The sequence below is a fragment of the Xenorhabdus sp. KJ12.1 genome (assembly GCF_963876495.1).
GTDB classification, from domain to species: Bacteria; Pseudomonadota; Gammaproteobacteria; order Enterobacterales; family Enterobacteriaceae; genus Xenorhabdus; species Xenorhabdus stockiae.
The window spans coordinates 1-57671 of the sequence record NZ_CAWNQH010000068.1 but is presented as its reverse complement, the minus strand read 5'-3'; the positions used below and the strand labels follow the sequence as shown (position 1 = coordinate 57671).

53 protein-coding genes, 6 tRNA genes and 1 pseudogene (1 of these 60 running past the window's edge) are annotated in these 57671 nt (G+C 42.7%); 12 read left to right on the top strand and 48 right to left on the bottom strand.

Annotated features, from left to right (window positions below; genetic code table 11):
- On the top strand, nt 1–238 hold the 3' portion of the coding sequence (locus AACS92_RS10535) for a TrkH family potassium uptake protein (RefSeq protein WP_099111168.1). The gene continues 1223 nt to the left of window position 1, outside the view; 238 of the gene's 1461 nt are visible here — the last part of the coding sequence; the start codon falls outside the window, past its left edge; its stop codon occupies nt 236–238.
- Nucleotides 239–350: 112 nt separating this feature from the next.
- Here AACS92_RS10535 and ybeD read toward each other — a convergent pair whose 3' ends face one another.
- From ybeD to miaB, 20 genes are all read right to left on the bottom strand, one after another.
- Nucleotides 351–614, bottom strand: a complete 264-nt coding sequence (gene ybeD, locus AACS92_RS10530) for a DUF493 family protein YbeD (protein WP_086953830.1) — start codon at nt 612–614, stop codon at nt 351–353.
- Nucleotides 615–722: 108 nt separating this feature from the next.
- Nucleotides 723–1931 (bottom strand): D-alanyl-D-alanine carboxypeptidase DacA, encoded by a 1209-nt coding sequence (dacA, locus tag AACS92_RS10525; RefSeq protein WP_099111167.1) that lies wholly within the window; start codon nt 1929–1931, stop codon nt 723–725.
- Nucleotides 1932–2147: 216 nt separating this feature from the next.
- Nucleotides 2148–3152: an endolytic peptidoglycan transglycosylase RlpA gene (gene rlpA, locus AACS92_RS10520; protein ID WP_099111166.1), complete on the bottom strand. Its 1005-nt coding sequence runs from the start codon at nt 3150–3152 to the stop codon at nt 2148–2150.
- Nucleotides 3153–3164: 12 nt separating this feature from the next.
- A complete protein-coding gene (gene mrdB, locus AACS92_RS10515) occupies nt 3165–4277 on the bottom strand; it encodes a peptidoglycan glycosyltransferase MrdB (RefSeq protein WP_099111181.1) in 1113 nt (370 codons plus the stop codon).
- Nucleotides 4278–4281: 4 nt separating this feature from the next.
- Nucleotides 4282–6213, bottom strand: a complete 1932-nt coding sequence (mrdA, locus tag AACS92_RS10510; RefSeq protein WP_099111165.1) for a peptidoglycan DD-transpeptidase MrdA — start codon at nt 6211–6213, stop codon at nt 4282–4284.
- A 36-nt stretch (nt 6214–6249) separates the two neighbouring features.
- The gene (gene rlmH, locus AACS92_RS10505; protein ID WP_099111164.1) at nt 6250–6720 is read right to left on the bottom strand and encodes a 23S rRNA (pseudouridine(1915)-N(3))-methyltransferase RlmH; all 471 of its coding nucleotides are present in this window, start codon (nt 6718–6720) and stop codon (nt 6250–6252) included.
- A gap of 2 nt (nt 6721–6722) precedes the next feature.
- Nucleotides 6723–7049 carry a ribosome silencing factor gene (gene rsfS / locus AACS92_RS10500; protein WP_099111163.1) on the bottom strand — a complete coding sequence of 109 codons (327 nt, stop codon included), beginning with the start codon at nt 7047–7049 and terminating at the stop codon, nt 6723–6725.
- 98 nt (nt 7050–7147) lie between these two features.
- Nucleotides 7148–7834, bottom strand: a complete 687-nt coding sequence (nadD, locus tag AACS92_RS10495) for a nicotinate-nucleotide adenylyltransferase (RefSeq protein WP_099111162.1) — start codon at nt 7832–7834, stop codon at nt 7148–7150.
- On the bottom strand, nt 7818–8885 hold the full coding sequence (gene holA / locus AACS92_RS10490; RefSeq protein WP_099111161.1) for a DNA polymerase III subunit delta: 1068 nt from the start codon (nt 8883–8885) through the stop codon (nt 7818–7820). Before holA ends, nadD begins: the two co-directional genes overlap by 17 nt.
- Nucleotides 8882–9409, bottom strand: coding sequence for an LPS assembly lipoprotein LptE (lptE, locus tag AACS92_RS10485; protein ID WP_099111160.1), 528 nt, complete (start codon nt 9407–9409; stop codon nt 8882–8884). The genes holA and lptE overlap by 4 nt, the downstream gene beginning before the upstream one ends.
- Before the next feature lie 16 nt (nt 9410–9425).
- Complete coding sequence (gene leuS, locus AACS92_RS10480; protein ID WP_099111159.1) at nt 9426–12020, bottom strand: leucine--tRNA ligase; 2595 nt, start codon at nt 12018–12020, stop codon at nt 9426–9428.
- Between the two features lie 314 nt (nt 12021–12334).
- Nucleotides 12335–13060, bottom strand: a complete 726-nt coding sequence (locus AACS92_RS10475) for an amino acid ABC transporter ATP-binding protein (protein WP_099111158.1) — start codon at nt 13058–13060, stop codon at nt 12335–12337.
- Nucleotides 13060–13734, bottom strand: coding sequence for a glutamate/aspartate ABC transporter permease GltK (gltK, locus tag AACS92_RS10470; RefSeq protein WP_099111157.1), 675 nt, complete (start codon nt 13732–13734; stop codon nt 13060–13062). The genes AACS92_RS10475 and gltK overlap by 1 nt, the downstream gene beginning before the upstream one ends.
- Before the next feature lie 3 nt (nt 13735–13737).
- Nucleotides 13738–14478, bottom strand: a complete 741-nt coding sequence (locus AACS92_RS10465) for an amino acid ABC transporter permease (RefSeq protein ID WP_099111156.1) — start codon at nt 14476–14478, stop codon at nt 13738–13740.
- An 88-nt stretch (nt 14479–14566) separates the two neighbouring features.
- Nucleotides 14567–15454, bottom strand: coding sequence for a glutamate/aspartate ABC transporter substrate-binding protein (locus AACS92_RS10460; RefSeq protein WP_099111155.1), 888 nt, complete (start codon nt 15452–15454; stop codon nt 14567–14569).
- A 474-nt stretch (nt 15455–15928) separates the two neighbouring features.
- A complete protein-coding gene (gene lnt, locus AACS92_RS10455) occupies nt 15929–17458 on the bottom strand; it encodes an apolipoprotein N-acyltransferase (protein WP_099111154.1) in 1530 nt (509 codons plus the stop codon).
- Between the two features lie 10 nt (nt 17459–17468).
- Nucleotides 17469–18347, bottom strand: coding sequence for a CNNM family magnesium/cobalt transport protein CorC (gene corC / locus AACS92_RS10450; RefSeq protein WP_099111153.1), 879 nt, complete (start codon nt 18345–18347; stop codon nt 17469–17471).
- Nucleotides 18348–18558: 211 nt separating this feature from the next.
- Nucleotides 18559–19026 carry an rRNA maturation RNase YbeY gene (gene ybeY / locus AACS92_RS10445; protein ID WP_099111152.1) on the bottom strand — a complete coding sequence of 156 codons (468 nt, stop codon included), beginning with the start codon at nt 19024–19026 and terminating at the stop codon, nt 18559–18561.
- Complete coding sequence (locus AACS92_RS10440) at nt 19023–20000, bottom strand: PhoH family protein (RefSeq protein WP_369800400.1); 978 nt, start codon at nt 19998–20000, stop codon at nt 19023–19025. The genes ybeY and AACS92_RS10440 overlap by 4 nt, the downstream gene beginning before the upstream one ends.
- 144 nt (nt 20001–20144) lie before the next feature.
- Entirely contained in the window at nt 20145–21575 is a 1431-nt protein-coding gene (gene miaB / locus AACS92_RS10435) for a tRNA (N6-isopentenyl adenosine(37)-C2)-methylthiotransferase MiaB (protein WP_099111150.1), read from the bottom strand.
- Between the two features lie 216 nt (nt 21576–21791).
- On the opposite strand from miaB, the gene ubiF reads away from it, so the two are divergent.
- On the top strand, nt 21792–22979 hold the full coding sequence (gene ubiF, locus AACS92_RS10430; RefSeq protein ID WP_099111180.1) for a 3-demethoxyubiquinol 3-hydroxylase: 1188 nt from the start codon (nt 21792–21794) through the stop codon (nt 22977–22979).
- A 232-nt stretch (nt 22980–23211) separates the two neighbouring features.
- Here ubiF and AACS92_RS10425 read toward each other — a convergent pair.
- The 9 genes from AACS92_RS10425 to nagB form a co-directional block, all read right to left on the bottom strand.
- Nucleotides 23212–23286, bottom strand: a tRNA-Gln gene (locus AACS92_RS10425).
- 13 nt (nt 23287–23299) lie between these two features.
- Nucleotides 23300–23376 (bottom strand) — tRNA-Met (locus tag AACS92_RS10420).
- A 41-nt stretch (nt 23377–23417) separates the two neighbouring features.
- Nucleotides 23418–23492 (bottom strand) — tRNA-Gln (locus AACS92_RS10415).
- A 74-nt stretch (nt 23493–23566) separates the two neighbouring features.
- A tRNA-Gln gene (locus tag AACS92_RS10410) sits at nt 23567–23641 on the bottom strand.
- Between the two features lie 70 nt (nt 23642–23711).
- Nucleotides 23712–23796, bottom strand: a tRNA-Leu gene (locus AACS92_RS10405).
- Between the two features lie 5 nt (nt 23797–23801).
- Nucleotides 23802–23878: transfer RNA gene (locus tag AACS92_RS10400), tRNA-Met, on the bottom strand.
- 153 nt (nt 23879–24031) lie between these two features.
- Complete coding sequence (gene nagC / locus AACS92_RS10395) at nt 24032–25255, bottom strand: DNA-binding transcriptional regulator NagC (RefSeq protein WP_099111149.1); 1224 nt, start codon at nt 25253–25255, stop codon at nt 24032–24034.
- Nucleotides 25242–26456 carry an N-acetylglucosamine-6-phosphate deacetylase gene (gene nagA / locus AACS92_RS10390; protein ID WP_099111148.1) on the bottom strand — a complete coding sequence of 405 codons (1215 nt, stop codon included), beginning with the start codon at nt 26454–26456 and terminating at the stop codon, nt 25242–25244. The genes nagC and nagA overlap by 14 nt, the downstream gene beginning before the upstream one ends.
- A 43-nt stretch (nt 26457–26499) precedes the next feature.
- A complete protein-coding gene (nagB, locus tag AACS92_RS10385; protein ID WP_099111147.1) occupies nt 26500–27306 on the bottom strand; it encodes a glucosamine-6-phosphate deaminase in 807 nt (268 codons plus the stop codon).
- A 337-nt stretch (nt 27307–27643) separates the two neighbouring features.
- Here nagB and nagE point away from each other — a divergent pair, with 337 nt between their 5' ends.
- From nagE to AACS92_RS10345, 8 genes are all read left to right on the top strand, one after another.
- Nucleotides 27644–29662 (top strand): N-acetylglucosamine-specific PTS transporter subunit IIBC, encoded by a 2019-nt coding sequence (nagE, locus tag AACS92_RS10380; protein WP_099111146.1) that lies wholly within the window; start codon nt 27644–27646, stop codon nt 29660–29662.
- A 587-nt stretch (nt 29663–30249) separates the two neighbouring features.
- Nucleotides 30250–31101: a phytanoyl-CoA dioxygenase family protein gene (locus AACS92_RS10375; RefSeq protein WP_099111145.1), complete on the top strand. Its 852-nt coding sequence runs from the start codon at nt 30250–30252 to the stop codon at nt 31099–31101.
- A 24-nt stretch (nt 31102–31125) separates the two neighbouring features.
- A complete protein-coding gene (locus AACS92_RS10370) occupies nt 31126–31887 on the top strand; it encodes a glycosyltransferase (protein ID WP_099111144.1) in 762 nt (253 codons plus the stop codon).
- A gap of 134 nt (nt 31888–32021) precedes the next feature.
- A complete protein-coding gene (locus AACS92_RS10365) occupies nt 32022–32669 on the top strand; it encodes an HAD-IA family hydrolase (RefSeq protein ID WP_099111143.1) in 648 nt (215 codons plus the stop codon).
- A 228-nt stretch (nt 32670–32897) separates the two neighbouring features.
- On the top strand, nt 32898–34022 hold the full coding sequence (locus tag AACS92_RS10360) for an MFS transporter (RefSeq protein WP_099111142.1): 1125 nt from the start codon (nt 32898–32900) through the stop codon (nt 34020–34022).
- Nucleotides 34023–34077: 55 nt separating this feature from the next.
- Nucleotides 34078–35307 carry a DegT/DnrJ/EryC1/StrS family aminotransferase gene (locus AACS92_RS10355; protein ID WP_099111141.1) on the top strand — a complete coding sequence of 410 codons (1230 nt, stop codon included), beginning with the start codon at nt 34078–34080 and terminating at the stop codon, nt 35305–35307.
- Nucleotides 35308–35490: 183 nt separating this feature from the next.
- Nucleotides 35491–37158, top strand: a complete 1668-nt coding sequence (gene glnS, locus AACS92_RS10350) for a glutamine--tRNA ligase (protein ID WP_099111140.1) — start codon at nt 35491–35493, stop codon at nt 37156–37158.
- A gap of 233 nt (nt 37159–37391) precedes the next feature.
- A complete protein-coding gene (locus AACS92_RS10345; protein ID WP_099111139.1) occupies nt 37392–38228 on the top strand; it encodes an AraC family transcriptional regulator in 837 nt (278 codons plus the stop codon).
- A 133-nt stretch (nt 38229–38361) separates the two neighbouring features.
- Here the strand turns inward: AACS92_RS10345 and AACS92_RS10340 are convergent, their stop codons facing one another.
- Together AACS92_RS10340 and AACS92_RS10335 are read right to left on the bottom strand one after the other, a co-directional pair.
- Entirely contained in the window at nt 38362–38973 is a 612-nt protein-coding gene (locus AACS92_RS10340) for a LysE family translocator (protein ID WP_099111138.1), read from the bottom strand.
- 68 nt (nt 38974–39041) lie between these two features.
- Nucleotides 39042–39449 (bottom strand): DUF2000 domain-containing protein, encoded by a 408-nt coding sequence (locus AACS92_RS10335; RefSeq protein ID WP_099111137.1) that lies wholly within the window; start codon nt 39447–39449, stop codon nt 39042–39044.
- Between the two features lie 394 nt (nt 39450–39843).
- Between AACS92_RS10335 and AACS92_RS10330 the strand changes: the two genes are divergently transcribed.
- Nucleotides 39844–42537: a beta-N-acetylhexosaminidase gene (locus AACS92_RS10330; RefSeq protein WP_099111136.1), complete on the top strand. Its 2694-nt coding sequence runs from the start codon at nt 39844–39846 to the stop codon at nt 42535–42537.
- 117 nt (nt 42538–42654) lie between these two features.
- On the opposite strand, the gene fur is transcribed toward AACS92_RS10330, so the two are convergent.
- From fur to AACS92_RS10290, 8 genes are all read right to left on the bottom strand, one after another.
- The gene (gene fur / locus AACS92_RS10325) at nt 42655–43107 is read right to left on the bottom strand and encodes a ferric iron uptake transcriptional regulator (RefSeq protein ID WP_099111135.1); all 453 of its coding nucleotides are present in this window, start codon (nt 43105–43107) and stop codon (nt 42655–42657) included.
- A gap of 329 nt (nt 43108–43436) precedes the next feature.
- Entirely contained in the window at nt 43437–43970 is a 534-nt protein-coding gene (fldA, locus tag AACS92_RS10320; RefSeq protein WP_099111134.1) for a flavodoxin FldA, read from the bottom strand.
- 174 nt (nt 43971–44144) lie between these two features.
- Nucleotides 44145–44435 carry a LexA regulated protein gene (gene ybfE, locus AACS92_RS10315; RefSeq protein ID WP_099111133.1) on the bottom strand — a complete coding sequence of 97 codons (291 nt, stop codon included), beginning with the start codon at nt 44433–44435 and terminating at the stop codon, nt 44145–44147.
- A 207-nt stretch (nt 44436–44642) separates the two neighbouring features.
- Nucleotides 44643–45233, bottom strand: a complete 591-nt coding sequence (locus AACS92_RS10310) for a TetR/AcrR family transcriptional regulator (protein ID WP_099111132.1) — start codon at nt 45231–45233, stop codon at nt 44643–44645.
- A 45-nt stretch (nt 45234–45278) separates the two neighbouring features.
- Nucleotides 45279–48392 (bottom strand): efflux RND transporter permease subunit, encoded by a 3114-nt coding sequence (locus AACS92_RS10305; RefSeq protein ID WP_099111131.1) that lies wholly within the window; start codon nt 48390–48392, stop codon nt 45279–45281.
- Between the two features lies 1 nt (nt 48393).
- Nucleotides 48394–49500 carry an efflux RND transporter periplasmic adaptor subunit gene (locus AACS92_RS10300; protein WP_099111130.1) on the bottom strand — a complete coding sequence of 369 codons (1107 nt, stop codon included), beginning with the start codon at nt 49498–49500 and terminating at the stop codon, nt 48394–48396.
- Nucleotides 49501–49709: 209 nt separating this feature from the next.
- On the bottom strand, nt 49710–50651 hold the full coding sequence (locus AACS92_RS10295; protein WP_099111129.1) for an Rpn family recombination-promoting nuclease/putative transposase: 942 nt from the start codon (nt 50649–50651) through the stop codon (nt 49710–49712).
- 145 nt (nt 50652–50796) lie between these two features.
- Entirely contained in the window at nt 50797–51789 is a 993-nt protein-coding gene (locus AACS92_RS10290) for a GlxA family transcriptional regulator (RefSeq protein WP_099111128.1), read from the bottom strand.
- A gap of 265 nt (nt 51790–52054) precedes the next feature.
- On the opposite strand from AACS92_RS10290, the gene AACS92_RS10285 reads away from it, so the two are divergent.
- Nucleotides 52055–53317, top strand: a complete 1263-nt coding sequence (locus AACS92_RS10285; RefSeq protein ID WP_099111127.1) for a tyrosine-type recombinase/integrase — start codon at nt 52055–52057, stop codon at nt 53315–53317.
- A 135-nt stretch (nt 53318–53452) separates the two neighbouring features.
- Here AACS92_RS10285 and AACS92_RS10280 read toward each other — a convergent pair whose 3' ends face one another.
- The 9 genes and pseudogenes from AACS92_RS10280 to AACS92_RS10240 form a co-directional block, all read right to left on the bottom strand.
- On the bottom strand, nt 53453–53773 hold the full coding sequence (locus tag AACS92_RS10280) for a hypothetical protein (RefSeq protein ID WP_099111125.1): 321 nt from the start codon (nt 53771–53773) through the stop codon (nt 53453–53455).
- A gap of 241 nt (nt 53774–54014) precedes the next feature.
- A pseudogene (locus tag AACS92_RS21875) lies at nt 54015–54363 on the bottom strand (KilA-N domain-containing protein); the annotation flags it as partial.
- Nucleotides 54364–54579: 216 nt separating this feature from the next.
- Nucleotides 54580–55194, bottom strand: a complete 615-nt coding sequence (locus AACS92_RS10270) for a hypothetical protein (protein ID WP_099111122.1) — start codon at nt 55192–55194, stop codon at nt 54580–54582.
- The gene (locus AACS92_RS10265) at nt 55191–55427 is read right to left on the bottom strand and encodes a hypothetical protein (RefSeq protein ID WP_099111121.1); all 237 of its coding nucleotides are present in this window, start codon (nt 55425–55427) and stop codon (nt 55191–55193) included. The genes AACS92_RS10270 and AACS92_RS10265 overlap by 4 nt, the downstream gene beginning before the upstream one ends.
- Nucleotides 55428–55436: 9 nt before the next feature.
- Nucleotides 55437–56210, bottom strand: coding sequence for a Rha family transcriptional regulator (locus AACS92_RS10260; RefSeq protein WP_241537992.1), 774 nt, complete (start codon nt 56208–56210; stop codon nt 55437–55439).
- Between the two features lie 10 nt (nt 56211–56220).
- The gene (locus AACS92_RS10255; RefSeq protein WP_099111120.1) at nt 56221–56712 is read right to left on the bottom strand and encodes a hypothetical protein; all 492 of its coding nucleotides are present in this window, start codon (nt 56710–56712) and stop codon (nt 56221–56223) included.
- Complete coding sequence (locus tag AACS92_RS10250) at nt 56712–56900, bottom strand: PerC family transcriptional regulator (RefSeq protein ID WP_099111119.1); 189 nt, start codon at nt 56898–56900, stop codon at nt 56712–56714. Before AACS92_RS10250 ends, AACS92_RS10255 begins: the two co-directional genes overlap by 1 nt.
- Nucleotides 56887–57207, bottom strand: coding sequence for an ANR family transcriptional regulator (locus AACS92_RS10245; protein ID WP_099111118.1), 321 nt, complete (start codon nt 57205–57207; stop codon nt 56887–56889). The genes AACS92_RS10250 and AACS92_RS10245 overlap by 14 nt, the downstream gene beginning before the upstream one ends.
- A complete protein-coding gene (locus AACS92_RS10240; protein ID WP_099111117.1) occupies nt 57204–57527 on the bottom strand; it encodes a hypothetical protein in 324 nt (107 codons plus the stop codon). Before AACS92_RS10240 ends, AACS92_RS10245 begins: the two co-directional genes overlap by 4 nt.
- Nucleotides 57528–57671 lie beyond the last annotated feature (144 nt).

The following is a 57671-nucleotide window of genomic DNA, read 5'->3' as shown; positions in this document are numbered from 1 at the left end:
TTTTTGTAGCTGTTTCTTTATTTGGGCGCTAAATCTGCTTGGTTATGATTTGGTGACTTCATTTGCCACGGTTGCAGCATGTATCAATAACATGGGAGTAGGTTACGGCGATACAGTACAAGGTTTTGGTAATCTTAGTGCGGTAGCGAAATGGATGATGTGTGCTGCTATGTTATTGGGAAGGCTGGAAATCTATCCTATTTTGATCCTGTGTTCGAAAGCGTTCTGGCGTTTTTGAGCGGGGTTAACAGAGAATCGGATACAGTCAGGTTAGATAGAGCAGATAGAGAAAAGCGCTGGTTTTTTGCCAGCGCTTTGTCGGAATAATCACAGATTAACAAAGTGATACATTACAGCACGACACGCACCAGTTCCAGTGCGCCTAACTCTTCATATAGTGTTTCAACCTGCTCAATGTGAGTTGCATTGATGGTAATAGAAACAGAGTGGTAGTTGCCTTTGCTGCTTGGTTTCACATCTGGGGAGTAATCGCCCGGTGCGTGGCGCTGAACCACTTCAACAACATGGTCCACCAGCTCAGGCTGAGCTAATCCCATCACTTTGTAAGTGAATGAGCAGGGGAACTCAAGCAGTTCATTTAATTTCGTTTTCATGGGCACTCCTGATTTATTCGCCACGGTAAAATCAGGCATTCTACCGTAGCATGACTATTTTCTGACAAGTTATATAAATATGTGGTTTAACTTTAATTTTTCAAGATATCAGCCAAGCCAGTGATGGAACATCAAACGGATATAATCAATCAGACGGCTAAAGAAACCACCTTCTTTCACTTCCTGCATCACGACCAGTGGACGTTGCTCAATCGTTTTACCATCAAGCTGGAAATTGATGGTGCCAACAACCTGATTCTGGGGAAGTGGGGCATGTAACTCATTGCTGTTCAGAACATAGCTGGCTTTCAGATCTTTCAGGCGACCACGAGGAATAGTCAGATAAACATCTTTTTCGACGCCCAGTTGTACTTTATCGTTATCACCAAACCAGACGGGTTCAGAGGCAAATTCTTTACCTGCCTGCAAGGGGGAGACTGTTTCAAAGAAACGAAAGCCCCATGTCAGCAGTTTTTTACTGTCTGTTTCACGGCCTTTGAAAGTCGGGCTGCCCATCACCGTAGCAATCAGACGCATATTACCTTCCGTGGCGGAAGAGACAAGGTTATAGCCAGCACCGCTGGTATGCCCTGTTTTAATACCATCAACATTCAGGCTCTTATCCCACAGTAAGCCGTTACGGTTAGGTTGGCGAATGTTGTTGTAAGTGAATTCTTTTTCTTTATAGATGGAGTATTCATCTGGTACATCGCGGACTAGCGCCTGACCAATCAGAGCCATATCATGAGCAGAGCTGTATTGACCTGCTGCATCCAGACCATGAACCGTCTGAAAATGAGTGTTTTTTAATCCTAAGCTCTGTACATATTTATTCATCAGGCCGACAAACGCGTCCTGACTACCAGCCACATAATCTGCCATTGCGACACAGGCATCATTACCTGATTGCAGGTTAATACCGCGGGAGAGCATAGCGACAGAAACCTGATCGCCGGGTTTTAAAAACATCAGGGAGGAGCCTTTGAAGACTGGGTTTCCTGTTGCCCATGCATCTTTACCCACGGTAACGATATCATTCGGGCTAATTTTCCCGGATTTAATAGCCTGACCAATAACATAACTGGTCATCATTTTTGTCAGGCTGGCAGGATCGCGACGGACATCTGAATTCTTTTCAGCCAATATTTTTCCTGAATTGTAATCAATCAGAATATAGGCTTCGGCATCAAGTTGTGGAACACCGGGGATCATGGTTTTGAAGCTATCATCGGTGTTGGCGAATGCAGAAGCACTGGCTGCCAGAGCAATGCTCAGCGTAGCATTTTTAATAAAACGGGAAGTAACTATGTATTTCATGATTGATTAGATGACATCCGTGAAGAAGCATTGATAAAAGATAAGTCACATCATAACAAATGACGAAAAGAGTGACATTAAACAAAATTGGGACAGAAGTATATTTGCACTTTTTTACTTGATTACGCTGTATTCGGTGAATGCCTTTATCTTACTTGGTTTCTCCCCACTGATAATGGCCGGAATAAAGGCAAATATCAGCGGGGGATTTGCTAATCACGGAGTAGTAATAAAGGAAGATTGTTGCATTTGATCCGTTAATTTCTGTTGTAACTCTACGGCTTGCTGGCGGGCATTGAAAGGCCCTAGTTGCACGCGGTAGACATGACCAAATTGAATCACTCGTCCGGGAGTATTAAAGCGTTTACTTAACGACTGCTGCCACTCTCTGGCTTTAGCTTCGGTGCTGACCGCGCCAACTTGTACCATATAGCCTGATACGTTAGCTGATTCTGGTGTAGCAGAAGATGTGACAACTGATTTTGTTTGTGCCGGAGGCTCCTGCACAGAAGCAGGCTTCTCCGGTTGTGAAACGCTTTGACTATCAGTGTTGACAGTATTTGCGGATAGATTCTGTTCTGGGGGAGTTTGCTCAGATAAACCGGAGTCCATACCTGTGACAGAAGCTGATGAGTTCAGCGCAGGTCTGTCAGGTAGGGCGTAGCTTTGTTTGACAATAGTTGAACCTTCTGTACCCAAACCCGCAAGTGAGCCATCAGGAGCAACCTGAATGCCATCCAGCTTAACTTTGCTTTGCGGCATTAAATTCAGACGATCAGCAACAGCCCGCGATAATTCGATAACTTTTCCCGGCTTATTATAAGGGCCACGATCATTAATCCTGACAATTATCATGCGTCCATTACTTAAATTAGTGACCCGTACATAGCCCGGTATTGGCAGTGTCGGGTGGGCGGCTGTCAGTGCATAGGGAGTATCCCGTTCACCAATCGCGGTCAATTTTCCAGTGGATTCTTCACCAAATACACTGGCATACCCTGTCTGAGTAAATTGGGCCGGATCCTTGACGATGTGATAATTCACACCGTCCTTTGTGTAATCCTGATTAACACTGGGGTGATAAGGCTCATAGACAGGCTCTGCACCTAAAACATCACGGGTCGGAATGGGCAGAACGGAGGTGGCTCCCTTTTCATTTTTTGTTGTACAGCCTGAAATCAGTACAGCCACTATGCCGAGAATAAGCCATTGTTGACGCATGAAATCTCTTCCTCATAGACTTTTGGATAATAACTTGCGATGGGTATGTATCGACATGATAATGCCGAATCCAGCCATTAAGACGATTAATGCCGAGCCTCCATAGCTGACTAGTGGCAGGGGCACGCCGACCACTGGCAAGATACCGCTAACCATACCGATGTTAACGAAAACATAAACAAACAGTATCAATATTAGCCCTCCAACCATGACACGGCCGAAAGTATTTTGTGCTTTGGCTGCAATAATCAACCCACGGATAATGATCAGTAAGTAAAGGGCAAGCAATACGATGACACCAACTAGCCCCAGTTCTTCTGCCAGAACCGCAAAAATAAAATCGGTATGACGCTCAGGCAAAAACTCTAATTGTGACTGTGTGCCCTGCAACCAGCCTTTTCCAAATAACCCGCCCGAGCCAATGGCAATCTTTGATTGAATGATATGGTAGCCTTTTCCCAGAGGATCGCTTTCCGGATCTAACAGCATCATGACTCTGGCCCGTTGATAGTCATGCATCAGAAAGAACCACAATATCGGTAAAAAACAGGCTGCCAATACAACGGCAATCGCGATTAAGCGCCAGTTCATTCCAGCCAGAAACAAGATAAACAGCCCGGATGCGGCGATCAGGATAGATGTACCTAAGTCAGGTTGTGCCGCGACAAGCAGGGTTGGCAAGAAAATCAGGATTAATGCAATTCCCGTATTTTTCAGGGAAGGGGGACAAAGATCCCGGTTCATAAAGCGGGCCACCATTAGAGGAACCGCAATTTTGGCAATTTCTGACGGCTGGAAACGTACAATGCCCAGATCCAGCCAGCGTTGTGCCCCTTTACTGATTTGCCCGAAAACATCAACAAGGATAAGCAGGATCACACAGACAATGTAAAGGTAAGGTGCCCAACTTTCATATATTCGGGGTGGTACCTGAGCAAGGGCTACCATAACCACCAGCCCGATAAGCACCTGTCCGACTTTACGTTCCATCATGCCAGCATCCTGTCCGCTGGCGCTCCACATAATGAAAAGGCTGTAGGCAAGCAGTAGCAGAATGCACAATAGCAGCGGGGTATCTATATGTATTCTGTTCCAGAAAGGAACTTTTTTCTGCGATTCTGTCATAGCATTACTCATTAACTCGTGTCCCGCTGGCTGGATTCCCAGCGGGTAGTGACCTGTTTTTATCAGCAGGCTCAGTAGGTGAGGGATCTTTATCACTCTTGATTAGGATATGATCCAAAATCTGGCGCACGATGGCGCCAATAGGTTTCCGCTCGGCACCGCCATTTTCTAAAATAATTGAGATGGCAACAGTTGGATTATCATAAGGAGCAAAAGCAATCATTAGCCAGTGGTCCCGCAGATGTTCTGCAAGTTTACTTGCATTATAGGTTTCATACCTGAATACCTGAGCTGTACCAGTTTTGCCTGCGGCTTTGTAGGGAGTACCAGCGAAAAACCTGCGTGCCGTACCGTTCGGAGCGTTGGCAACGCCATACATTCCCTCTTTGGCGATTTCCCAATAGCCGGAATGAATATCTCCGATAGGTTCAATGACTGGAGGCTGGTAAGGATGGACGCTATTGTTCAGATGAGTTCTCAGCAGGAAGTGTGGTGTTTTCACCTCGCCGTCATTGATCAATATCATCAGGGCTTTTACCATCTGCATAGGTGTAGCGGTCCAGTAACCCTGACCGATACCGACAGATATTGTATCACCTTGATACCAAGGTTTTTTATAGCGTTTTTGTTTCCACTCCCGGGTTGGCATATTACCCGCGGTCTCTTCTTTCAGATCAATACCGGTAAACTGACCGTAGCCAAATTTTATCATCCACTCGGAGAGCTTATCGATGCCCATATTATAGGCGAGCTGATAGAAAAAGGTATCAGCCGATTCAACAATAGCCTTATGCACATTCAGCAGGCCATGCCCATAACGTTTCCAGTCGCGGTAACTCATATTGGAGTTAGGTAATTGCCATCTTCCTGTGTCGTGGATAGTTGTATTCTTTGTAATGACACCGCTGCTTAGTGCTGCAACAGCAATAAAGGGTTTTACTGTCGAGGCCGGAGGGTATGCACCTTGTGTTGCACGGTTAATCAATGGACGGTTAGGGTTATTGAGCAGCGCTTTATAATCCTTACTGGAAATACCATCAACAAACAGATTGGGGTCATAGCTTGGAGTCGATACCATTGCCAGCACTTCGCCAGTCCGGGGGTCGGTAACAACAACGGCGGCCCGGCTGGTTGTCAGGATTTTTTCAATGTAAGTTTGCAGCTCTAAGTCTATTGACAGATAAATATCTTTACCCGCTTGAGGCGGTTGTTCGTGTAGCTGGCGGATAACTTTACCGCGGTTGTTAACTTCAACTTCTTCATAGCCGGGTTTGCCATGCAGAATGGATTCGTAATAACGTTCAATACCCAATTTGCCGATATCATGAGTCGCCGCATAATCCGGTAATATCCCTTCCTGTTCGAGCCGTTCTACGTCTTTGTCATTAATTTTAGATACATAGCCGATAACGTGGGTGAGGGCAGAGCCATAAGGATAATAACGGCGTTGATATCCTCGGATTTCCAGACCGGGGAAACGGTACTGATTAACAGAGAACCGGGCAACCTGTACCTGAGTCAGCGGTGTCTTCAGGGGAATTGAGGTAAAACGACGGGCACGTCGCCGTTCTTTTTGGAAATTTTCGATATCTTCATCAGTTAGCCCGACGATAGAACGCAGCTCATTGAGTGTCTTATCAAGGTCATCAACTTTTTGTGGCACAATCTCCAATTGGTAAATTGTACGGTTAGCTGCCAGAAGTGTGCCGTTACGGTCATAAATGAGTCCACGGCTTGGCGCAATGGGAACAAGTTTGATACGGTTCCCATTTGAGCGCGTCTGGTAATCTTCGTGCCGGGTGATCTGGAGATTATAGAGGTTGGCAATCAGAACCCCCGTTAAAAGGATAACGCCAACAAACGCCACGAGTGCGCGGCGTATAAAGAGGGCTGATTCAGCCGTATAATCGCGAAAAGGAGTTCGTTTATTCTTCATCCCATTACCAGAATTCACGGTGATAGATTACCTAATTTATTCCCGATGATAAGGGTGATTAGTTGTGATACTCCATGCCCGGTATAGGCTTTCAGCAACCAAAACCCGTACCAGAGGATGTGGAAGAGTCAGTGGGGAAAGTGACCAGCTTTGTTCTGCCGCTGCTTTACAGGCAGGTGCTAACCCTTCCGGACCACCAATCAGTAAACTGACATTTCTTCCGTCCTGTTTCCAGCGTTCAAGCTGTTGTGCCAGTTGGGGTGTTTCCCAACGAGAGCCGGGGATATCCAGCGTGACAATACGGTTGCCTTTACCGACAGCCGACAACATTTGTTCGCCTTCTTTTTCCAGAATACGTTTGATATCGGCGTTTTTGCCCCGTTTTCCTGCCGGAATTTCAATTAATTCGAATGGCATATCTTTGGGAAAACGGTGTAAGTAATCCATGAAGCCGGTCTGTACCCAGTCCGGCATTTTTGTTCCCACAGCGACAAGTTGTAACTTCAAACTCAGCTCCAGAGTTTTTCCAGTTCATACATCCGGCGGCTGTCTTCCTGCATGACATGCACCATTACTTCGCCGAGGTCTACAACAATCCAGTCTGAGATCCCTTGTCCTTCGACACCCAGAGGCATAATGCCGGCTTCGCGGCAGTCATCAACCAGATTGTCAGCGACTGACATCAGATGACGACTTGATGTACCGGTGCAGATCAGCATACAGTCTGTAATGCTGGATTTTCCACGAACATCTATAGAAACAATATCCTGTGCTTTTGAATCTTCAAGTTTATCAATAATAAATTGTTGTAGTTCTGTGCCTTGCAAAAGGATCACCTTAATTTTATCAAAGTAGTTGAGTAACGCAGAATAATAGCATGCCCGTCTCTATAAACGTAAGCTACTGAGCCGGGAAATCACATATGATTTAACTATCAACTATATAACTGCTGGGAATCAATATAATTTTGTATTAATGGAGGTAATAAATCATCACAGTTTAAGCCCTGTTGATGGCGGCGGCGAATATCGGTTGCTGAAATGTCCAACAACGGTGTTTCGGCCAGATAAATGTAACCATGTGATTTATGACTTAATGGTGCGGGAGTATCAATTTTGTGCTGCTCCAGCCATTCCTGCATTTCCGGTGTTGAAAGCTGCTTTGAATAGCCGGGACGGGAGCAGACCAGTAAATGACAGATATCCAGCAATTCAGACCATCGGTGCCAGTTATGAATGGATTGCAGGGAATCCTGCCCGATGATAAATGCCAGCGGACACTGCTCACCGACTTCTTCACGGAATGACTTTAATGTATCAATAGTGTAAGAAGGTGTCTGACGCTGCAATTCCCGCGTATCAACAGTAAACAGGGGATTATCCTGTACTGCCAGACGCACCATTTCCAGCCGTTGCTGAGCGGTGGCTTCTGGCTGAGGGCGGTGAGGCGGAACATGGTTAGGTAACAGAATAACCTGTTTAAGCCCCGCCAGTTTTGCTAATGCTTCTACCGGACGTAAATGACCATAATGGATGGGATCAAAAGTACCACCAAATAAAGCATGAATAATCGGTGAATTTAACGATGGATGAGTTAAGGATGAATTAGTGGTGTGAAGCATTCAAAAAGCTCTCTGGTAATATTTTTCCGTGCGTCTTTCCGAGGTCTTTTCCGTATAACAGCAGCATAGAAAGGGTTTCCAGGTCAGCCCAAATAGATTGGCCATAATCCTGTTTGATGCGCAACTCCATCTGGGTCAACAAGTGTATAGCTGAGTGCAAATCTTGCAGTGATAGCCGTTGTAATGCCGAAGTCAAAAGCATCCGACGGTTTTGCCAGACTTTATGTTGATCAAACAGTGCCTTTAAAGGTGTTGTTTTTTCCTGACGCTTAAGGGTTAACAGTAGCATCAGTTCTCGCTGTATAGTACGAAGCAGAATAATCTCTTCGATATCTTCCTGTCGCAATTGTTTCAGGATATGCCATCCGCGTTTGACTTTGCCCGCCAGTAGCGCATCGACCCAATGGTAAGGGGCAAAATGTGCCGCATCATTGACAGCCTCTTCGACCCGATGAAGCGTCAGGCGATTATCAGGATAGAGCAGTGAGAGCCGCTCCAGCGCCTGTGACAATGCCAGCAGATTTCCTTCGTAGCAATAACACAGTAACTGGTTAGCTTCATCTTCCAGTGACAGGCCCATACTTTTAGCGCGTTGTGCGACCCATTGAGGAAGACGGTTTTGCTCAGGATTGAGGCAGCTGATATAAACACCATTTTTCCCGATCGCTTTGAACCAGATACTGTTTTCCTGTGCCTTGGTCAGTTTATGCCCGCGCAGTATCAATAAAACATCGTCATGCAGTAATTCTGATAGCTTAACCAAACGTTCCGCCATTGCTGCATTGGGACCATTTTCAGGTAACAACAGGGTAATTGACTGACGGCTGGCGAAAAGGCTGAGTGACTGGCATAAACTGAAGATTTCATCCCACTCGGTATGGTTATCCAGTGAAAACGAAAAATGCTCCAGAAAGCCGTGCTGCTCAGCTACTTTCCGGATACTGTCCTGACTTTCCTGTAGCAGCAATGGTTCATTGCCCCATAGCAGGTAGTTATTTCGCAGCCCTTCATTGAGCTGCGAAAGAAGTTGTTCAGGATAGAGTCTGATCATTGCTTTTGTGTTTCAGCAGATTTAGGTTGCTCTGAACTTTGAATTGTCAGCAGTTTGCGTATCAGCTGACGAGCCGCTTGTTCACGCATTTCCTGCTTAACAAGTTCGTTTTCTGCATCTTTTGCCAGTGCTTCCAATGGGTTATCAAAAAACGAACGTTCAACCCTGACCTCTAATGGGTAAATGTTACCATTTGGCATCAGAACCTGTGCATCAACATCCAGCACCAGTTGGCGTTCCGCCGCTTTACCATCCTGAAAGACTGAAACCGTGACATTGTTTTCACTTGAACCCAGTAATTTCAGAATTGGCAATGAGGCACTGGCCTGTTCAGCAATTCTGACATCGTTCAGACGTAGCTGCTGACGTACTGCCCGTGCCAATGGCCCATAAGGATCACCAGAGTTTAGCTGTAATGTCTGGAGTTCTTTGGGAACCTGTGTTGTGCCACGTAGATGAAAGCCGCAGCCAGCGGTGACAAGCACCGCTAACCCCAGCAACAACGTGAAAATACGATGTCGCATACTCTTTCCTATAATATTAACCAACGACCAGATTCAGCAATTTACCCGGAACATAGATAACTTTCCGGATACTGACGCCTTCAAGGTATTTCGTTACGCTGTATTCCTGAGAAGCCATCTCCTGAACATATTCTTTTGTCGCATCTGCCGGTACGGTGATACGGCCACGGACTTTACCGTTGATCTGAATGACAACCAGTTTAGTATCATCAACCATGGCTTTTTCATCAGCCTGCGGCCATGCAGCGGTATCAATGTCACATTTATTACCAAGTGCTTTCCACATCACGAAGCAGGCATGTGGTGTGATAGGTGAAAGCATACGTACAACGGCTGTCAGCGCTTCTTGCATCAGGGCACGATCTTGCTCTGTTTCCAGCGGTGCGCGGGTCAGTTTATTCATCAGCTCCATGATAGCGGCTATTGCGGTATTGAATGCCTGACGGCGGCCGATATCATCCGTGACTTTAGCAATAGTTTTGTGCAGGTCTCGACGCAAATCTTTCTGTTCGGTTGTCAGGCTGGTGATATCCAGTGGCTGAATTTCGCCTTTATCAGTATTTTTGCTTACATGCTCGTGAACCAGACGCCATACACGTTTCAGGAAGCGGTTAGCTCCTTCTACCCCAGATTCCTGCCATTCCAGAGTCAGTTCTGGTGGTGCAGCGAACATCATAAACAAACGAACAGTATCAGCACCGTATTTATCAACCATCAGTTGTGGGTCGATACCGTTATTTTTGGATTTGGACATTTTACTCATGCCGGTATAAACCAGTTCATGACCATCACTATCCATTGCTTTGGTGATGCGGCCTTTCTCGTCACGCTCAACAATAGCATCAGCCGGAGATACCCAGATTTTTTCACCGTTGCTGCCAGTGTAATAGAAGGCTTCTGCCAGAACCATGCCCTGACACAGCAGATGTTTTGCTGGTTCATCTGAATTGACCAGACCCGCATCACGCATCAGTTTGTGGAAGAAACGGAAATACATCAGGTGCATAATGGCGTGTTCAATACCACCAATATATTGATCCACTGGCAGCCAGTAGTTAGCAGCGGCAGGATCAAGCATACCTTGATCATAATCCGGGCAGGTATAACGAGCGTAATACCATGACGATTCCATAAAGGTATCGAAGGTATCGGTTTCACGGAGTGCAGGCTGACCATTAATAGTCGTTTTGGCCCATTCCGGATCTGCTTTGATTGGGCTGGTGATGCCATCCATTACAACATCTTCCGGCAGAATAACCGGCAGTTGATCTTCAGGAACCGGAACTACTGTACCATCTTCCAGTGTTGCCATTGGAATTGGTGCACCCCAGTAACGCTGACGGGAAACTCCCCAGTCACGCAGGCGATAGTTAACTTTGCGTTTACCTACACCCATTTCAACCAGTTTGTCAGCGATAGCATTGAAGCCTTCTTCATGGCTCAGCCCACTGAATTCACCGGAATTGACCAGAGCGTTCTTATCAGTCATCGCGCTTTCCTGAACAGTTGGTACATTACCATCGTTGTCCAGAATGACCGCTTTTATTGGCAGGTCATATTTGGTTGCGAATTCCCAGTCACGCTGATCATGGCCTGGAACCGCCATAACTGCACCTGTGCCGTATTCCATCAGAACGAAGTTGGCAACCCAGATAGGCATTTTTTCGTTAGTTAATGGATGGATTACGAACATACCGGTCGGCATGCCTTTTTTCTCCATTGTTGCCATATCTGCTTCAGCAACTTTGGTATTACGGCATTCGTTGATAAATTCTGCCAGCTCAGAATTGCTTTCCGCAGCCTGTTTTGCCAGAGGGTGACCCGCAGCTACAGCAACATAGGTTGCTCCCATAAAGGTATCCGGGCGGGTGGTATAGACGGTCAGTTTTTCCTGACTGTCAGCAACATTAAAGGTGATTTCAGCACCTTCTGAACGGCCAATCCAGTTACGCTGCATAACTTTCACCTGCTCAGGCCACTCTTCCAGCTTATCCAGATCGTTCAGCAATTCTTCGGCGTAATCGGTGATTTTAATAAACCACTGCGGGATTTCTTTACGTTCTACAGGGCTGTCACAGCGCCAGCAGCAACCATCAATAACCTGCTCATTCGCCAGAACGGTCAGATCGTTTGGACACCAGTTCACTGCGGAGGTTTTTTTGTAAACCAGACCTTTTTCATACAATTTGGTGAAGAACCATTGTTCCCAGCGATAATATTCCGGTGTACAGGTTGTGACTTCACGATCCCAGTCGTAACCAAATCCCAGCATTTTCAGCTGGCCTTTCATGTATTCGATATTGGAATAAGTCCACGGTGCTGGTGCGGTATTGTTTTTAACCGCTGCGCCTTCTGCTGGTAAGCCGAAGGCATCCCAACCGATAGGTTGCAGGACATTTTTACCAAGCATACGTTGGTAACGGGAAATCACATCACCGATAGTGTAGTTACGGACATGGCCCATATGTAGTCGGCCAGAAGGGTAAGGTAGCATGGACAGGCAGTAGTATTTTTCTTTGCTGCTGTCTTCGGTCACTTTAAAAGTTTGCTTCTCTTGCCAATGAAGCTGGACTTGTTGCTCTATGTCTTCTGGACGATATTGTTCTTGCATGGCACCGATGATCCTATGGTGAGTAATAATGCTACGCCTTTTATACCCTTCATTTTTCAGGCTGCCTCTTTGTTGGGTTCTCTGGGATTAACTCCCTGCCGACATGATGCAACTCGAAATCTATTGGGTATAGCGAGTATGTTTGTTTATGAAATTTAAGATGCCATAGCATAGCGGATAGGAATAGGGGCAACAACACCTGTTAGTGGTACAACACAGAAAATTACTGAATTTTTACCCCCTTTATCTTTCCTACCGGGTACAGATGCGGCTTAAAGCCGGCGGTATGTTGATACCGCCGACCAGAAACGTAATCAGTGCAGAATTTTTGCCAGAAAATCGCGGGCGCGTTCTGATTTAGGGTTGACGAAGAAATCTTCTTTTCTGCTGTCTTCGACAATTGTCCCCTCATCCATAAAGATAACGCGATGAGCCACTTTTTTTGCAAACCCCATTTCATGGGTAACGACCATCATGGTCATTCCTTCGTTAGCCAGTTCAACCATTACATCCAGCACTTCATTGATCATTTCTGGATCAAGGGCAGAAGTGGGTTCGTCAAACAGCATGGCAATCGGATCCATACAAAGAGCACGTGCGATAGCTACCCTCTGCTGTTGCCCGCCGGAAAGCTGGGAAGGGAATTTATGGGCGTGGTTTGATAACCCAACTCTCTCTAACAATTTCAGGCCTTTTTCAGTTGCTGCCTGCTTATCGCGCTTGAGAACTTTAACCTGAGCCAGAGTCAGATTGTCTATGATCGACAGATGAGGAAACAGTTCAAAATGTTGAAATACCATGCCGACTTGGGAACGTAATTGTGCCAGATCGGTTTTTTTATCATTGACTTTTGTTCCATTGACCGAAATTTCACCTTGCTGGACAGCCTCGAGGCCGTTGACCGTTTTTATGAGTGTGGATTTGCCAGAACCAGAAGGCCCGCAAACGACCACGACTTCGCCTTTTTTGACTTCAGTTGAACAGTCATTCAGCACCTGAAACTGACCATACCATTTGGATACATTTTTCAGCGAGATCATTAAATAGTCCTTTTCTTTAAATAGTTAACCAGCATTGAGGCGGAAAAACTAATAACAAAATAAACCAACCCGGCAAACAGAACCATTTCAACCTGTGTACCGTCACGTTCACCGATATTGCTTGCTGTACGGAAAAAATCCGCCAGACTCAATACGTATACCAGAGAAGTATCCTGAAATAATACAATGCCCTGTGTCAGCAGCAACGGTATCATTGCCCGGAATGCCTGTGGCAGAATGACCAAACGCATACTTTGCATGTGTGTCATCCCTAATGCCAGCGATGCGGCTGACTGACCACGGGAAATACTCTGGATACCGGCCCGGATAATTTCAGAATAATAGGCCGCTTCAAAGATTGAGAACGCTACCATTGCAGAGATTAATCGGATATCAGTTTTTGGTGATATACCCAGAACATTTTGAACTAAGCTAGGCACAATTAAATAGAACCATAACAATACCATTACCAGAGGTACGGAACGGAAGAGGTTAACATACAGGGCCGCAAACCAGCTCAGAGCTTTAATGGAAGAAAGCCGCATCATTGCCAGAATGGTTCCCCAGGCAATGCCAATCACGATAGCTATTAGTGTGATCTCTGCGGTGATGATTAATCCATCCAACAGAAGCGGCAGGCTGGGAACAATCGAACTCCAGTCAAATTGATACATGTCCTATTTCCCTCCTATATTGCCCGGTAGCTGTATTTTTTTCTCTAGCATGCTCATTGCCAGCATGATCACGAGATTGATACCCACATATGCCAGTGTGATAACTGTAAATGTTTCATAGGCATGTGCTGAATAATCCAGTAATTTCCCTGCCTGTGCTGCCATATCCACCAGACCGATAGTTGAAGCAATCGCGGAGTTCTTCACCAGATTGAGCATTTCTGAGGTCATGGGGGGCGTAATGACACGATAAGCATTGGGTAGCAAAACGTAACGGTAAGTCTGAGGCAGAGTCAGCCCCATTGCCAGCCCTGCGGCTTTTTGTCCCCGTGGCAGGGATTGAATAGCGGCCCTGACTTGCTCACATACTCGTGCCGCGGTGAATAACCCGAGGCAAACCAATGAGGAAAGGAAAAACTGGATATTAGGATCTAAGTCCATTTTGAACCAGTCACTCAGGTTTTTGGGCAGGAATTCCGGAACAACCAGATACCATATAAAAAACTGGACTATAAGGGGAACGTTACGAAATAGTTCGACATAGCAGGTTCCTAACCCGGAAAGAAATTTATTCGGTACAGTTCGCAGAATGCCGAAAAAAGAACCGACAATAAATGCAATAACCCAGGCACATATTGAAAGAGCGACAGTTACCTGAAATCCAGAAATGATCCACCCCAGATAGGTGGTATTACCAAAAGGCGCTTCCTGTAGAAAGATGCCCCAGTTCCAATCAATTGACATACATATGCTCCCTGAAACATAAAAATGAGGTAGGAAACGGCTACCTCATACCCGTCGTGCCAATAAAATCGGGGTTTTAGGTTTATAATTAATTCAATGACTTATCATTTGGTGCTTTGAACAGTTCTTTCATCTCATCGGACAGAGTAAAATTCATATTCAGATTTTTGGGTGGAATCGGCTGTTTAAACCAGATATCGAACCTTTCTGCGGCCTTGCCTGATGTCTGTATTTCTGCAACCGTTTCATCCAGCAGCTTCTTGAACTGAGGGTCATCCTTGCGCATCAGACAGCCATAAGCTTCTTTAGATTGCGGTTCACCAACGATAATCCATTGTTCAGGTTTTTTCGCTTTGGCGCGCTCTCCTGCCAATAGCGCATCATCAACCATGAAGGCGACAGCGCGACCAGATTCCAGTGTCCGGAATGAATCACCATGATCTTTTGCACTGATAATGCGCATCTTCATTTTTTTCTCGTCATTAAGCTTATTCAGCAGCATTTCAGATGTTGTACCGGCACTGACAACAACATTTTTTCCACCCAGATCATCAAATCCTTTGATACCTGAATCTTTATTGGTCAGAAGGCGGGTATTGACGATAAAAATAGTATTGGAGAATGCGGCTTGTTTTTGGCGCTCGGGAGTATTGGTGGTTGAACCACATTCAAAATCAAAAGTCCCATTTTGGAGTAATGGAATACGGTTCTGGGAGGTAACCGGGATCAATTTCACTTGTAGATCAGGAGCACCAATTTTTTTCTTAATCGCTTCCACGATTAAATTTGAATGGTCCTGGGCGAAACCGACAACGTTCTGTTTTCCATCGTAATAAGCAAATGGAACAGAAGATTCTCTGTGCCCGACAGCAACAACACCGCTGTCCTTAATTTTTTTCAATGTGCCGGTCAGTTCCTCAGCATGGGCAGCTCCTACCGCGCTAAGCAACATTGTGGCTAACATAAACTTACGCATATACAGCTCCTTCATGTGGTTGTTTTATTCAAAACTGGGTTTGTTTGCAGGGGGTGGATCTATGCTTTTATTTCTGTTTTACAGAGATCGTTAGCATAGAAATAAATTTCTAATATTGTTTTGTATATGAGTCGTAAAAAAATAATTCATAATGTTACTTTTTTGAAACATTGATGTTTTCATTTTGCGAGCCAACTCGAACTATAAACAAACAATTTTGTTTAAGTGTGATTTTGTGGCAAATAATTTTGAATCTTGTTCACAGTTTGCACTTTTTAGGAATAAATACCGTAGTACGGTGATCTTTTAGGCTGTTTTTATGTTTTTTGTGAATATTTTAGAAATGAAACTAATGGAGGGATTCGTGTTGGAGAAATTACCTAAAATGACATACGAGAAAGAATAAGTTCAGTATATAAATACATTCTGAACTTATTCTTTGGGGGATTTTTAGGGGTATCGTTAAATGCTTAACTAAGTATGACGGCGGTTTCTGATTAATCCGAACAAAATAAACAATACAGTCATTCCCCAAACCGGCCAGTTCCCAATACGGAAATAAGGGGTGATCCCGCTGGCTGGAGTGACTTCGGCTTCCAAGACCTGACGGGTGAACTGCGGAATTTCAGCCTGTATTGAACCATCTGGCCTGACTACGGCAGTAATGCCATTATTGGTTCCCCGTAATAATGGGCGACCCAGTTCAAGAGCGCGCATCCGCGCCATCTGGAAGTGTTGCCACGGGCCAATAGATTGGCCGAACCATGCGTCGTTGGAAATTGTCAGCAAAAATTCTGTGCTGGGTTTGAAATTATCGCGGACTTGCTCACCCAAAATGATTTCATAACAGATAGCAGCAGTAATGTCATAACCAGCAACAGAAAGCTGAGGTTGTATATAATTTCCCTGACTGAAAGAGGACATTGGCAGGTTAAATAAGGGTGCCAATGGACGCAGTAATGATTCCAGAGGTACAAACTCACCAAACGGCACAAGGTGATGTTTGTCATAGCGGTCAGCCGCCGGATACTGGTAAGGTGTTTTCTCCCCTAACACAATAATACTGTTATAGAATTTGTATCCGTCTAATGTTGGTCGTGCATCGGGAATACCCGTGATCAGGCTGGTATGATGTTGCCTGAGCAACGCATCCAGTTTGGTCAGGAAGAGACTCTGGTCGTGTTCGGTATCAGGAATGGCTGCTTCTGGCCAGATAATGATGGGAACTTTCCCAATAAAAGGGCGGCTGTTATCCAGATAGATATCCACTGTTTTGCCCAATGCTGAAGGATCCCATTTTATTTCCTGAGGGATATTCCCCTGTACCAGTGCTATATCAGCCGATTTTTCCGGTAGTAGGGTATACCACTGATAATGCCTCATTGGCCACGGTAACATCAGTAAAGCAACGGCAATGATGGCAGCTACGATTTTTTTATGTACAGTAGCAAAAACCAACAACCCGCTGATAATCATCAACAGGAAAGTAATACCTTCTACCCCGAAAACCGGCGCAATGGCTTTTAACGGACCATCAATTTGACTGTAACCAAACTGTAGCCACGGAAAACCGGTAAGTACCCAACCACGTAAAAATTCCGTTAACTGCCACAGAGCAGGGCCGGCAATTATCAGCCTGATCCCGTTTGAAGCAGGGAAAAACCGGTTAAGTAACCCGGCAAACAGAGTTGGATAAAGCGCAAGGTAAGCCGCCAGCAAGACAACTAAAAAGATATTAACGGCGGTTGGCATACCCCCGAAACCGGCAATGCTGACATAAACCCAGTTTGTTCCGCTGCCGAACAACCCAAATCCCCAGCAGAAACCAATAAAGGCTGCTTGTCGGCTGGTTCGGTTTAACGTCAGGATTTGCAGGCCAAAGAGGGAGATAAGAGCAGCAGGCCAGAAATCAAAAGGTGAAAAAGCCAGTGTTCCACTGGCTCCGAAGAAAAGTGCCAGCAAGGCACGCAGCCGCTGGCAACTTATTAATGAGGTTTTGTTCATCCAGATCCCATTAGTCTTTATCAAGGCCAGGAACTTCAGCGTCATCCGGTATTTTTACATGAACCTGAATGATTTTACGGCTATCTGCCATAGCTACTTTGAAATGATAGCCATTAATGCTGATGGATTCCCCACGGGAAGGCAGATGCCCGAATGCCTGCATGACCAACCCGCCTATGGTATCAACTTCTTCATCACTGAAATTAGTGCCGAAAACATCGTTGAAATCTTCAATCTGAGCCAAAGCTCGTACTGAATAAGTATGGCGGCTCAGGGCACGAATGTCGTTATCTTCGTCATCGTCGTACTCGTCCTCAATTTCGCCTACAATCAGTTCAAGTATATCTTCAATCGTGACCAGACCGGAAACACCGCCGAATTCATCGATAACAATCGCCATATGGTAGCGTTGGGAACGAAACTCTTTCAGCAATCGGTCAACGCGCTTACTTTCCGGCACCACCACCGCTTGCCGCAGAACTTTATCAATGCTGAAAGGTTCTGCGTTCGAGCGCATAAATGGCAGAAGATCTTTTGCCATCAGAATGCCTTCAATGTGATCTTTATCCTCGCTGATCACAGGGAAGCGGGAGTGGGCTGACTCGATAATGACATCCAGACATTCGTCCAGAGGCTGGTTGCGTTTTAAGGTAACGATTTGTGAGCGTGGGATCATAATGTCACGCACGCGCTGGTCAGCAATATCCATCACCCCTTCGAGCATTTCTCGGGTATCGGGGTCGATGAGGTCGTTCTGTTCTGAATCTCGGATCAGTTCAACTAAATCATCGCGGTTTTTCGGCTCACCATGGAAAATCTGATTAAGAAGTGCAAAAAAGCCTTTCTTAGGTCCAGGGCTATCGTTACTAGAAGGATGGTCGTCGCTCATGGCGTTCTAATTTTATTTCCTCATTAATTAATGTGTATATACCCTACGTCTTTCAAGCTGCCTCTTTGTTGGCTGCGCTCGTTCACCCCAGTCACCGTTTTTATAAACATACGGTTATCTATGCTCCTGGGGACTCTCTCCCTTGCCGCCGCGATGCAACTCGAAATTCATTGGGTATAGATAATATTTAACATAAAAATATTATTGGGGGTTATTCTTTTTCCGCAAGATAGGGATCAGGATAACCCATTTTTCCCAGAATTTCTGTTTCCAGAGATTCCATTTCTTCTGCTTCTTCATCTTCAATATGGTCATACCCAAGCAGATGAAGACAGCCGTGAACCACCATATGTGCCCAGTGTTCTTCGACTGTTTTTTGCTGCTCCTGTGCTTCTTTTTCAACAACCTGACGGCATATGATTAAATCACCGAGCAAGGGTAGTTCAATTTCAGGCGGAGCTTCAAACGGGAAAGATAACACATTGGTTGGTTTGTCTTTCCCTCGATAAGTGAGGTTTAATTCGTGGCTTTCTGCCTCATCAACTAAACGGATTGTGACTTCACTTTCTGCCTGAAATTGTGGCAAAACGCCTTCCAGCCAGTTTTGGAAAAGGACCTCCTCAGGAAGCCCTTCTGGTTTTTCACAAGCAATTTGTAAATCTAATATAACTGAACTCATTGTGCTTCCTGCCTGCGCTTTTCATTAAGCGCCTGTTTACGTTTCTGCTCAGCGGCTTCCCATACTTCATAAGCGATAACGACTTTGGCAACCACCGGATGGCGCACCACATCTTCGCTGTAGAGGAAGTTAAAGCTCAGTTCATCAACGTCAGATAAAACTTCCATCGCGTGACTCAGGCCTGATTTCTGGCCTCTGGGCAGGTCTATCTGGGTGACATCACCAGTGATAACGGCTTTGGAGTTGAAACCAATACGGGTCAGAAACATTTTCATCTGCTCGATGGTTGTATTCTGGCTTTCGTCGAGAATAATAAAGGCATCATTGAGCGTTCGTCCACGCATATAGGCCAGTGGGGCGACTTCAATGACATTTCTTTCGATCAGCTTCTCAACTTTTTCAAATCCCAGCATCTCAAATAATGCGTCGTAAAGCGGACGTAGATAAGGATCGACTTTCTGGCTCAGATCCCCCGGCAGAAAGCCCAGTTTTTCTCCGGCTTCAACAGCAGGACGGGTGAGCAATATCCGGCGGATTTCCTGACGCTCCAGTGCATCAACCGCTGCTGCAACGGCCAGATAGGTTTTACCCGTTCCCGCAGGCCCGATACCAAACGTAATATCATGGCTAAGAATATTGGCAATATACTGCGCCTGATTAGGAGTACGGGGTTTGACTACTCCCCGTTTGGTTTTGATATTCACGGCCTTACCGTAGTCAGGGACGCTTTCTGCTGCTTGCTCCAGTACGCGGGTTTCCGTGATAGCCAGATGAATCTGCTCAGGTTCGAGATCCGGTATCACTCCGCGTACAGGGGCGGTTTCAACATACAGGCGGCGCAGTATACTGGCTACTGCGCTGACACACAGTGGCTTGCCCACCAATTTGAAACGATTGTCGCGGCGGTTTATCTCTATTCCCAAACGACGCTCAAGTTGTTTCAGATTGTCATCAAGTGGGCCACACAGGCTCATTAATCGCTGATTATCTGCGGGTTCCAGAAAGATCTCTTGTGTTGCTACTTGTGGGTTGATTTGTGTCACTGATTATCTCTATGTTAAGGCCTGTGAATCCGGCCTATTTGTTAAAGTTATCCTGTTCTTAAGGTTGGCTAGTCATCAAGGCTGATAAGTGCCAACACCGATTTCGTCTTCCTTACGGGTTCGGGCAATGACTGATTCGGGTGACTCATAGACACGTAAATCCATTTCATCTTCAGTACGGATGACCTTACCGCGCAGGGAATTGGCATAGACGTCGACAATTTCAACATCAACAAACTTGCCAATCATATCAGGAGCGCCTTCAAAATTAACTACACGGTTATTTTCCGTGCGCCCGGAAAGCTCCATAATATTCTTACGGGATGGACCTTCAACAAGAATACGCTGAGTACTGCCAAGCATTGCCCGGCTGAAGCTCATGGCTTGTTGGTTAATACGCTGCTGGAGCAGGTACAGACGCTGTTTTTTCTCATCTTCACTCACATCATCCGGCAAATCAGCCGCAGGAGTACCCGGACGTGCTGAATAAATAAAACTGAAACTCATGTCGAAATTAACATCGGCAATTAATTTCATTGTTTTTTCAAAGTCATCCTGTGTTTCACCCGGGAAACCAATGATGAAATCTGAACTGATCAGGATATCCGGGCGAGCTTTACGCAGACGGCGAATAATTCCTTTATATTCCAGCGCAGTATGAGCACGTTTCATCAGAGTCAGAATGCGGTCAGAGCCACTCTGGACAGGTAAGTGCAGGAAGCTGACCAGTTCAGGTGTGTCTTCATACACGGCGATGATATCGTCAGTAAATTCAATCGGATGGCTGGTTGTAAAGCGTATGCGGTCGATTCCGTCAATAGCCGCAACCAGACGCAATAATTCAGCAAATGTGCAGATATCTCCGTCAAATGTTGCACCGCGATAAGCATTCACGTTTTGACCGAGCAGGTTTACTTCACGCACACCCTGCGCAGCAAGCTGAGCAATTTCAAACAGAATATCATCACAAGGACGGCTGACCTCTTCCCCACGGGTGTAAGGAACAACACAGAATGTGCAGTATTTATTACAGCCTTCCATGATAGAAACAAATGCCGTCGGGCCATCCGCACGGGGTTCTGGCAGGCGGTCGAATTTCTCGATCTCAGGGAAACTGATATCAACAACAGGGCTGCGGGTGCCTTTCACATGATTAATCATTTCCGGCAGGCGGTGCAGGGTTTGTGGCCCGAATATAATATCAACACTCGGAGCACGCTGGCGAATGTAATCCCCTTCCTGAGAAGCCACACAGCCCCCAACGCCAATGATAACTTCAGGGTTTTTGTCTTTCAGCCCTTTCCAGCGCCCGAGTTGGTGAAAGACTTTTTCTTGGGCCTTTTCACGGATTGAACAAGTATTCAAGAGTAAGATATCTGCGTCTTCGGCGATATCGGTTAACTGATAACCGTGAGTGGTTTCCAGCAGGTCGGCCATCTTGGATGAATCGTATTCATTCATCTGACAGCCCCAGGTTTTGATATACAGTTTTTTTATCGTCGACATTTTGTGTATCCGGTGTTTCCAGTGGAATGATGCGTCAACACTGAAAAGCATAGTCTATTGAACCAGCATATTGAATACAGTGTGTTTAGCATAATGTTGCAGGCTATTGTATTCATTTGAGGCACCAGTGACCAGACTGTAACACCGGATATTCACAGCCGGAAAGGGAAAATTCCGGTACACTATTTTAATCAAGAAGTTAATAGCGTGATGAATATGAATAATCCACAACAAAAATTCGATATGGTTATCGTGGGTGCCGGGATGATTGGTGCGGCAACGGCATTGGGATTGGCGCAGGAAGGTTGGCGTGTCGCTCTGTTGGAACATCAGCCACCACAACTCTACAGTGCAGAAAGTGAACCGGATATTCGTATTTCTGCCATTAGTCGGGCATCCGTGGATTTACTAAAGCAATTGGGTGCTTGGGAACATGTTGTGCAGATGCGTAGCGCACCTTATCGGAAGCTGGAGACATGGGAGCAGAATGATTCCAATGTGATTTTTGATGCAGCAAGCCTTGGCCTGCCTGAACTTGGATACATGGTAGAAAACCGCATTCTGCAACTGGCTTTGTGGCAGGAATTTGAACGGTATCCTAATCTGACACTGTTTTGCCCCGCTGAGCTGAAATCGATGCAGCGTCATGGTGATCACAAAACATGGCAACTTGAATTGGCTGATGGTACGGAATTAAACACTCGTTTGATTATTGGTGCTGATGGCGCACGTTCTCAGGTTCGGCAATTAGCGGGGATTGGCAGCAGGGGGTGGCAATATCGTCAGTCGTGTATGTTGATAACTGTTAAAACGGAACAACCTCAGAAAGACGTAACATGGCAGCAGTTTTTTCCTTCTGGTCCCAGAGCCTTTCTGCCGTTATTCGACCAGTGGGCATCGTTGGTATGGTATGACTCTCCCGCCCGCATTCGTCAGTTACAGGCGATGTCAATGACACAGCTTGAACGGGAAATATTTCAGGCATTTCCGGCCCGTTTGGGTAAAGTGACTCCGATTGCTGCGGGTTCATTTCCTCTGACCCGCCATCATGCCAGCGATTATGTGCGTGAAGGGCTGGTTTTGCTGGGGGATGCAGCTCATACAATTAACCCACTGGCAGGGCAGGGTGTCAATCTGGGCTATCGGGATGTAGATGCTTTACTCAAAGTATTGATTGATGCCAAAGAATCCTTGGAAGATTGGGATTCCCTGACTGTACTGATGCGTTATCAACGTCGCAGGATGCCGGATAATTTGGTTATGCAGGCGGGAATGGATCTCTTTCATACGGCATTCAGCCATGACCTGCCAGGATTGAAAACTATGCGTAATCTGGCCTTGATGGCAGCGCAGCGCTCAGGCGCACTGAAAAAACTGGCGCTGAAATATGCGCTGGGGGTGTGATTACTGTTTTTTAGCAAATATTTTTGAGGGTAGGAGCCATTTTTTTAATATTTCTACCCTTAGATATGTTTTTTATTGAGCGCTTTATAAACAGGGGGAGATGTGTCGATTTCAGGCAGGTTATCAAACAAAGATGGAGACTATCAGGCGATAAGCTGGGGATATTTTTTGGCAGAAAAACAAAAAAACCACCAAAAGGCGGTTGTCAGTTTAGTCAGCGTTTTGAAAAATTTGGCTGGGGTACCAGGATTCGAACCTGGGAATGCCGGAATCAGAATCCGGTGCCTTACCTCTTGGCGATACCCCAACTGAATTTAAAATGGTGGCTACGACGGGATTCGAACCTGTGACCCCAGCATTATGAGTGCTGTGCTCTAACCAGCTGAGCTACGTAGCCATTTACGTTAACCGTAAATTTTATGAAAACCTTCAGGAAAATGGCTGGGGTACCTGGATTCGAACCAGGGTATGCCAGGATCAAAACCTGGTGCCTTACCGCTTGGCGATACCCCACCTGAAAATTTTCATTTTAAACCTTGTTTTATAAATGGTTATCTATTTATTAGAAATTATCGTTTTCAGAAATATGGCTGGGGTACCTGGATTCGAACCAGGGTATGCCAGGATCAAAACCTGGTGCCTTACCGCTTGGCGATACCCCACCTGAAAACAACACACTAAAACTTAAAACAACCTTAACAAAACTCGATTTAAGTGCAACCGAAGAAGAAATGGTGCGGGAGGCGAGACTTGAACTCGCACACCTTGCGGCGCCAGAACCTAAATCTGGTGCGTCTACCAATTTCGCCACTCCCGCAAAGATGGTGGCTACGACGGGAATCGAACCTGTGACCCCAGCATTATGAGTGCTGTGCTCTAACCAGCTGAGCTACGTAGCCATCTTTTTTCGCTTTGCCTTCATCGGCGGTGCGGGGCGCATTATGCGTATATCAGACAGATGCGTCAACTGCTTTTTTAAAAAAATATGCATAAAATCGCTTGTTTGTTTGCCCTGTAATCATCTTGATGATAAAAGAAGCTGAAATGACGAATTATCCTCCAAGAAGGTGTTGTAACAGCACACCATTGAGCATAGCTCGCTTCGTTAAGGCGAATGCGCCTATTGCAGAACAGTGGTTTAATTCGGAAACCACGATAGGCAGGTCTTCACGGAAGTTTTTTAAAGTCTGAGTGTTGATACAATTTTGAATAGCGGCAAGCAGAGCCTGCTCTGCTTCAGTGATATCACCGGCAATAACAACTTTCTGTGGGTTAAAGAAGTTGATGGCAATGGCGATGGCTTTACCTAGATTATGCCCTGCCTGTCTGATCACTTCGACTGCCAGAGAGTCTCCCTGATTAGCAGCGCGACATATGTCATGGATGCTGCATTTATCCAATGTCAGCTTACTTGGAAACCCCTGCTGTAATTGGTGCTGTATTTTGGCTTCTATGGCCGGATTGGATGCAATCGTTTCCAGACAGCCAAAATTACCACAATGACAACGCTCACCCAGTGGTTCAATTTGGATATGGCCTATCTCTCCCAGATTGCCACGTTTATTGAGCAATACATTATTCTTGATAATAACGCCTGCACCTACACCACGATGAACACGTACAAGAAGAGAGTCTTCACAATCGCGAGTGGCTCCGAAATAGTTTTCTGCCAGTGCCAAGCTGCGGATGTCGTGCCCGATAAAACATGAAATATTGAAGTGATTACGCAGGTTTTGCACCAATGGCCAGTTATCGACTTTAATATGTGGCATATAGCGGATAATGCCATTATGGGGATCAACTAATCCGGGGACAATGATGGAGATTGCAATCAGTTCACGGTTACGCCGCTGATTTCTGCTGATAAAGTCTTCAATAACGGAGATAATCCGTTGTTCGACTTCTTGCTGGCTATTTTCCAGAACAGGATGTTGCTCTTCTGCCAGTTGTCTGGCGCTCATATCAAATAACGCAATCGTCGCATCCCGACGGCCCAGCCGAACACCAATGGTATGAAAATGGCTGGTTTCTGTGACAATGGAAATAGCGCGACGTCCGCCAGTAGATGCCTGCTGATCAACTTCTTTAATCAGACCGCGCTCAATTAACTGACGAGTAATTTTTGTCACACTGGCCGGAGCAAGTTGGCTCTCTTCCGCGATTTGTATACGGGATATTGGCCCGAGTTGGTCTATCAACCGATAGACCACGGCGCTATTGAGCTGTTTGACCAGCTCAATATTCGCGATTTGTTTTTGTGTGTTATGGTTGTTCATCAGGCACTATGCTCGATAGTTCAGCTTCGTTCCCTTTGTTGTTATTGTTATTAACGATATTTCCGTTAACTATGGTTTTACAGATTTTGAAATCATGAGTGAATGCTGTCAGGTTTGCTACTTTACCCGGCTCAATCGTTCCAAGATGTTTATCGACACCGATAGCTTTAGCTGGGTAAAGGGTTGCCATGCGCAGTGTTTCATCTAAAGCGATGCCAACTTTTTCGACACTATTCCTGACACACTCAATCATTGTGGCTGAAGAGCCGCTTAATGTGCCATTCTCATCGACACATAACCCGTTACGATAATATATTGTTTTATTAGCGAAGGTGAATTGTTCTATATTACTGCCTTCATCCAGCCCGGCAGGGACAATGGCATCTGTCACGAGAACTAATTTTTCATTTTTCAGACGCTTGGCGCTACGAATGTTGGGCCATGCAACATGCATACCATCACAAATAATACCGGCATAGACTTCAGTAGTATCATAAATTGCGCTGATTAAACCCGGCTGTCGGCCAGAAATGGCTGGCATGGCATTATATAAATGAGTGGAGAAGGTAATACCATTTTGGAATCCCCGTCGTGCCTCTTCATAGGTTGCGTTGGAATGACCCGCAGAAACAACAATACCCGCTTCAGTTAATTGATGAATGTAATGATTTTCTACCATCTCAGGAGCAAGAGTAATTTTCTTGATCACATCGGCATTAATACACAAATAATTGACCATTTCCGGTGTTGGTTTGCGTATATAGGCAGCATTATGTGTGCCTTTTTTTACCGGATTGATGTAAGGTCCTTCCAGATGTAAACCAATCGCCTGATTGGGGTTGTTAGCCAGATAGATACGCATTACTTCAATGGCTTTGATCATCAGCTCATCAGGGCTAGTGATAAGCGTTGGCAGAAAACTGGTACAGCCGTATCGCTGATTGGTTTTCTGCATGATATGCAGTGTCCCTTCCGTAAGATCTTCCATGCGGTCATTATACTGGACTCCGCCACAGCCGTTGACTTGCAGGTCAATAAATCCGGGAGAGAGGTTTGCACCCTGTAAGTCATGCTGTTCAATGCCTGCCGGTAACTCATTTTCCGGACAAATATGCTTGATTATCCCACCTTCAATAATAACAGCATATTCACTGAGCCTGTCGTGTCCGGTGTAGATAATACAGTTAGTTAAAGCGTACATTCTGGACTCCTAAATGCCTGAACCTAAATGCCTGAATTAAGTATTAACTGGCGAATTCACTCAGAATATCAGCCTCTATCTGGCGAAAATATTTTACGGTTTTTACTCTTAACTCCATTGTTGCAGCTTCATCACACGCAATAATTGTTTTTGGATGTATCTGTAGACAGCTTACTGTCCACATATGGTTAACATTACCTTCAATAGCAGCTTGTAGAGCCAGTGCTTTTTGAGTTCCGGTTACGAGAATAATGATCTCTTCAGCATCCATTAACGTACCCACACCAATAGTTAACGCATATTGGGGGACTGATTCCACGTTATTATTGAAAAAACGGGAATTGGCAGTTCGTGTTTCCAGGGTCAGCGTCTTAATCCGTGTACGGGAAGAGAGAGAAGACGCGGGTTCGTTAAATGCAATATGGCCGTCGTTACCTACACCGCCCATAAACAGATGAATTTTGCCATACGCTTTAATTTTATTCTCATAGCGTAAGCATTCAGCATCGATATCTGTCGCATTCCCATCGAGTAAGTTGATATTTTCTTTTTCAATATCAATATGATTGAAGAGATTCTGATACATGAAAGTGTGGTAACTCTGGGGATGATCCTCAGGAATGCCAACATATTCATCCATATTAAAGGTTACAACATTTCTGAAACTCACTTTTCCTGCCTGATATAGCGCGATGAGTTCTTTATAAGTTGCTAATGGCGTACTGCCTGTTGGCAGGCCGAGAACAAAAGGGCGTTCTGCTGTTGGTTTGAATTCATTTATTTTTCTAACAATATAGTGAGCAGACCATCGACCTACATCACTTGCATTTGTTAGGGGGATCAGCCTCATGATGACCTCTTCAAAAAATTATTCATTTATAAAATTAAAATTATACGAACAGTGGCGGGGCAAAAGCTGCCTATCATACCTGTTCTTTACAGCGGTTCTACCTGACACGCACACGATAATGTTATTTTTTATAATAAAATAAGTTTTTGATTAAGGCCATATTTCGCTCAAAAATATATCAATTTAAGTGATTTTTATCACATATGCGAAGGATTTAATTTGCGATGAAAAATAAATTTCTTAGACTTGAAATTGTTTAACAACAAATAGATGAGTGGTGTTATTACATCGTTTATTCAATAAAAGACTCCATTCATGGGGCTTTAAGGGGGCGTGAGTGAACATTTTAACTTACTTACAACAGATTGGTCGGGCATTAATGGTGCCTGTTGCAACATTGCCTGCTGCGGCGATATTACTCGGGATTGGATATTGGATTGATCCGACCGGTTGGGGAGCTGACAATAAAATGGCAGCTTTGTTTATCTCATCCGGTAAGGCTATTCTTGACAATATGGCAATATTATTTGCAATTGGTATTGCTTATGGTATGTCAAAAGATAAAGACGGGGCTGCTGCACTGACCGGATTAGTCGGGTTTATGGTTGTTATGAAACTGTGTTCGCCCGAAGTCATCGCGATGATTGAAGGTATTCCGGTTGCTGATGTGCCAGTGGCATTCAATAAAATTAATAACCAGTTTATTGGTATTTTAATAGGAGTTATTTCAGCTGAGCTTTATAACCGCTACAGTAATGTTGAATTACCTTTGGCACTGTCTTTTTTCAGTGGACGCCGTTTGGTACCGATCCTGAATTCTTTTTTAATGATTCTACTTTCTTTTATCCTGATATTTGTCTGGCCTGTCATTTATGATTGGCTGGTGGTATTTGGTGAAAGTATTACCAGCCTCGGGTCTGTAGGAGCCGGGCTTTATGCATTCTTTAATCGTCTGCTAATACCCTTAGGTTTGCACCATGCGTTGAACTCAGTTTTCTGGTTTGATGTTGCAGGTATTAATGACATTCCTAATTTCCTGGGAGGAGGAAAATCTATTGCTGAAGGAACGGCTATTCCGGGCATTACCGGGCGTTATCAGGCTGGTTTCTTCCCCATCATGATGTTTGGGTTACCGGGAGCGGCATTAGCTATATACCACTGCGCCCGTCCTGAGAATAAAGCAATGGTTGGCGGTATCATGTTGGCGGGAGCATTTGCTGCGTTCTTTACTGGTATAACTGAGCCACTTGAATTCTCTTTCATGTTTGTGGCACCTGTGCTTTATTTTCTGCATGCCATTATGACGGGCATTTCAGTTTATATTGCAGCGGCGATGCACTGGATTGCCGGTTTTGGTTTCAGCGCCGGCTTTATTGATCTTTTCCTCTCCTCACGCAACCCGCTAGCTGTGCACTGGTATATGCTGATCCCACAAGGGTTAGTATTCTTCTGTATCTATTATGTTGTATTCCGTTTCACTATCAAAAAATTCAACCTGATGACATTAGGCCGTGAATTACCTTCTAGCGCGGGAACTGATGCAGATATGAAATTGAATGCTGGTGGCAAAAACGATATTCAGGAAGAAGCATATAACTATGTTGCTGCGATAGGTGGATCGGCCAATTTAATCAATATTGACTCTTGTATCACCCGTTTGCGTTTATCCGTGAAAGATTCCAGTTTAGTTAATGAACGAGTCACTAAACGTCTTGGGGCTTCTGGTGTTATTCGCCTGAATAAAGGAAGTGTTCAGATTATTGTTGGTATGCGTGCTGAACTGATTGCTAGCGCCATGAAAGATGTTATTGCTAAAGGCCCGATTGCTGCTGCGACGGAAAATGATATTCCAGAGTCTGATATTCCGGTAGAAAAAAAGAGTACGCAGGAAAATAAAGAAATTCTGACTTTACTAGCACCTGTTACGGGTGAGTTAGTCAAGCTGGAAGATGTACCGGATGAAGCTTTCTCCAGTAAATTAGTGGGTGACGGTATTGCAATCAAGCCGACTTCGGAAACAGTCTTCTCACCCGTTACAGGTACGGTGGTAAAGGTATTTGATACTAACCATGCGTTATGTATTGAGGCGGATAATGGTGCTGAAGTTATTGTCCATATGGGCATTGATACTGTTTCCTTGGGTGGCCGTGGGTTTGAATGTTTGGTGAAAGAAGGAATGAAAGTTAAAACAGGAACGGCGTTACTGAAATTAGACCTTGATTATTTGAACTCTCATGCCAAGTCAATGATAAGCCCAGTTATTATCAGCAATATCGATAACTATTCAGGAATCAGAATGATTGCAGAAGAGGGAGTTATTGCCACAGGAGCAGATTTATTCCAGATATATAAATAATTAATAACCTACCTCATGATTTTAATTTCATAAATATTTTTTAGTATTACCTGTATGCAGAAATGCATGCAGGTAATATCAGAATGTTTTTTACTCTTAACACCTAGAAAGAGGTAAATTATTTCTAGGTGAACGAGTTAAAATCATCTGATTCTAAATATAGAATTAGATTTCCCCTCTTCAAGTTTCTAAAAGACGGAAAATATATCATCAAATATTGGGTGATATATTTATTATTACGACGCGTCTGGAGCGTAGAAACATAAAATTAAATATATGATTGTTATTTTATATTCATGAGAGGTATTTGTTATTGTCATTTTTTCGATAAGGAATAATTTAATGTAGGTATTTTATAATGTTTTTTGTTTTTTATTTTATTTGTGATTTACCTCAATTTTTTTATAAAAAATATCCTTTAATTTTATTTGGCTTAGGTCGAGTTGATTTTAATGATTTTATTTCCTGTCCATTTTATAAACATTTTAGATCAAAGTCTAATGCACTTAAATTATCTCTGATAGAGAGATTAAATTGTGTTCGTTGATAAGATAACTAAATGAAATAAATATAAGTAGGTGGAAATTATGAATTTATCTATTTCAGAAGGAAAAATGGAAAAGTATTTAAAGAGTTGGGATGACAATGGTTATATCATCATAGAATCGGCAGTAAGCAAAGAACAAGTTCAAAAAACTGTCGATGCTATATTTTATTTTTTGGAAATGGATAAGAGTAACCACAGTGATTTTTATAACATGGAGATTCGTTCTCGTTCAGGAATTGATGAAATGGGGCGGATTCCTTTTTATCATCATCAGTCTTTGTGGGATAATCGTCAGAATCAAATCATTTACTCTGTATATGAAAAGATTTTTGGTACCTCAGATTTACTGGTTAGTGTTGACAGAGTAAATATGAACCCTCCAGTTAATGAAAACTGGAAATATGAGGGTTTTATTCATTGGGATATTGATGTTTCGAAACGCCCACTGGAAAGAAAAATACAGGGTCTTTTGAGCTTAACTGATGATAATGGTAATTCTGGTGGGTTCCAGTGTGTTCCCGGTTTTCATAAAGTTATCTATGAATGGTTATCAAAACAGCCAGCGGGATATAACAGTAGATTTCCTGATACAGCAGGGATGAATATTAAATCAATTCCATTGAAAGCAGGGGATTATGTCATTTTTGACAGTGCACTGCCTCACGGGAATATACCTAATACTTCAAATGAGCCAAGGTTAGCTCAATATTTTTGCTTATTCCCACGAACAGATATTACAGAACAACAAGTTGCCGAGAGAATTGTAGCTTATAAAAAAGGTTTGCCGACGACATCTATAACAGGGAAAGCCTTTCCGGTTAAAAAAGCACATCAACAAGATACCTCTCAGATACACTTAACAGATTTGGGTAAATTATTATTGGGATTTTAGTACATTATACCTTAAGGTATCATTATGGAGACAAAAAATCATCGCATAGAGGGTGATGCTATTGATGTTTCAATTATTCTTCCTCGCTATAATGAAAATTATTCTGTTATTGAAAAAACTATCCAGCGTATCCGAAACATTCAGGAGAAGCTGAAGGTACAAATAATTATAGTCAACGATTCAGATAAAAATAATTTTCATGACCAAGATGTTGTAAAAATAAAGAAAAATTATCCTGATGTTCTGGTGATCTCTAACTGTGGAAACTATGGAAAAGGATATAGCATTAGAAGAGGCGTCGATTTAGCAAAAGGGAAATATGTTTTTTATACAGATATTGATTTTCCTATAAAAGAAAATGATTTTTTTATTGCATACAGGAGGATTGAAGTTTCAAATGTTGATTTGGTTATTGGAGAGCGCTTTTCAAAGAATAAATCAAAAGCGAACTCATATCGCAAGATAACCAGTAAAATATTTTTAAAAATAGTCAACTTACTATTGAATTGTAAAGTTTCTGATTCTCAGTGTCCATTTAAAATGTTGAAATCTGATGTGGCAAAAGAAGTGTTTTCTAAGCAGAAGATTAATGGATACGCATTTGATGCTGAAATTATTTATCTAACAAATAGGTTATCTAAGAAATTAGATCAGTTCCCAGTGGCCTGGGAGGACACAAGAGAGAACTGGAGTTTGGCGAGGACGTTAATTAACTATAGCATAATGATACTTGGCGTTTTTTCCATTAAGATTTATTGGGTTATAAACGATCCAGAGATAATTTGAAGTGATTGATTAGCAGATGCTGTGATATTGATTTATCCTAATGAAATAGGTTTGATTATTTATTGTGATTCCTATGTTTTATTATAAATTATTGGGATGGTTTACAGTGTTTGTTTTTTATTATCGGAGGGGTAATGGGGATTTATAATATAAAGGCTATTTTATTTGATATGGATGGGACGTTGGTTCAATCCTTATCGGAAGTTGAAATGATTTGGTCTAAATGGTGCGAAATGCAGAATGTACCTATCCAACATGTATTGGAGATATGTCATGGTGTTCGTTCCAGAGATGTTATTTTGACTATTGCCCCACATTTGAATGTGGAAGAACAGGTTCAGTTATTGGATGATTTAGAAGTTCAGCACTCAGGTTCAGCACAAGCTTTATTTGGCGCAAAAGAATTTTTACTTTCTTTAAATGATTGCCCTTGGGCTGTAGTCACTTCAGCCAGCCAGAGAGTTGCATATCATAGAATGAGTGTTTGTGGTCTTAAGATACCGGACCTCATCGTGGGTTCTGATGATGTACAGGACGGGAAACCGCATCCTTCTCCCTACCTCATGGCAGCTGAGCGTTTGGGAATGAAAACCAAAGACTGTTTAGTTTTTGAAGATTCGTATGCAGGAATACAAAGTGCATTAGCAGCGGGTTGTGAGGTCATACAAATTGGGGGCCAAGAGAAAATACACCCTTCAGTTCTCGAAGTCATTAATCACTGGGATGAAATTAAAATTGATAAAATAGGAATGAATGCTTTTGAAATTAAAATTAATTCATAATTATGAATTAATGTTTTTATGACTCTATACCCTATGGATTTCGAGTTGCATCGCGGCGGCAAAGGAGCAAGTCCCCTGAGCATAGATAACTATGCGACTGGGGTGAGCGAGTGCAACCAACAAAGAGGCAGCTTGTATATACACAATGGATTTCAATATGAAGTGTATAACCTTGTTTGATTAAGTATAGAGTGGGTTTTTATATAAACATTATGGTTGAGATGGATTATGAATAATGTGATTGCAACTAGAGCGGTTTTCTTAGCTGCTGGTATGGGAATTGCGGCATGGGCTCCTTTGATACCCTTGGTGAAAAATTTTTTAAATATTGATTCAGGAGAGCTAGGGGTTTTATTGTTTTTTCTGGGGCTTGGATCAATTGTATCCATGCCTGTTACAGGATTTCTGACTACTTTATTTGGTTGTCGTAAGGTTATTATAATTTCAGGAATTTTTGCTATTGTTTCTTTACCACTTTTAATATTGTCTTCGAGTGTTACCCAGCTTGGAGTTATGCTTTTTATCTTTGGGGCATCCATTGGTACGGTGGATGTTGCAATGAATATCCAGGCTGTAGTAGTGGAAAAAAACACAAAGAGAAATTTGATGTCAGGCTTCCATGGTTTTTTCAGTTTGGGGGGGATTTTGGGCGCGGCTGGCGTATCGATATTACTTTATATGAATTTTTCTGCTCTTGTCGCGTGTCTAATTATATCTTTTATATTATCGTTGTTATTCATTTTTTCTTTTTCCGGGCTTATAAATAATCACGATCATAATAAAGAAAGAAAGGATAAAGGTTTCTTTTTTCCGAAAGGTATTGTTATTTTGGCGAGCTTTCTTTGTTTTCTAATGGGGATCATTGAAGGTTCAGTTATTGACTGGAGTGGTGTGTTTTTAGTTAATGAACGTAATGTTGATATTGCATTTAATGGATTTGGCTATGCTGCATTTGCAGCAGCGATGACGACAGGACGATTTTTAGGGGATCGAGTTATCTCTAATATAGGACGTGGGAAAGTCTTTTTTGCAGGAACATTTAGTATTTTTATCGGTTTCTTTATTGTTGTTAGTGTAAGTTCATTCTCTCTATATATGATAGGTTTTTTCTTCATAGGATTAGGTGCATCAAATATTGTTCCGATATTATGCTCTATATCGGGAACTCAAACAGTTATGCTCCCCGGTCATGCAATAGCTTCAATTGTTACATTTGGCTACTTTGGAATAATGATTGGTCCTGCGCTAATCGGGTTTATTGCTCAGAATTTTAGTCTTGAAACAGCATTTTATTTATTAGCTGTTGGTGCATTAATTATGTTAGTTAATTCAAGGTTTATAAAAAATAATTAATTTGTTTTTATATAAATAAACTTATCTTATTGTAATAATATTAAGGTGTGATTTTATGAAATTTCCACAATGGCCTGATTTTGCCGAAAAAACATTAAAAGATATTCAGCAGCCACTGTTATCCGGTGAAGTTAATTACTGGACCGGAAAAAAAGGCATGGAATTTGAAAATAAATTTGCCGACTGGATTGGTGCAGAAATGGCAATCTCCTGTAATTCGGGTACCTCTGCTGTGAATATTGCTGTGGGGGCATTAAATATCGGCCCCGGTGATGAAGTTATTGTTCCTTCATACACCTTTATTGCTACTTCCTTTGCTGTATTACAGTGCGGTGCTATTCCTGTATTTTGCGATACGACGGAAGAGCACACTATCGACCCTGATAAAATAGAAGCTCTGATTACCGAGCGCACGAAAGCTATTATCGTTGTACATCTTTATGGAGTTGTCTGTGATATGGATGCAATTCTTGCTGTTGCCCGCAGACATAATCTCAAAGTAATAGAAGACAGCGCGCAATGTCTCGGAGGAAAGTATAAGGGGAAATCTGTTGGAACGATTGGTGATGTTGGCACATTCAGTTTCTGTCAGTCCAAACATTTTACCACCGGTGGTGAAGGTGGCATGGTTGTGACCAATAATCCTGAAATCGGCTGGGAATGCCGTGCCTATCGTGATCACGGGTTTGATGTGAAAAGGAAGTTTGACTTACTTGCTTTGGAAGAAGTGTCATGGCATGTGCATAATCGCATTGGCTATAATTACCGTATGACTGAAATTCAGTCGATCATCGGGATTAATGAGCTGGAGCGGTTTGATGACTGGAATATGCATAACCGTAAACAATACGCGAAAATCTATGACGCAAAATTTGCAGAAATCGATTTAATTCATAGTTTGCCGCTGAATAATGAAGACAGGCAAAACGCATATTGGCTATATCCGATTGTGTTTGATCTTGCCAAACTGGATTGCACTGCTGAAATCATTTTGCGTGATTTGAAAAAAATCGGTGTTCCCGCGTTTAAGATCCAGTGGCCGGAAGCTTATGGTGAACGGGTCTTCAGAGAGCTACGTGGTTTTGGCTCTGCCAATTTCCCTTTCCATTCCAGTGAGTACACATCGCCTGAATCGGTCAAATATTGCGATGTTGTGTGTGAAACAGCCCGTTCTTTATTGCCCCGAACAATCAGCTTGTATTTGCATCCTAGCTGGAATGAAGAGCATATCGTTTATTGTGCAGATCAGTTAATCGCAGTGCTGGAAAGTCATCGTATCCGCTGATCTTACTTACCTCTCTTATAGAAAATGACAGGCCTTTACTCAGAATGGCCTGTCGTTATCCTTTTTTCAGCAAGACTTTCTTTTTTTCCTCTATTTCCCACTAACTAAGTGTTGTTTCTCGGTTCAGCTTAATAGATTATAGAGCGTTATATTGAAGCGCTTTTTGCATTGAGGAATAAAACGATGAGTGAGGCAGATACTCGCCCGACAAACTTTATTCGTCAGATTATTGACGAAGATTTGGCAACTGGTAAACATACATCAGTACATACCCGTTTCCCGCCTGAACCTAACGGCTATCTGCATATTGGTCATGCAAAGTCGATCTGCCTGAATTTCGGCATTGCGCAAGACTATCAGGGGCAATGCAACCTGCGTTTTGACGATACGAACCCGGTTAAAGAAGATATTGAATACGTTGAGTCAATCAAGCAAGACGTACAGTGGCTGGGTTTCCAGTGGAGTGGTGATATCCGTTATTCTTCTGATTACTTCGACCAGTTGCATCAATATGCCATTGAGTTAATCAATAAAGGCCTGGCGTATGTGGATGAGCTAAGCCCTGATGAGATCCGCGAATATCGTGGTACGTTGAAAGAGCCGGGTAAAAACAGCCCGTACCGTGATCGTAGTGTGGAAGAAAACCTTGCTTTGTTCGAGAAAATGCGGGCGGGCGAGTTTGCAGAAGGTAAAGCGTGTCTGCGTGCCAAAATTGATATGGCTTCTCCTTTTATGGTCATGCGCGATCCGGTTCTGTATCGTATCAAGTTTGCAGAACACCATCAGTCTGGTAATAAATGGTGCATCTATCCGATGTACGATTTTACCCACTGCATTTCCGATGCACTGGAAGGAATTACGCACTCTATTTGTACACTAGAGTTTCAGGATAACCGCCGCCTATATGACTGGGTATTGGATAACATCACAATTGACTGCCACCCTCGTCAGTATGAGTTTTCCCGCCTGAATCTGGAATACGCAGTAATGTCCAAGCGTAAACTGAATCAGCTGGTGACTGAGAATATTGTTGATGGCTGGGATGATCCACGTATGCCAACCATTTCAGGCCTGCGTCGTCGTGGCTATTCTGCTGCGTCAATCCGTGAATTCTGCCGCCGTATCGGTGTAACTAAGCAGGATAACAATGTTGAAATGGCTGCACTGGAATCCTGTATCCGCGATGATCTTAATGAACATGCGCCACGAGCTATGGCAGTTCTTGACCCGGTGAAACTGGTTATTGAAAATATGCCGGAAGGCGAAGTTATTCTGACCATGCCTAACCATCCGAATAAGCCGGAAATGGGCAGCCGTGAAGTACCATTCAGCCGTGAACTCTATATTGATCGGGCAGACTTCCGTGAAGAAGCTAACCGTCAGTATAAGCGTCTGGTCATGGGCAAAGAAGTGCGTTTGCGTAACGCTTATGTTGTTAAAGCTGAGCGTGTTGAGAAAGACGCAGAAGGCAACATCACCACGATTTACTGTCATTACGACGAGCAGACTCTGAATAAAGATCCGGCAGATGGCCGCAAAGTGAAGGGTGTTATCCATTGGGTAAGTGCAGTACATGCCGCGCCAGCTGAATTCTACCTGTATGATCGTCTGTTCAGTGTGCCAAATCCGGGAGCGGCAGAGGATTTCCTGTCCACGTTTAACACCGAGTCATTAGTGGTACGTAAAGGTTTTGTTGAGCCAGGTCTGGTCAATGCCATGCCGGAAAAAACTTACCAGTTTGAACGTGAAGGGTACTTCTGTGCTGATAGCAAACGTTCAACGGCTGAACACTTAGTGTTTAACCGCACTGTAGGTCTGCGTGATACCTGGGCGAAAATCTCTAAAGAATAATATCAGCTAAGAATACATACCTAATAGAGACCTAGTTGTATAGAGGTGGTATGTGAATGGCAAATTCGCGGTAATGAATTTTCCTAGTCAAAAGCTGGTTTCCGGTGAGAGGTAAAAGCCTCTCACCAATCTTTAGCAGATGGGTAACGGTATACCTTGTACATTGCAATTAGAATAGCGTTCTATAAGAAAATAATAATTTTTCCAAAATATCATTGTCATATGGAGTTAATATGCATGGATTAGCTACATCGCGAGATTGGGTATATAGAGCACCTGAAACAAGGAAAGTCGAAAGAATAGAGGCTTATTTTTTAAATCACGGTTATGACCCTCATAGACATGATACCTATGCAATTGGGAAGACCTTGTTTGGAGTCCAGAGCTTTCACTATCGTGGTAAGATGCAACACAGTCTTCCTGGCAATATTATGGTATTACACCCTGACGAAGTTCATGATGGCGAGGCTGGGACGAGTGCTGGTTTCCACTATCAAATGATATATATCGAACCATCAATAATACAAGAAATAATAAAAGGAAAACCATTACCATTTATAAAAAATGGTATTACCCGTGATCCCAATATTTTTAGAGCAACGAATGCAATTTTACAAAATATGGATTGCAGAATAGATCCTATGGAAGAAGATGATGCTCTTTATGATTTAGCTGTTTCATTAGTTGAAGCAAGTGGATCTGCTTTAAATAAAAAAAGAAATTTTGATTATTTCGCTGCGGAAAGAGCAAGAGAGTATATTCACTCAAATTTAGATAAAAATATAACATTAGGTGAGCTTGAATGTAACGTAAATCGTGATCGCTGGAGTCTTTCTAGAGATTTCAGGTTATTATTCGGAACAAGCCCTCATCGTTATATGACAATGCGCAGATTAGATATAGTAAAATCCTGCTTAATGGTTGGAGATTCTATTACTGATGCTGCGTTGATAGCAGGCTTTTTCGATCAAAGCCATATGGCAAGACATTTCACAAAAGCGTTTGGTTTAACACCAGCACACTGGAGAAATATAAACAGAAATAATCACCATAAAAAATTTATATGCTAATAAAAACGATATGACGGAGAGCCTCCACCTTCAAATATAAAATAAATAATTATAAGTCGAATATTTTAGTAATACCGAAAGATGAAATCTATTTTTCGTATTATTTAAAGATGGAGGAAATAACTAACACGTCTTATATTAAGTTAATGCCAGCAAAAAAATCATAAGCCATAAAAATGGCAACAATAGCCAGCATAGCGCCCATTACTTTATTTAGATGATTAAGCCATGAAGTATTTTTTATCTGTTTACCAATAATTTCACCAAAAAATGAATAAAGCCCTGGTGCACCAGCTCCACCAATTGAAATCAGTACCGATACTAAAAATATCATTGATCCTGTAATATGAGCAGCAGGAAACATAATCGTAGTGACAGGTAAGACGACAAGTACACCTTTGGGATTTAATGCTTGAATTAAAAAACCATTCCAAAATGTAAGATTTTTATCAGGTGTAGCTATTATCTCTCTCTTATCTAACTGTATATTAGATGTTGCCATTTTAAATGAAAGATAAAATGTATATAAGGATCCAAGTAATGAAATATAGGGGAGATGTTTATGAGAGATAATAGCTTCTCCTGCATACCCTAAAAATATAAATAATGTAAGCATTGCACAGCCTACCCCAATAAAAAAGCCAATCGTTTTTTTAAATTGACCGGTTAAACCAGAATTCATACCCATAAAGTTAACAGGGCCGGGGCTATACATTACACCAAGGGTATAAAGAAATATTTCCATACAATCTCTCTAAATAAATTTTAAATTTTTATAAGCTTGAAATAGACCGCTATTCAATCAAAATTGAATCATTTGTGAAGAGATAATCCTTTTATTGCTTTATCTACCGATTTCTTTGGACCATGCACAGCGAGGCCGACTAAATTCATGTTATCCGCATCTTCGGCTAAAAAAACTTCTCGGTTCGCGGCATCGTGACCTGTTGAAAACATTGTATAGACGTAAGGAACTAGAAGGAGAGATCGCTCCAAGCCTTTCTTATGAACACGTTGAAGTGCATTAATATCAGCATCAAAAATAAGCATAGGTTGACCACATATGCTTCCATATTTATGGCCAGAAGAGTCGATATAGGGGGTACCTATAATCTCCGATGCAGATGAAGCAACGCCTGTTGCGAGGAATGCAACCACATTAAGTTTTTGCCAGGTCTGTAAGTCATCCCGCACTATGAAAGCAATTTTTGTATCAAACATTTTAAGTCATTTTCCATACGTTGTTATGTGAACAATATATTTAATTAACGGCATCATATTTGTCTTGTACGTTTGTGCATGGATACGTTCCACACGTGATGAATATTAAAAATGCACGGCCCCAAAGAAAGATTAAGTATGATTTTCATCACTTTTTTTATATACAAAAGAATCGTAATGAAAATTAAGCCCTTCTACCAAGATTAAAAATTGCCTTATAGTCACATGTTGTGTAGGGTTATTTTGTGTTGATGCTATGTCATTTAAATCGTGTTATTGAAGCCATATTGCTTAAATGATGTTGTTCATAACATGTTGTTTAAACGCATTTTAATATGTCAGAAACAGCCTTTTGTTCTGGGCGAAAAAATAAACTCGGACGAGGTCATTATTAATGAAAAGCATTAAATTACATACTTTGGCAGCATTTCTCATAGCGGCAGGGTTCACTGCGGGTGCTTGTGCAGAAAACATTCGTACGGAAATGACATCACAGCAGGTAGTGGATTCACTCAGCAAATTAAATGTGAATTTCAGTATCGTAGACAATCAGGCCGGAGCACATGGGACTAATTGCGCCATTTTAGGTGCAGACTGGGCAGCTTGTAATCGGGTTAATATCATATTGACTAATGGTGATCAGAATATTGATTCTGCGGATTGGTCACTCTATTTTCACAGTATCCGCCAAATCCTCAGAATTGATCATGAGCAATATAAAATCACTCACATCACAGGGGATTTGCATAGGCTGGAACCGACTGAAAAATTCAGGGGCATCAGAGCGAATGAAAAAATCATACTGCCAATTATTGGAGAATACTGGCAGATTTATAGCACTGATTTTATGCCGCGCTGGTATGCCACATCCGGTGATGCCATTCCTAAAGTATTGGTAAATACGGATACTGAAGATCTGAGTGCATTTTTATCTCCTTTTCAGGCAGAACAGTGGAAACGCACCACAACGGATCATAATGTCCTGATGACACCTGAAAACCGTTTTGAGAAAAATCGTCAGATGGTGTTAATTAGTGAAGATAAATTGCGTGGGAAGATTATTCCGACACCTAAAAAGGTGACGATCCACTCACAGGATGTCAATTTGTCCCGTGGAGTAAAACTGGAACTGGGAGGATTGAGCGGCCAATCAGTCAGGGTGATTCGGGATCGTTTTGCGGCTCACAAGATTAAATTAACCGATAACGGTTACCTGATTACAACGCAAATTAATGCTGACAAATTTGCGGGTGATTGGCGGGTGAAAGGTGCTTATTCGCTGGATATCACCCCCAAGGGAGCACATATAGTTGCTTTTGATCAGTCCGGCGTGTTTTACGGCCTGCAATCGCTGTTTTCCCTGATCCCGGCTGATGGTGTACCGAAAATTGCCACATTAACCGCACAAGATGCACCCCGATTTGAGTATCGTGGCACGTTCCTTGATGTCGGGCGTAATTTCCATAGTAAAGAAGCTGTATTGCGTCTGCTGGATCAAATGGCTGCTTATAAGCTGAATAAATTCCATTTCCATTTAAGTGATGATGAAGGCTGGCGTCTGGAAATTCCCGGTTTACCGGAGCTAACAGAAATCGGCAGTAAACGCTGCCATGATTTAAGTGAGACAAAGTGCCTGCTACCACAGTTAGGCTCAGGGCCGGATAGTAATAATATGGGAAGTGGTTACTTCAGTCGTCAGGATTACATTGATATTCTGGAATATGCTAAAGCCCGTCAGATAGAGGTGATCCCGGAGATTGATATTCCGGCTCATGCCCGTGCAGCGGTGGTGTCAATGGAAGCCCGTTATAAGAAACTGATGGCAGAAGGAAAAGAACAGGCAGCTAATGAGTATCGTCTGCTCGATCCGACAGATACCTCAAATACAACATCTGTACAGTTTTATGATCGCCATAGTTATCTGAATCCATGTATGGACTCTTCCAAACGTTTTATTGACAAAGTTATCAGTGAAATTGCCGAGATGCATAAAGAAGCCGGCTCACTACTGACAACATGGCACTATGGGGGCGATGAAGCGAAAAATATTCGTCTGGGCGCGGGATATCAGGATAAAGATGGCCCGATTGAGCCGGGTAAAGGGATCATCAATAAGAAAATTGAAGATAAGCCGTGGGCAAAATCTCAGGCTTGTCAAAAAATGATTGCGGAGGGCATTATCAAAGATGTTGATGAACTGTCCAGTTATTTTGCGGTTGAAGTCAGTAAAATCGTTAATAAACATGGCATTGATACGATGCAATCATGGCAGGACGGACTGAAACATGCGAAATCAGCAAAAGACTTTGCTACACGACATGTTGCGGTCAACTTCTGGGATACGCTTTATTGGGGCGGTGCGGATTCTGTTAATGACTGGGCTAATAAAGGCTATCAGGTCATTATTTCCAGTCCTGATTATGTTTATCTGGATATGCCCTACGAGGTCAATCCGAAAGAGCGGGGCTACTACTGGGCCTCCCGTTTTAATGATGAAGCGAAAATCTTCAGTTTTGCACCCAATAATATGCCACAAAACGCTGAAACTTCAGTGGATATCAACGGAGACCATTTTAATGCAAACAGCGGTAAACGTTGGCCGGGAGCATATGGGCTGTCAGGGCAGTCATGGAGTGAGACTGTGCGCACTGATGAGCAGATGGAATATATGATTTATCCGCGCTTATTACCGTTGGCGGAACGGGCATGGCATCAGGCTGAGTGGGAGCAGAATTACCAGCAAGGAAGGGAATATAAAGGCGGAATTACACGGTATGTAGACACCGATAAGCTTAATAAGGATTGGCTGCATTTTGCTAATCTGATGGGACAGCGCGAAATGGCTAAACTGGATAAAGCTCATATTCCGTATCGTCTGCCGATACCCGGTGCAAAAATTGTCTCCGGGATACTGGAAGCGAATATCGCCTTGCCGGGTCTGACTATTCAGTATTCATTAGATGATGGAAAAACATGGGAAGCTTATGATGACAGACAGCGGCCTCATGTTAATGGTCATGTGAAAATACGTTCTGTCAGCACTGACGGCAAGCGTTTCAGCCGGGTGGAAGAGGTATTCTCTGAGTAATCTTAAAGCTGCCCTTTAATAGGATATTCAAAAGCAACCTGCCGATTAGTCTTAGCTAATCGGCAGTAGCTTCTCTGACAGGGTCAGACACTAGAAGTAGCAGTAAATGCTGACTCCTTATCGTGCTTTCTCATCATGTAACGAACCGTCTTTGCGACAATCGCCTGTAGTGCAGTGACCATACAGGTATAGACTATGATTTGACAGCTTGATTCCATAACGTGTTGCGATATCTTTCTGACGTTCTTCAATGGATTCATCGCTGAATTCAATCACTTTACCGCAGTCGAGACAAATTAGATGGTCATGGTGATGTTGTTGAGTGAGTTCGAAAACCGATTTACCGCCTTCAAAATTGTGGCGTGTAACAATGCCGGCATCATCGAACTGGTTCAACACGCGATAGACAGTGGCGAGGCCAATCTCTTCACCGATATCAATCAGTTTTTTGTAGAGATCCTCCGCACTGACATGATGGCATTCTGGGTCCTGTAGCACTTCCAGAATTTTCAGGCGAGGAAGTGTTACTTTAAGTCCAGCATTTTTCAATGCTTTATTGTTGTCGGTCATGCGGATTCAGTCCTGTAGCTTGAGTTTAGTGAACTTAACAATACATACCCATCGTTTTTCAAATCGCCTTTTTGTTGGCTGTACTCATTTATTTCTGTCACATAGTGTTCTATGTTCCGGAGGATGAGTACCCTTGCCATCGTGATGCGACTCAAAATCCATAAGTTATGGGTGTTATTGTGAGAGAATCATGATTTAGTTTCACGTTGTAGATTATAGGCATGGATATTGAAAATGAAAACCATGCCTATCGCGTTATCATGACACATTATTCAGGAATTATCCTGTGCAAAAGACGTTTCTTATGTCTATCAGACGCCAGAACAATTTTATGCGCCAAGGATTTCTGACAGGCTCATTTCAGCCGTGATCTGTTTTACCCAAGTTTCAACACGTTCATCAGTCAGTTCTGGCTGGCGATCTTCATCAATGGTGAGACCAATGAAGTGTTTATCGTCTGCCATTCCTTTTGATTTTTCATGGTGATACCCTTCGATTGGCCAGTGACCAACGATAATTGCACCACGAGGTTCGATGACATCGCGAATGGTGCCCATAGCATCACAGAAATACTCTGCATAATCTTCCTGATCACCGCAGCCGAACAAGGCAACCAATTTTCCTTCAAAATTGATTTCTTCCAGTGTCGGGAGAAAGTCATCCCAGTCACATTGGGTTTCGCCGTAATACCAGGTTGGAATGCCTAGCAGCAGGATATCGAAAGCTTCAAGATCTTCTTTGCTGCTTTTGGCAATATCGTGGACTTCCGCAACATCAGCACCGCCCAGTTTTTCTTGGATCATTTTGGCAATGTTCTCTGTGTTGCCAGTGTCGCTGCCGAAGAATATACCTATTATTGCCATAAAGTGGATTAACCTCTTGTTTTATGTGTAGTTAAGCTATACACGTCACGCTGAAATCAGCAGGAGAAAAATATCAGTTTTAATAAACGAAAAAACTTTATTTTGACCAAACATCAGTGACAAGTCTGTCAGATTTGTGTGGTAGCGCCGTATCACGCTGTTGAATTAAAGCCGTTAATTGGTAAGGTTATTTTCTGTTGCTAACTGAGCCAGCAACATCTGTTCAATCAATTCACTGCGGCTGATATTGCGCTGTTTTGCCAGATGATTCAGTGCATCGACAGCATCTTCATTAAGTTTTAGCTCCACCCGGCGAAGTCCTTTGACTTTATCCCGGCGTAGCTGATTACGTTTATTGATCCTAAGCTGTTCATCTCTGGACAGCGGACTTGTTTTAGGTCGCCCAGGCCTGCGTTCATCTGCGAACAAATCCAGTGTGGTGCGATCAGTTTGTTCTTTTGCCATAAATTCAATTGATAAAGGGCGTGTACCAATAATATAGCCGGCAATGATACCTTAGCTGGGCGCGTGTCGCTACTGGTTGATAGGAGAGATTATCAGGATTGGGTATAACAATAGTGGTTAATAAAGTATCGTGAAACAGATAAAGCAGAAAAGGAACCATTTGTACTGATTAAGGTCATTTCCTTAATCAGTACATGGATACGGGGATTACGGCATAAAAACCTTTCGTATCATATAGGTAAAAGAATCAAGATTTTGCTGCCATGTAAAATCAGGTTCCATGATTTGCCTGCCGATGGAACCATCAACGGTGATCATCAGCCAGGAAGCGGCCTGTTCAGCATTAATTTGTTTATCAATTTCCCCATTTTCAATGCCTTTGCTGATTAGCCGGGTTAAATGTTCGCGGACTTTTTTCTCATTTTCGGTAAATATCTTATTAATAGCCGGATTCCGGCTGGCCTCAGCAATAATTTCGATACTTAGCCGGGCATAGCCGGGTTCGTTATAGAGCTCTACCAGCTTTGCTAACAACTTTTCGATAGTCACGGTCACTGAATTTTCATCATAACAGGCAGCCAGAATCTCATCGTAGTCATGGCTATCTTCTTCTGCAATAGCTTCAATAATGGCATTTTTGGTCGGGTAATAATGAAACAGGTTTCCGGGACTCATACCAGCCGTTTTACAAATTTCTGCTGTCGATGTTGCATGAAATCCTTTTTCGATAAAACAGGAGATGGCTGCATCAAGAATATGCTTACGTTTTTCCCGCTGTTTTTCGGTCTGTTTTTTCACCTTATATTCCTCCAAAGGCTGGGTACAGAATCAGATCGATTCATATCAGTGATAATTAAGATCGTCTTTTGTTACCGATGACAATTTCCTGAGACGTGGAATGATATATTTTTTAAAATCATCCATATAGCTATAAATAACGGGCACAAACAACAAACTGAGTAAAGTTGAGCTGAGTAACCCGCCAATGACGGCGATAGCCATAGGAGCACGGAAATTGGTATCCGCACCACTGGTCAGAACCAGAGGGATCATGCCGGCAATCATGGCAATTGTTGTCATGATGATCGGCCTGACGCGCTCTTTCCCTGCCTGAATGATGGCATCATTGCGTGACATGCCAGAGCGAGATTTTTCGAGAATAAACTCAACCAGTAAGATTGAATTTTTGCTGACAATGCCCATCAACATTAAAAAACCGATGATAACGGGCATATCAATCGTAGCATTGTAAAGAAGCAAAGCGATAATAGCACCACCGATAGCGAACGGCAGGGCAACCAGAATGGTGAGAGGCTGTAAGAAATCTTTGAACAGAATAATCAGGATAGCCAGAACCATCAGGATACTGAGCATTATGGTGGTGAAAAAACGTTCGAACATCTCATTCATGTATTCAACATCACCATACTCAATCCTTTTGACTTCCGGCGGTAATTTTTCCAGCGTGGATAACTGATTAATCTGCTCTAATGCGGTTCCGATAGCAATGCCGTCAAGGTCTGCTTCAATCACGGCCTTACGTTGTCTGGAGATGCGTTCTATGGCATCAGGCCCTGAGCTGAAGGTAATATCTGCAACAGATTTAATCGGGACATTCACTCCTGATGTACTGCTGACATACATATTACGCAGCACGGCCAGACTATCCCTGTCCTCTTTAGCCAATAAAACGCGGAGTGGCACCTGCCTGTCAGGTAAATTAAATTTTGCGGTATTGGCACTGGTTTCACCAATGGTGGCGGTTTTAATGACAGCGCCAATCGCATCGGTTGTTACACCCGCTCTGGCTGCTTCCGCAATATTGGGGGTGATGATAATTTCTCGTCTGGGTAACGGTTGTAGGATCTGAACATTCTTTAATCCGTTTAACTGCATCATTTCCTGACGTAGCTGCTGTATTGTCTGAGAAAGAATCTCCGGGTAGTCACTGGCTAAAACAATTGAAACATCCCTATTGCCGCTACCGCTGCCAAAATTATACCGAATATCTGGTGTTGCACTCAGAATAGGTGCTAATGATTCTTCAAACTCCTTTTGTGACAATTTCCGCTCATTAATCGGCACTAAGTTAATAATAATAGTGCTTTTATTCTGACTGATATCCCCGGCTGTTCCTTCAACACCTGCGATAGAAAAAATATCTACAATTTCTGGCCGGTCTTTAAACTGCTTAATAATTTTCTGTAACAGTTCATCACTTTTGGCTACCTGTGTTCCGGGAGGGACTTCAATATCTACTTTAGCGATACTGATATCTGATTTAGGTAAAAAACCGGAGGGCAATAGCTCAAGCAGGCTTAATGAACCAAAAAGGAAAATAAGGGCTAGGGCCAAAGCTGTTTTACGAAATCTGAGTGTTTTATCGAGAATGGTAACATATTTGTTGATCCACTCAGGTGTCCTGACTTTATCTGCTTCGCTATGTTTTTCTGATAATGCTTTTTTAGCCGATGCCTTTTTCGGTAATAACAGGTAAGCAGACATCAGTGGAGTGACCAGTCTGGCAACTAACAGAGATGATAAAACAGCGGCTGAAACAGTAACGCCGAAAGGCACAAAATACTGGCCGACAAAACCACCGACAAAACTGACCGGTAGAAAAACGGCAACAATCGTAATCGTAATCGCGATGATGGCAAACCCGATAGCATTAGATGCTTTGATAGCGGCAATATAGGGTCTTTCACCTCTTTCGATATATTTTTCTATATTCTCTATTTCGACTATCGCATCATCCACTAAAATCCCGATCACCAGCGTTAATGCTAATAGTGTGATGCTGTTTAATGTGTAGCCAAATAAATGCAGAATAATAAAAGTAGGCAAGATAGATAACGGCAGGGCAATTGCAGCAATTAATGTTGCCCGCCAGCTTTTCAGAAAGAAGAACACAACAATGACCGTTAATATTGCACCTTCGATCAGTGTTTGCATAGTGGCATTATAACTGGCTACGGTGTATTTCACATTTGATGAAACGAGTTTGATATTAATATCAGGGTACTCTTTTTCAATTTTGTTTAATGCCTGTGTGACCCCTTTTTCAACTACAGTATCACTTGAGCCTTTGGTGCGGAAGATTGCAAAACCAATAACAGGTTCACCATTCAGGCGTGCAATAGTATTTGTTTCTGCATGTGAATCTTTAATTGTGGCAATATCACCCAGTGTTACCCAGTTATTATTATCTAATGGGAATTTTAATTGACGTAAATAATCAATTTGATTTTTGGCACCTAAAATACGGATAGCATGATTCTGACCGGCGATAACCATTTTTCCGCCGGGGATATTGACATTACTCTGGAGTAATAACCGGTTAATATCTGCAACACTGATTTTTAATGCAGCCAGTTTCACCGGATCAGGTTCAACTAATATTTCTCTGCTTGTGCCTCCAGAGCGGCTGACCTTTTGTACGCCGGGAATAGTTAATAAATGTTTACTTAATTTGTCATCCACAAACCAGGATAATTCAGTCAGGCTTTTGTCCTTTGACTGAACAGCATAATTCAGAATAGAGCCTCCCTCGACATCAATACGATTTATCAGAGGTTCATCTATAGTTTGTGGTAATTCTGCCCGTATTTGGGTGATTTGTTCCCGAATATCATTAACGGCGACATTGGGATCTACGGTCAAATTAAATTCAACAATAGTAATAGAGACACCATCAGTAATGGTTGAGTTAATATGCCGGATCCCGGGTAAACCAGAAACTGCCCGTTCAATAGGCTTGGTAACGGCATTCTCCATTTCGGAAGGGGAAGCCCCATTTTGTGCAGCAGTGACCGTCACTATCGGGAAATTAATCACCGGATTGGCATTAATGGGTAACTCAGAGAAAGAGAATAACCCGGCAATTGTCAGAGCCAGGAAAATAACAATGGTGGGAATTGGCTTTCTGATGGCCCATTCTGATAATTGAAACTTCATTTTATTTTCCCTGTGGCTTAATAGAAACGGTATCCATCTCCTGTAAGAATGGAGATGCAGAAATAACAACTTTATCGTTTGCTGATAACCCTGATTTTATTTCCACCCAATTACCAAAAATACGTCCTATATTAAGGTGTTTCTTTTCGACCACATTTTTTTTACCAACAATAAAGACACTGGCTTTATTTCCGTTGGTAATATTAACTGCACTATAAGGAATGGCATTAATATTTTCTGTCTTAAACTGAAAGAAAGCATAACCGAAATCACCTGGTCTGATATCTGCGGGAACATTTTCAAGAGCGATCCTGATAGTTCCTATCTGAGTGATTGGATTAATTTTAGGTGAAATATACCTGACTTTACCCGTTATTTTTTCACCTTCAGTGAGCGTTATTGTTGTGGGGAAACCGCCCCGAATCTGCTTTAATTCGGTGATATAGGCTTCAGCAGAAAATTCGTACTGATTATCAGCGATAAGTTTAAACAGGTAATTATTATCGGTGGTCATCCCCACTGTTGCGATGCGTTCACTGATAACCCCATCATTAGGGGCAAGGATCGTTGTTTTGGCCCGCTGGCTTTTTTCTTCCTGTAATAGAGCCTGTAATTGGCGATACTCAGCTTTTGCTGCATTCAGGGCGGCCAGTGCGGAGTTTGCTTCCATTTTATATCTTTCAAATTCACTGGCTGAAATTACGCCTGTGCTGATCAGCGGTTTTACTCGCCTCAGTTCAGATTGTGCCTGATTGTTTACAGCTTCGTTCTGTTTTATCAGGGACAGTGATTGTTCGAGTTTCGCGCTGGCCTGCCTGACTTTTTCATCTTGAATGGGCGTTTCCAGCATAGCCAGAACATCCCCTTGTTTGACATGATCACCTTCTTCGACCAAAACATGCGTAATGATAAGTTGAGTTAGCGTAGGGCTGATGACAACCTCATTTTTGGCGACGATAGACCCTAATATATTAACGGTGGGAACAAAGGGAACAGACTGGATTGTTGTGGTTGAAACATACATCTGTTCCGTGGATGTCTGGGCGTTTGTATTGAAAATGAGAATAGAAAAACAAAAGCCAAGAAGGGGTAACAAATTTCTTGCCATTTATCGTCCTTACTAATGAGCAGAATGCTTAAATTAGCGCCTATATTTTTAGATAGATTAGTCTATCTAAAAATTGAGCGCAAACATTTTAACCACATTCTAATCTGAATTGCTTCGCACGAAATTAACTATAATTTGTGTATGGAATTGGTGTTTTTGTTCTCTTACCGGGGCTAAAAAACAGATAAGAGAACAAAAGAGAAGAAGGGTTATTGCAAGGACAGAAGTTCTTCGCGGCTGAGACCAGTGCTTTTCATAACCAGTTCAATACTGGCACCATTTTTTAAGAGGTTTCGGGCAATGTTAACTGAAGCTTGTTTTTCACCTTGCTGAATGCCTTGCTCTATACCTTGCACCATACCTTGTTGTATACCTTCTTCTCGGCCTTTTTCCTGCAATCGCTGTGCAATATTCACAATCGCCTCCTGATGGCTGTCTGCCTGTTCAATCAGTTGTTGAAGCACCTGTTCAAAATGTGGTGAATCTAGCGTGACAAACAGATAGTTAAGAATAGTAACGACATCATTGTCACTATTATAATTGTGCTTAAGAGCCTGTGCCAATGACGTGGTCACAGCTTCAACTCTTTCCCGCAAATTCTTATGTTTCATTGCCAGTTCCATCACGGCGATTTTGCGATGGCTAACCAATTCGTTATCATCAATCACCGTTACATCCACTAGCGGAAATGGATTGAAATACATCTCGTTAGCCAGTTCTGGCAATGAAAAGCATTGTGTCCATGTTTGCTGGAACGGATAAGGACTAGTATCTCCATGATAAAACAAAACCGGCACAACCAGTGGTAATTCTTTATTTCCCTGCTGCAAGTGCTGATTCATAGCCATAAAAGCGTAGTGCATCATGCGCCATGCCATCATTTTATCCGGTGTGGACTGGTGTTCAACCAATACATAGAGATAACCGTCACCCTGTTGGGTTTTCACTGAATAAAGCACATCAGACATTTTTGACCGTAACTGACGATCAATAAATGAAGAGTTAGTCAGCTTTAACGTATTAAAATCGCATAGCTTCTTAATTTTTTCCGGTAGATGAATGTCAAAAAAATCACGGGCATTTTCAATCTGAGCCATGAATCCTTTGAACGCAGCATCATGAGGTGTGGGGATGGTCTTTTTATTCTTCATGTTTTTTTATCAAAAAATGATTCCCACACCCAGTGTACAGCACAAGAAACTCAGATATCAAGGTAATAACACAATGTAATTAATCAGCTTACATGGTTAATTATAGCCATTTACTTATGTATTTCGATAATCTTAGTGGTAAAAATCAATCAACCGAAAGTCGACCAGTATGATGGTGATATTTCTGTCGATACTCTTTGGGCGTCAGGCCATTACAGCGTTTAAACAACTCTCTAAAATAACGGGTATCTTCATAACCCACTTCATGGCTGATCTCTTCAATGGTTTTTTGTGACTTTTCCAGCCAGTGTTTGGCCTGTGATAACCGTATTTTCTGAATATACTGGATGGGGGTTTGTCCTGTAGCAATTTTGAATCTGCGTTTCATTTGCCGTTCACAAAGATGAATTTTACTGGCTAAATCAGCGACGGATAAAATCTCAGAAGGGAAAGAGTGCATCCAGTCCTGTAACTTGTGAATGAGCAGATCAGAATGCTGACGGTAAGGAACAAAGCTGACCGAATCATACGAACTTTGGTTTTCGTTTTCCCCGAACAGAAAATGCGCGCAATGCTCTCTGGCACATTTACCATAGAGTAGCTCGACAATATTCATCATAGCGCTGGCGGTGCCATAAGCGCTGGAAATACAAAAACGGTTATTGTCACAAGTGATTTTTTTATCCATATACAGGGGAATATGGGGAAATAACGTCTTAAATTCAGCAGAAAAATGGGGATGAATGGTTGCACTTGTTGTCAGTAGACCGGCTTTTGCCAGCATGAACGTGCCAGAACATACGGAAACGATAGGAATATGTTTTTCATCCATCGCTTTAAGCCAGTCTATTATTTCCGGTGAGCAGTGTTGTGGCTGCCATTTTGGAAAACCCAGTGAGCCTATCAGGATGAGATCAGGATACTCTACCTGATAAAGGCTGCTGTGAGATACCGGGATAGATTCAATCAGCCTATCATGGATTTCATCCATTTTCTGAAGAGAGGGGGAAATAATATGAACGTGAGGAGTGGGGCCGCCAATAGCATTGGCGGCGATAGTCAGTATTTCGATCGGCATGGTAACCGATGTGACTGATGAATGTGAAAAAACCAGGGCCGTGATAGAGATTTGTTTCATAGTCGTATTCTCTTCCTTAAGAACATCTTACAATGCTGTGTTAATTTCGTTATGAAGTACGCTTGCTTAGTCATTCATATCCATTAATGATCACGCATCATCATAGTGATTGTTTTAATTATCTGATTTTAAATTGAAAATTAATTTATTTTCATTCGCTAAAGTCATTGATAGTCACTGATATTCATTCGGCGTCATGAAAAAAGTGTACATGTCTGTGTACATAATCTACATTAGAAATAGCGTAATTTTTGAGGGATGTTGTATGGCAATTACCGATTCATGGCTTCGCTCTACCAGTGGCAAACCACAAGATAAAATCTCTACTAAATCAGATCGAGATGGTTTATCTGTTCGCATTACCCCCAAAGGGAAGATTATATTCCAATTTAGGTATCGCTGGAATGGCAAAGGGGAGCGGATTGATATTGGCACTTACCCAGCCACTAGTTTAAAAGATGCTCGAGATTTAGCGATTTCTTATCGTAGTGAGCTAGAACAGTATCGAAATCCTAATATGGTTAAGCGTGTTCGCAAAGAAGCAGTTTTGAATGCTGTTACGGTGGAGAGACTTATCAGGGATTGGTGGGAAACCACAATGCAAGGAATAAAGGTTAAAGCAGATGAAGTTTTGCGTTCTTTTGAAATTCATGTATTCCCTAAAATTGGCAAGCTACCTCATGACGAAGTGACGCTACATGTTTGGCTTTCTTTGATTGAAGGTGTAGCCAAACAATCGCCATCAATAGGTGCTCGGATATTGGCATATACAAAGACTGCGCACAGGTGGGCTGTTCGGAGAGGGATGACTAATCTAACCCCATTATCTGATGTTGAGAGAAATGACCTAAGCAAAAAGAATGCAAATGATGACATAGATCTTGATGATGATATAAGCGGTAGAATATTAAATGAGGAAGAGTTAGTGGTGCTTTTTCATATTATCAATAGCCCTGAATGCAATCCTCGTAATGCAATAATAGTAAAATTATGCTTATTGTTTGGCTGTCGTATTGGTGAGTTGTTAAAAGCTAAGGTTCATGATTTTGACTATGAAAATAACATCTGGATCGTTCCCCCAAGAAATCATAAAACAGGCAGGAAATCTAAAAAACCTATCATTAGGCCCATTATCTCAGAAGCTAAAGAACTCATTGAACAAGCGAAGGGATTAAATCATGGCAGCGAATATTTATTTACTGTATCCACAGGTAAACCACTTGTTCAAAACTCGCACAGCACAATAATTGGAAGGCTAAGTAAAAAAATGGCCGAATATTTTGATGATTCCTATGCATCCTGGTCAATTCATGACTTACGTAGAACCATGCGCACCGAGATATCTGAATTAACGTCACCTCATGTCGCTGAAATCATGCTGGGTCATAAACTGCCGGGAATTTGGCAGGTGTACGATAAGCACACCTACCTAAATGAGCAGAGAGAAGCCTACGAACGCTGGTGGGATAAACTGACTAAAATTGTTTCCCGTTCTCCCAATCAAGAATATCCTGCCGCAAAAAATTAAGCTGATTGGATTTAAACTTGGGTTTTGGGAAGCCTTCTCGGCGTTGCTTCCCATTACCGCACCACAATCTTATAGTATGTGGCTTTACCCCATACCGATCTGCCAGTTCCTGAGTTTTGATATAAGGTGACTGATTCATTTTTCTTCTCCTTTTTGATACCCGTTCTCCAATATCACCCTCGCCACACTCGCCGGTGTTGCCTTATCACTCCACGTTGCATCGAAAATAATGTTGTTCAGTTCCGCCATGAGAATATCGTTCAAATTCTTCGGTCTTGCAGAGTAGGGCACCCCATCAGGCACCCCTTCCATAATGTCGATAGTGAGCTGGGCTATTTCTTTTGCTTCTCGTTCCGGCTTACGGTATCCAGAATGCCAAACTACATCGGTGATATCAGACGGATCACCCCAGACTGAGGCAATAATCTGAGTCAGGTGGAATGAGTGACTGATCATTGTTCTTCTCCACTATTTTCATCAAAACCTATGGACATCTGACCTGCCTCCTTAAGAGCGCTAATCATTTTCTGCCGTTTTCCTTTGGTCTTTTTGCGGGCGTTCATGATTTGGCTGCATACAGAAAGCAACTCTGCTTCTTGTTTTTCATCCCGCGTGAGCTGGTGGCGTAACTCATCAAATTTGCCAACCATGTGATCAAGTGATGGCAGGGCATTAATACTGATACCTGATTTTCCTGATTTGAAATCGATAAATGCCTGATTCACATCAAGCTGAAAATCTGGTCGAATCCATCCCGCGTAAGAAACAGCTATCAACTCATGAGCGTAAGTGCCGGGTAATGCTCCGCCATTGTTTACATCGACGGCTTTTTGACCAGACTGCAAATATGCCGTCTGATTGTTTTTCAATAACTTAGCCTCTAATTCTGCAATAAGCTCTTTTGCATGCTTGGTTCTGAGCCACTGGTTGGGTGCTTTGTTCTCATTCTCGCCACTAGCTTTGTGTAATGTGTTCAGGTTGTAGCGCCCGTATTCATCTAGTGGAATTTCAACACCGACAACCACAGGTAATAGTTTGCCTTTCATTATCTTTTATCCCGTTTGTTATGCTTTTTCTTCGCTGGTGTTATCTTCATTACCGACACTTTGGGTGCTGGTGGAAGAGGAGGGCAAACGCCCTCATGAATGTAAAAGTTGCGTCTCATGGTATGGATAATGCGCTGCCCCCAATCCCTGCCATCGTCGATGTGGACTATTGTTCTGACCAGTTCGTCGTCAATGTCCACCATCTGGCGGTGTTCCTTAGTCACGGCTTGCCTCCATTTCTTTTACCTTTTGCTCGGCAAGCTCGAAGATGCTTTCATGTATGGGGAAAACTACAAAAACAGGGTTGCCGTAAATTCTGTTCGTGAAAGAGCAAAACCGGAACCGACACGGGGCATTCATACCGGAGGGTTCAATAAGCACCGACGCTGACCCCTTAAACATTTGGGCCGGATAAGACAGATACTCAGCTGAGAAGAGCGGCATAACATCCTGCTTCTCTGTTGGAATGGTTTTATCTAAATCCGGGAAGCGACCCTTGATTATTTCCAGTCGAGTGAAACTAAAAATCTCATTGCTTTTGTCCAGATGAATAGCTCTTACCTCGTCACCCAAGATAATTTCCGTAAAGCAAGCCTGCTCAGGAATATCACCACAGAACCGGATAACCAGATTGAGATCATCTGCATCATTGTCATCAAAGAACGTACCACTATGTTCTGCCAGCTCCATGCGTACCAGTACATGTCCGTTAGTGGCTTCAAGGTGTTGCCGGGTGATATGGACCCCGGTCAATCCGGGGTGTTTTTCTGCTTGCTCACCTTTGGCTACACAAACTAAAGCAGCACGTAACAAATCGGTATCGATGATCATGACTTCACCTCCGCCTTTGGGCATGCATCCAGACAGCCAATGGTGTTTTCGTTGAACGCTTCCGGCATAACAGAGAAGAGCGTGTGATTAGTTGAGGTCAGCTGATCATCAGTTAGTGCTGCCAGAGATTTTTCGATAGCATCCATTGCGTTATGAGCGTCCATAACAACGCGCAGTGTGTGTCGATGTCCGCAAGGGTAATCAGCTAAATAGGTCACAATGTATTTTTCCATTTCCATTCCTCACTTCTTACCAAACAGTTTTTTGAGATCGACACCGTATACAGCCAGCCATGCTTCGGCAGGCCATGATTTCACGCTGCCATATCTGGGGTCGGGTACGTCGGTAGCTTCCATATTGTTTTCACGGCACCATTTGCGGATGGGCGCATATTTGTACTCTTTCTCTGTGGCTCTAAATACGCTGGTAATGGTTGAGTGTTTGGTGCTTTCGCCCAGGCGTTCTTCCAGTTCTCGACATTTGCGGGTGGCAGCACTGAGTTTGCCGAGTGCGCTAGCCTCACGACTACGGCTGATCTGTGATTTGGTGCGCTCTGCTTTATCAGCGCGCTCTTTTTCAACCAATCGGCCTTGCTCAGATTCAATGGCCATCTGGAGGATTTCTAGTTTGGATAGTTGAGGTAGGCCAGTAGTTTGTTGTTGGACAGCCGGAGTTGCTTTACCGGATTCCAAATCGAACCAACGGTCAATCACTGCTGCACGGCGAACAACGTCATAACCAGTGATGAGGATCTCTGTATGACGACGGTCGAGCAATAATTCAGAGATATAGCCTCGATTGTCGATAACAGCGATTACACCTTCAACTAATTTAACTTGTTGATTTTTATGATGGTTGAAATTCCAACCATCCTTTTTTATTCCATACAACTGTGTAAGCATGTTCCAAATATCGACATGAACATTTTTTACCTCCTTCCCCGTCAGTTCCGCTATTTCACGGCTGCTCATCATTGCCGCTTGGTTATTGGTGATCACTTCGTTTTTCTTGCTCATATCTCGTCTCTCAATGTGTGCTTGGTGATGCTGGTTCAGCAGTAAATAATTTGAATCCGTTGATAAATACTCCGTCGATAAAATCACGCATCCATGTACTACCGTTTTCTTTTTCATTTATTTCGTTTCCTAAATAGAAACGTTGCAATGCGATATATTTTTCAATTGGGTTAATTTCTAAAATTGGTTTTTCTATTTGGTGAATAAGTAGCGTTTCAATCACGTCAGAATCTATTTCAGTGGTGCAATTTTTGTGGGTAAATATAAAATTTCCATTTTCAAGCCTTCCGAAGCGCTCACCACATGAAACTAAGTATTCTTTGGCAGCGATGGCTCGCTTTTGCTTAACCGAAAATTCAGCACATTCCATCTTTTCCTCATCGGTAATTGGCGGATAATTAGCTAGCACTCTTTTTTTATCTAAAAGACACGCAGGAGGTTCAAATCTGCTTTCCTTTAAATCGGAAATCATTTCTTCTATCATTGATTCTGTGTATTTCATTACCATCCCTCACGAATAATTACTTTTGCTTTTTGAATGCAACGATTCCCGTTTTTAATGCATTCCTGTTCTTGCTTGAGATTATTGGATAATGAAAGGGCTTCACCCCATTTATTAGCAGCGCGACGAAATAAACCTTTCGATTCTAAATTCCGCGCTAATTCACCTGCCTGTTCATATACCGTCATTATTCACCTCCGTCTGTTGAAATTTCTGTTTCCACTTATTGGTTTCAGTGTGATTATCAAGGTGCTTTTTTAATACTTCTTTTGTTCGCTGATTTTCTTTCTGACTTCTTAATGCGGTGCTATGGCTATGATGCAATGAATATCTTTTTTCATTATGCTCTTGACGATATTCAGACCAGAGTTGGGTATTCAGCGTATTTGCTAATTTATTAGCTTTTCCCCAGTATTCGGCAGCGAGGTTATACTTTTCTTCTTTTTCCATTTGAATAGCGATATTGGCAAAATCTAAATAGGTTTTCTTTTTCATTTTATTGGCTCCGTTTTTTGTGCGATGTGTTCTAGTATTACTTCCATAAATGCATCGCCCTCTATGGTTAGATTTCCATGCTTGGTGTAAAAGTTGCTGTATGAATCAATAAGTATTTTTTCTCCTCCAACTGCTAACGTATCTTTTTCAAATAATTCAATTAGAGCTAGATTTAATATTTCTTCGTCTAAATCCAGTCTGTAATTAGTTCTACCTACTTTGACTATTACGGAGTGGCAACCATGTTTCTTTTGTAATGCATCCAGCTTGGCGTTAATAAGAGCCTTTCTCTTTCTTTCAAGCAAGGTTAATTCTGTCATTCTATATTCTCCGTTTTTGGCGTAAGCGATTCCCCAGCGATGGCACTGTAATTAAATTTGGTTTGTTGTTTTTATTATTAATCTAAGTCGGCTATTTGCATTTCTAACTCAGATATTTTCTCATGTAATGAATTAATTTTACTC

Bases quoted from the DNA above. Each gene is read 5' to 3' on its own strand.
- AACS92_RS10360 (WP_099111142.1), top strand. From the start codon at position 32,898: ATGAATAATGTGATTGCAACTAGAGCGGTTTTCTTAGCTGCTGGTATG.
- lnt (WP_099111154.1), bottom strand. From the start codon at position 17,458: ATGAACAAAACCTCATTAATAAGTTGCCAGCGGCTGCGTGCCTTGCTG.
- rlpA (WP_099111166.1), bottom strand. From the start codon at position 3,152: ATGCGTCAACAATGGCTTATTCTCGGCATAGTGGCTGTACTGATTTCA.
- AACS92_RS10340 (WP_099111138.1), bottom strand. From the start codon at position 38,973: ATGGAAATATTTCTTTATACCCTTGGTGTAATGTATAGCCCCGGCCCT.
- corC (WP_099111153.1), bottom strand. From the start codon at position 18,347: ATGAGCGACGACCATCCTTCTAGTAACGATAGCCCTGGACCTAAGAAA.
- holA (WP_099111161.1), bottom strand. From the start codon at position 8,885: ATGATCAGACTCTATCCTGAACAACTTCTTTCGCAGCTCAATGAAGGG.
- AACS92_RS10240 (WP_099111117.1), bottom strand. From the start codon at position 57,527: ATGACAGAATTAACCTTGCTTGAAAGAAAGAGAAAGGCTCTTATTAAC.
- nagA (WP_099111148.1), bottom strand. From the start codon at position 26,456: ATGTACGCTTTAACTAACTGTATTATCTACACCGGACACGACAGGCTC.
- miaB (WP_099111150.1), bottom strand. From the start codon at position 21,575: ATGTCGACGATAAAAAAACTGTATATCAAAACCTGGGGCTGTCAGATG.
- AACS92_RS10290 (WP_099111128.1), bottom strand. From the start codon at position 51,789: ATGAAACAAATCTCTATCACGGCCCTGGTTTTTTCACATTCATCAGTC.
- AACS92_RS10465 (WP_099111156.1), bottom strand. From the start codon at position 14,478: ATGTCAATTGATTGGAACTGGGGCATCTTTCTACAGGAAGCGCCTTTT.
- AACS92_RS10355 (WP_099111141.1), top strand. From the start codon at position 34,078: ATGAAATTTCCACAATGGCCTGATTTTGCCGAAAAAACATTAAAAGAT.
- AACS92_RS10375 (WP_099111145.1), top strand. From the start codon at position 30,250: ATGAATTTATCTATTTCAGAAGGAAAAATGGAAAAGTATTTAAAGAGT.
- AACS92_RS10295 (WP_099111129.1), bottom strand. From the start codon at position 50,651: ATGAAGAATAAAAAGACCATCCCCACACCTCATGATGCTGCGTTCAAA.
- mrdB (WP_099111181.1), bottom strand. From the start codon at position 4,277: ATGACAGAATCGCAGAAAAAAGTTCCTTTCTGGAACAGAATACATATA.
- fldA (WP_099111134.1), bottom strand. From the start codon at position 43,970: ATGGCAATAATAGGTATATTCTTCGGCAGCGACACTGGCAACACAGAG.
- ybeD (WP_086953830.1), bottom strand. From the start codon at position 614: ATGAAAACGAAATTAAATGAACTGCTTGAGTTCCCCTGCTCATTCACT.
- lptE (WP_099111160.1), bottom strand. From the start codon at position 9,409: ATGCGACATCGTATTTTCACGTTGTTGCTGGGGTTAGCGGTGCTTGTC.
- dacA (WP_099111167.1), bottom strand. From the start codon at position 1,931: ATGAAATACATAGTTACTTCCCGTTTTATTAAAAATGCTACGCTGAGC.
- AACS92_RS10460 (WP_099111155.1), bottom strand. From the start codon at position 15,454: ATGCGTAAGTTTATGTTAGCCACAATGTTGCTTAGCGCGGTAGGAGCT.
- gltK (WP_099111157.1), bottom strand. From the start codon at position 13,734: ATGTATCAATTTGACTGGAGTTCGATTGTTCCCAGCCTGCCGCTTCTG.
- AACS92_RS10365 (WP_099111143.1), top strand. From the start codon at position 32,022: ATGGGGATTTATAATATAAAGGCTATTTTATTTGATATGGATGGGACG.
- ybfE (WP_099111133.1), bottom strand. From the start codon at position 44,435: ATGGCAAAAGAACAAACTGATCGCACCACACTGGATTTGTTCGCAGAT.
- AACS92_RS10440 (WP_369800400.1), bottom strand. From the start codon at position 20,000: ATGAGCCTGTGTGGCCCACTTGATGACAATCTGAAACAACTTGAGCGT.
- AACS92_RS10260 (WP_241537992.1), bottom strand. From the start codon at position 56,210: ATGAGCAAGAAAAACGAAGTGATCACCAATAACCAAGCGGCAATGATG.
- AACS92_RS10345 (WP_099111139.1), top strand. From the start codon at position 37,392: ATGCATGGATTAGCTACATCGCGAGATTGGGTATATAGAGCACCTGAA.
- AACS92_RS10305 (WP_099111131.1), bottom strand. From the start codon at position 48,392: ATGAAGTTTCAATTATCAGAATGGGCCATCAGAAAGCCAATTCCCACC.
- nagB (WP_099111147.1), bottom strand. From the start codon at position 27,306: ATGAGGCTGATCCCCCTAACAAATGCAAGTGATGTAGGTCGATGGTCT.
- nagC (WP_099111149.1), bottom strand. From the start codon at position 25,255: ATGAACAACCATAACACACAAAAACAAATCGCGAATATTGAGCTGGTC.
- AACS92_RS10280 (WP_099111125.1), bottom strand. From the start codon at position 53,773: ATGATCAGTCACTCATTCCACCTGACTCAGATTATTGCCTCAGTCTGG.
- AACS92_RS10245 (WP_099111118.1), bottom strand. From the start codon at position 57,207: ATGAAAAAGAAAACCTATTTAGATTTTGCCAATATCGCTATTCAAATG.
- leuS (WP_099111159.1), bottom strand. From the start codon at position 12,020: ATGCAAGAACAATATCGTCCAGAAGACATAGAGCAACAAGTCCAGCTT.
- AACS92_RS10250 (WP_099111119.1), bottom strand. From the start codon at position 56,900: ATGACGGTATATGAACAGGCAGGTGAATTAGCGCGGAATTTAGAATCG.
- glnS (WP_099111140.1), top strand. From the start codon at position 35,491: ATGAGTGAGGCAGATACTCGCCCGACAAACTTTATTCGTCAGATTATT.
- AACS92_RS10255 (WP_099111120.1), bottom strand. From the start codon at position 56,712: ATGAAATACACAGAATCAATGATAGAAGAAATGATTTCCGATTTAAAG.
- AACS92_RS10475 (WP_099111158.1), bottom strand. From the start codon at position 13,060: ATGATCTCGCTGAAAAATGTATCCAAATGGTATGGTCAGTTTCAGGTG.
- mrdA (WP_099111165.1), bottom strand. From the start codon at position 6,213: ATGAAGAATAAACGAACTCCTTTTCGCGATTATACGGCTGAATCAGCC.
- AACS92_RS10265 (WP_099111121.1), bottom strand. From the start codon at position 55,427: ATGGAAAAATACATTGTGACCTATTTAGCTGATTACCCTTGCGGACAT.
- fur (WP_099111135.1), bottom strand. From the start codon at position 43,107: ATGACCGACAACAATAAAGCATTGAAAAATGCTGGACTTAAAGTAACA.
- AACS92_RS10285 (WP_099111127.1), top strand. From the start codon at position 52,055: ATGGCAATTACCGATTCATGGCTTCGCTCTACCAGTGGCAAACCACAA.
- AACS92_RS10270 (WP_099111122.1), bottom strand. From the start codon at position 55,194: ATGATCATCGATACCGATTTGTTACGTGCTGCTTTAGTTTGTGTAGCC.
- AACS92_RS10300 (WP_099111130.1), bottom strand. From the start codon at position 49,500: ATGGCAAGAAATTTGTTACCCCTTCTTGGCTTTTGTTTTTCTATTCTC.
- AACS92_RS10330 (WP_099111136.1), top strand. From the start codon at position 39,844: ATGAAAAGCATTAAATTACATACTTTGGCAGCATTTCTCATAGCGGCA.
- ubiF (WP_099111180.1), top strand. From the start codon at position 21,792: ATGAATAATCCACAACAAAAATTCGATATGGTTATCGTGGGTGCCGGG.
- AACS92_RS10370 (WP_099111144.1), top strand. From the start codon at position 31,126: ATGGAGACAAAAAATCATCGCATAGAGGGTGATGCTATTGATGTTTCA.
- nadD (WP_099111162.1), bottom strand. From the start codon at position 7,834: ATGCTTCACACCACTAATTCATCCTTAACTCATCCATCGTTAAATTCA.
- AACS92_RS10335 (WP_099111137.1), bottom strand. From the start codon at position 39,449: ATGTTTGATACAAAAATTGCTTTCATAGTGCGGGATGACTTACAGACC.
- ybeY (WP_099111152.1), bottom strand. From the start codon at position 19,026: ATGAGTTCAGTTATATTAGATTTACAAATTGCTTGTGAAAAACCAGAA.